Source organism: Frigoribacterium sp. AC394, assembly GCF_979258095.1.
Genome location: NZ_OZ409834.1, coordinates 576,319 through 633,989 on the forward strand (window position 1 = coordinate 576,319; position 57,671 = coordinate 633,989).

The 57,671-nt window shown below is 70.9% G+C and carries 52 protein-coding genes (2 of these 52 only partly in view); 3 read left to right on the forward strand and 49 right to left on the reverse strand.

Annotated features, from left to right (window positions below; genetic code table 11):
- The 6 genes in view from ACZZY9_RS02620 to ACZZY9_RS02645 are tightly spaced (at most 58 nt apart) and all read right to left on the reverse strand, a layout consistent with a single transcriptional unit that may run on beyond the window.
- Nucleotides 1-1,000: the 5' portion of an SDR family oxidoreductase gene (locus ACZZY9_RS02620; RefSeq protein ID WP_463462870.1), read on the reverse strand. It extends 668 nt beyond the left edge of the window; the window shows 1,000 of its 1,668 coding nt (coding positions 1-1,000); its start codon is at nt 998-1,000; its stop codon lies off the left edge, out of view.
- 35 nt (nt 1,001-1,035) lie between these two features.
- Nucleotides 1,036-1,980, reverse strand: a complete 945-nt coding sequence (locus tag ACZZY9_RS02625) for a bifunctional riboflavin kinase/FAD synthetase (protein ID WP_463462871.1) — start codon at nt 1,978-1,980, stop codon at nt 1,036-1,038.
- Complete coding sequence (locus tag ACZZY9_RS02630; protein ID WP_463462872.1) at nt 1,980-2,393, reverse strand: hypothetical protein; 414 nt, start codon at nt 2,391-2,393, stop codon at nt 1,980-1,982. Before ACZZY9_RS02630 ends, ACZZY9_RS02625 begins: the two co-directional genes overlap by 1 nt.
- A 58-nt stretch (nt 2,394-2,451) precedes the next feature.
- Entirely contained in the window at nt 2,452-2,820 is a 369-nt protein-coding gene (locus ACZZY9_RS02635) for a hypothetical protein (protein WP_192058041.1), read from the reverse strand.
- Entirely contained in the window at nt 2,817-3,719 is a 903-nt protein-coding gene (truB, locus tag ACZZY9_RS02640) for a tRNA pseudouridine(55) synthase TruB (protein ID WP_463464628.1), read from the reverse strand. The genes ACZZY9_RS02635 and truB overlap by 4 nt, the downstream gene beginning before the upstream one ends.
- Nucleotides 3,720-3,762: 43 nt before the next feature.
- Complete coding sequence (locus tag ACZZY9_RS02645; RefSeq protein ID WP_463462873.1) at nt 3,763-4,323, reverse strand: nucleoside/nucleotide kinase family protein; 561 nt, start codon at nt 4,321-4,323, stop codon at nt 3,763-3,765.
- 71 nt (nt 4,324-4,394) lie between these two features.
- Between ACZZY9_RS02645 and ACZZY9_RS02650 the strand changes: the two genes are divergently transcribed.
- Nucleotides 4,395-5,264, forward strand: a complete 870-nt coding sequence (locus tag ACZZY9_RS02650) for an HhH-GPD family protein (RefSeq protein ID WP_463462874.1) — start codon at nt 4,395-4,397, stop codon at nt 5,262-5,264.
- Here ACZZY9_RS02650 and rbfA read toward each other — a convergent pair.
- The 20 genes from rbfA to ACZZY9_RS02750 all read right to left on the reverse strand — a co-directional run bounded on the left by rbfA (nt 5,261) and on the right by ACZZY9_RS02750 (nt 26,394).
- Nucleotides 5,261-5,779 carry a 30S ribosome-binding factor RbfA gene (gene rbfA, locus ACZZY9_RS02655; protein WP_463462875.1) on the reverse strand — a complete coding sequence of 173 codons (519 nt, stop codon included), beginning with the start codon at nt 5,777-5,779 and terminating at the stop codon, nt 5,261-5,263. The two genes, ACZZY9_RS02650 and rbfA, sit on opposite strands and share 4 nt — an antisense overlap.
- Nucleotides 5,780-5,880: 101 nt before the next feature.
- Entirely contained in the window at nt 5,881-8,676 is a 2,796-nt protein-coding gene (gene infB, locus ACZZY9_RS02660; protein ID WP_463462876.1) for a translation initiation factor IF-2, read from the reverse strand.
- A 75-nt stretch (nt 8,677-8,751) separates the two neighbouring features.
- A complete protein-coding gene (locus ACZZY9_RS02665) occupies nt 8,752-9,054 on the reverse strand; it encodes a YlxR family protein (RefSeq protein ID WP_463462877.1) in 303 nt (100 codons plus the stop codon).
- A gap of 46 nt (nt 9,055-9,100) precedes the next feature.
- Nucleotides 9,101-10,090 (reverse strand): transcription termination factor NusA, encoded by a 990-nt coding sequence (nusA, locus tag ACZZY9_RS02670; protein ID WP_192058055.1) that lies wholly within the window; start codon nt 10,088-10,090, stop codon nt 9,101-9,103.
- 156 nt (nt 10,091-10,246) lie between these two features.
- Nucleotides 10,247-12,010: a proline--tRNA ligase gene (locus ACZZY9_RS02675; RefSeq protein WP_463462878.1), complete on the reverse strand. Its 1,764-nt coding sequence runs from the start codon at nt 12,008-12,010 to the stop codon at nt 10,247-10,249.
- 44 nt (nt 12,011-12,054) lie between these two features.
- Nucleotides 12,055-12,879 (reverse strand): hypothetical protein, encoded by an 825-nt coding sequence (locus tag ACZZY9_RS02680; RefSeq protein ID WP_463462879.1) that lies wholly within the window; start codon nt 12,877-12,879, stop codon nt 12,055-12,057.
- A complete protein-coding gene (locus tag ACZZY9_RS02685; RefSeq protein WP_463462880.1) occupies nt 12,876-13,940 on the reverse strand; it encodes a vWA domain-containing protein in 1,065 nt (354 codons plus the stop codon). The genes ACZZY9_RS02680 and ACZZY9_RS02685 overlap by 4 nt, the downstream gene beginning before the upstream one ends.
- Nucleotides 13,937-14,938, reverse strand: coding sequence for a vWA domain-containing protein (locus tag ACZZY9_RS02690; protein WP_463462881.1), 1,002 nt, complete (start codon nt 14,936-14,938; stop codon nt 13,937-13,939). Before ACZZY9_RS02690 ends, ACZZY9_RS02685 begins: the two co-directional genes overlap by 4 nt.
- Nucleotides 14,929-15,411: a hypothetical protein gene (locus ACZZY9_RS02695; protein ID WP_463462882.1), complete on the reverse strand. Its 483-nt coding sequence runs from the start codon at nt 15,409-15,411 to the stop codon at nt 14,929-14,931. Before ACZZY9_RS02695 ends, ACZZY9_RS02690 begins: the two co-directional genes overlap by 10 nt.
- Nucleotides 15,398-16,285 (reverse strand): DUF58 domain-containing protein, encoded by an 888-nt coding sequence (locus ACZZY9_RS02700; RefSeq protein WP_463462883.1) that lies wholly within the window; start codon nt 16,283-16,285, stop codon nt 15,398-15,400. Before ACZZY9_RS02700 ends, ACZZY9_RS02695 begins: the two co-directional genes overlap by 14 nt.
- Nucleotides 16,286-16,290: 5 nt before the next feature.
- Nucleotides 16,291-17,322, reverse strand: a complete 1,032-nt coding sequence (locus ACZZY9_RS02705; RefSeq protein WP_463462884.1) for an AAA family ATPase — start codon at nt 17,320-17,322, stop codon at nt 16,291-16,293.
- 91 nt (nt 17,323-17,413) lie between these two features.
- Nucleotides 17,414-18,073, reverse strand: coding sequence for a methionine ABC transporter permease (locus ACZZY9_RS02710; RefSeq protein WP_192058070.1), 660 nt, complete (start codon nt 18,071-18,073; stop codon nt 17,414-17,416).
- Nucleotide 18,074: 1 nt separating this feature from the next.
- Entirely contained in the window at nt 18,075-19,112 is a 1,038-nt protein-coding gene (locus ACZZY9_RS02715; protein ID WP_463462885.1) for a methionine ABC transporter ATP-binding protein, read from the reverse strand.
- A 79-nt stretch (nt 19,113-19,191) separates the two neighbouring features.
- Complete coding sequence (locus ACZZY9_RS02720; protein WP_463462886.1) at nt 19,192-20,115, reverse strand: MetQ/NlpA family ABC transporter substrate-binding protein; 924 nt, start codon at nt 20,113-20,115, stop codon at nt 19,192-19,194.
- A gap of 230 nt (nt 20,116-20,345) precedes the next feature.
- Nucleotides 20,346-21,494, reverse strand: a complete 1,149-nt coding sequence (gene ispG, locus ACZZY9_RS02725; RefSeq protein WP_182501110.1) for a flavodoxin-dependent (E)-4-hydroxy-3-methylbut-2-enyl-diphosphate synthase — start codon at nt 21,492-21,494, stop codon at nt 20,346-20,348.
- A gap of 41 nt (nt 21,495-21,535) precedes the next feature.
- Complete coding sequence (locus ACZZY9_RS02730) at nt 21,536-22,870, reverse strand: M50 family metallopeptidase (RefSeq protein ID WP_463462887.1); 1,335 nt, start codon at nt 22,868-22,870, stop codon at nt 21,536-21,538.
- A gap of 102 nt (nt 22,871-22,972) precedes the next feature.
- Nucleotides 22,973-24,049 carry a 1-deoxy-D-xylulose-5-phosphate reductoisomerase gene (locus tag ACZZY9_RS02735; protein ID WP_463462888.1) on the reverse strand — a complete coding sequence of 359 codons (1,077 nt, stop codon included), beginning with the start codon at nt 24,047-24,049 and terminating at the stop codon, nt 22,973-22,975.
- Between the two features lie 92 nt (nt 24,050-24,141).
- Entirely contained in the window at nt 24,142-25,155 is a 1,014-nt protein-coding gene (locus tag ACZZY9_RS02740) for an FKBP-type peptidyl-prolyl cis-trans isomerase (protein ID WP_463462889.1), read from the reverse strand.
- A 31-nt stretch (nt 25,156-25,186) separates the two neighbouring features.
- On the reverse strand, nt 25,187-25,753 hold the full coding sequence (locus ACZZY9_RS02745) for an FKBP-type peptidyl-prolyl cis-trans isomerase (RefSeq protein ID WP_463462890.1): 567 nt from the start codon (nt 25,751-25,753) through the stop codon (nt 25,187-25,189).
- A 161-nt stretch (nt 25,754-25,914) separates the two neighbouring features.
- Nucleotides 25,915-26,394, reverse strand: a complete 480-nt coding sequence (locus tag ACZZY9_RS02750; protein WP_463462891.1) for an OsmC family protein — start codon at nt 26,392-26,394, stop codon at nt 25,915-25,917.
- Between the two features lie 45 nt (nt 26,395-26,439).
- Here ACZZY9_RS02750 and ACZZY9_RS02755 point away from each other — a divergent pair, with 45 nt between their 5' ends.
- Nucleotides 26,440-27,492: an asparaginase gene (locus ACZZY9_RS02755; RefSeq protein ID WP_463462892.1), complete on the forward strand. Its 1,053-nt coding sequence runs from the start codon at nt 26,440-26,442 to the stop codon at nt 27,490-27,492.
- Between the two features lie 992 nt (nt 27,493-28,484).
- Here the strand turns inward: ACZZY9_RS02755 and ACZZY9_RS02760 are convergent.
- The 8 genes from ACZZY9_RS02760 to ACZZY9_RS02795 all read right to left on the reverse strand — a co-directional run bounded on the left by ACZZY9_RS02760 (nt 28,485) and on the right by ACZZY9_RS02795 (nt 43,832).
- Entirely contained in the window at nt 28,485-30,263 is a 1,779-nt protein-coding gene (locus ACZZY9_RS02760) for an FHA domain-containing protein (protein ID WP_463462893.1), read from the reverse strand.
- 59 nt (nt 30,264-30,322) lie between these two features.
- The gene (locus ACZZY9_RS02765; protein ID WP_463462894.1) at nt 30,323-32,662 is read right to left on the reverse strand and encodes a transglutaminase TgpA family protein; all 2,340 of its coding nucleotides are present in this window, start codon (nt 32,660-32,662) and stop codon (nt 30,323-30,325) included.
- Between the two features lie 11 nt (nt 32,663-32,673).
- Nucleotides 32,674-34,068: a DUF58 domain-containing protein gene (locus ACZZY9_RS02770; protein ID WP_463462895.1), complete on the reverse strand. Its 1,395-nt coding sequence runs from the start codon at nt 34,066-34,068 to the stop codon at nt 32,674-32,676.
- Nucleotides 34,065-35,036: an AAA family ATPase gene (locus ACZZY9_RS02775; RefSeq protein ID WP_463462896.1), complete on the reverse strand. Its 972-nt coding sequence runs from the start codon at nt 35,034-35,036 to the stop codon at nt 34,065-34,067. Before ACZZY9_RS02775 ends, ACZZY9_RS02770 begins: the two co-directional genes overlap by 4 nt.
- Before the next feature lie 19 nt (nt 35,037-35,055).
- The gene (locus tag ACZZY9_RS02780; protein WP_463462897.1) at nt 35,056-40,908 is read right to left on the reverse strand and encodes an Ig-like domain-containing protein; all 5,853 of its coding nucleotides are present in this window, start codon (nt 40,906-40,908) and stop codon (nt 35,056-35,058) included.
- On the reverse strand, nt 40,905-42,350 hold the full coding sequence (locus ACZZY9_RS02785; RefSeq protein ID WP_463462898.1) for a serine/threonine-protein kinase: 1,446 nt from the start codon (nt 42,348-42,350) through the stop codon (nt 40,905-40,907). Before ACZZY9_RS02785 ends, ACZZY9_RS02780 begins: the two co-directional genes overlap by 4 nt.
- 178 nt (nt 42,351-42,528) lie before the next feature.
- Entirely contained in the window at nt 42,529-43,329 is an 801-nt protein-coding gene (locus ACZZY9_RS02790) for a PP2C family protein-serine/threonine phosphatase (protein ID WP_463462899.1), read from the reverse strand.
- Nucleotides 43,326-43,832, reverse strand: a complete 507-nt coding sequence (locus tag ACZZY9_RS02795) for an FHA domain-containing protein (RefSeq protein WP_463462900.1) — start codon at nt 43,830-43,832, stop codon at nt 43,326-43,328. Before ACZZY9_RS02795 ends, ACZZY9_RS02790 begins: the two co-directional genes overlap by 4 nt.
- 169 nt (nt 43,833-44,001) lie before the next feature.
- On the opposite strand from ACZZY9_RS02795, the gene ACZZY9_RS02800 reads away from it, so the two are divergent.
- The gene (locus tag ACZZY9_RS02800; protein ID WP_463462901.1) at nt 44,002-44,562 is read left to right on the forward strand and encodes a methylated-DNA--[protein]-cysteine S-methyltransferase; all 561 of its coding nucleotides are present in this window, start codon (nt 44,002-44,004) and stop codon (nt 44,560-44,562) included.
- Here the strand turns inward: ACZZY9_RS02800 and ACZZY9_RS02805 are convergent.
- From ACZZY9_RS02805 to rho, 15 genes are all read right to left on the reverse strand, one after another.
- Nucleotides 44,532-45,317, reverse strand: coding sequence for a YaaA family protein (locus tag ACZZY9_RS02805; protein ID WP_463462902.1), 786 nt, complete (start codon nt 45,315-45,317; stop codon nt 44,532-44,534). The genes ACZZY9_RS02800 and ACZZY9_RS02805 overlap by 31 nt on opposite strands.
- A 22-nt stretch (nt 45,318-45,339) precedes the next feature.
- Entirely contained in the window at nt 45,340-45,600 is a 261-nt protein-coding gene (locus tag ACZZY9_RS02810) for a F0F1 ATP synthase subunit epsilon (RefSeq protein WP_463462903.1), read from the reverse strand.
- 2 nt (nt 45,601-45,602) lie between these two features.
- The gene (atpD, locus tag ACZZY9_RS02815; protein ID WP_192058108.1) at nt 45,603-47,063 is read right to left on the reverse strand and encodes a F0F1 ATP synthase subunit beta; all 1,461 of its coding nucleotides are present in this window, start codon (nt 47,061-47,063) and stop codon (nt 45,603-45,605) included.
- Nucleotides 47,064-47,102: 39 nt separating this feature from the next.
- Nucleotides 47,103-48,002, reverse strand: a complete 900-nt coding sequence (locus tag ACZZY9_RS02820; RefSeq protein ID WP_463462904.1) for a F0F1 ATP synthase subunit gamma — start codon at nt 48,000-48,002, stop codon at nt 47,103-47,105.
- 43 nt (nt 48,003-48,045) lie between these two features.
- The gene (atpA, locus tag ACZZY9_RS02825; protein WP_192058112.1) at nt 48,046-49,683 is read right to left on the reverse strand and encodes a F0F1 ATP synthase subunit alpha; all 1,638 of its coding nucleotides are present in this window, start codon (nt 49,681-49,683) and stop codon (nt 48,046-48,048) included.
- Nucleotides 49,684-49,744: 61 nt separating this feature from the next.
- The gene (locus tag ACZZY9_RS02830) at nt 49,745-50,539 is read right to left on the reverse strand and encodes a F0F1 ATP synthase subunit delta (RefSeq protein WP_192058113.1); all 795 of its coding nucleotides are present in this window, start codon (nt 50,537-50,539) and stop codon (nt 49,745-49,747) included.
- A gap of 2 nt (nt 50,540-50,541) precedes the next feature.
- Nucleotides 50,542-51,102: a F0F1 ATP synthase subunit B gene (locus ACZZY9_RS02835; protein ID WP_192058115.1), complete on the reverse strand. Its 561-nt coding sequence runs from the start codon at nt 51,100-51,102 to the stop codon at nt 50,542-50,544.
- A gap of 20 nt (nt 51,103-51,122) precedes the next feature.
- Nucleotides 51,123-51,356: an ATP synthase F0 subunit C gene (gene atpE, locus ACZZY9_RS02840; RefSeq protein ID WP_043594505.1), complete on the reverse strand. Its 234-nt coding sequence runs from the start codon at nt 51,354-51,356 to the stop codon at nt 51,123-51,125.
- A gap of 56 nt (nt 51,357-51,412) precedes the next feature.
- Nucleotides 51,413-52,219 carry a F0F1 ATP synthase subunit A gene (gene atpB, locus ACZZY9_RS02845; RefSeq protein WP_192058118.1) on the reverse strand — a complete coding sequence of 269 codons (807 nt, stop codon included), beginning with the start codon at nt 52,217-52,219 and terminating at the stop codon, nt 51,413-51,415.
- Between the two features lie 206 nt (nt 52,220-52,425).
- Entirely contained in the window at nt 52,426-52,854 is a 429-nt protein-coding gene (locus ACZZY9_RS02850) for a hypothetical protein (RefSeq protein ID WP_463462905.1), read from the reverse strand.
- On the reverse strand, nt 52,851-54,131 hold the full coding sequence (locus ACZZY9_RS02855; protein WP_320478307.1) for an MraY family glycosyltransferase: 1,281 nt from the start codon (nt 54,129-54,131) through the stop codon (nt 52,851-52,853). The genes ACZZY9_RS02850 and ACZZY9_RS02855 overlap by 4 nt, the downstream gene beginning before the upstream one ends.
- Complete coding sequence (locus tag ACZZY9_RS02860) at nt 54,128-54,805, reverse strand: L-threonylcarbamoyladenylate synthase (protein ID WP_243215124.1); 678 nt, start codon at nt 54,803-54,805, stop codon at nt 54,128-54,130. Before ACZZY9_RS02860 ends, ACZZY9_RS02855 begins: the two co-directional genes overlap by 4 nt.
- 38 nt (nt 54,806-54,843) lie before the next feature.
- Nucleotides 54,844-55,734, reverse strand: a complete 891-nt coding sequence (gene prmC, locus ACZZY9_RS02865; RefSeq protein ID WP_463462906.1) for a peptide chain release factor N(5)-glutamine methyltransferase — start codon at nt 55,732-55,734, stop codon at nt 54,844-54,846.
- Nucleotides 55,731-56,813 carry a peptide chain release factor 1 gene (gene prfA, locus ACZZY9_RS02870; protein ID WP_463462907.1) on the reverse strand — a complete coding sequence of 361 codons (1,083 nt, stop codon included), beginning with the start codon at nt 56,811-56,813 and terminating at the stop codon, nt 55,731-55,733. Before prfA ends, prmC begins: the two co-directional genes overlap by 4 nt.
- Nucleotides 56,814-56,815: 2 nt before the next feature.
- A protein-coding gene (gene rho / locus ACZZY9_RS02875; RefSeq protein ID WP_463462908.1) for a transcription termination factor Rho crosses the window boundary here: on the reverse strand, nt 56,816-57,671 show its final stretch. 1,493 nt of this gene lie beyond the right edge of the window; only the last 856 of its 2,349 coding nucleotides appear in the window; its start codon lies off the right edge, out of view — the gene reads right to left on this strand; it ends in the stop codon at nt 56,816-56,818.

Here is a 57,671-nt window from a genome sequence, read left to right on the forward strand (position 1 = left end):
GCAGGGCCAGACGGACGGCCACCCGGTAGCGCAGCAGACCGGCCGACGGCGGGGCGATGTAGCGGTCGATGTCGCGCTCGTGGACGACGCAGTCGTATTGCAGCGATGCGATGATCGGCACGGCCAGCGCACGCGGCACCGGGGTGACGAGGTTGACCCACTGCGAGGCGAGCCACGGCGTGAAGACAGGCAGCGACGCGATGGGGCGCTGCTTCAGCCCCGCTTCGAGCGCGTAGCCGTTCATCATCTGGCCGTAGCGCAGGACGTCGGGCCCGCCGATGTCGAAGGTCCGGTTGACGTCGGACGGCACGTCGGCCGCGCCGAGCAGGTAATGCAGCACGTCACGCACCGCGATCGGCTGGATGCGGTTGCGGACCCACTTGGGCGCGGGCATGTACGGGAGCACGTCGGTGAGGTGGCGGATCATCTCGAACGAGGCCGAACCCGAGCCGATCACGACGCCGGCCTGGAGGGCGACGGTCGGCACGCCGCTCGCGAGCAGGATGTCACCGACGTCTTTTCGTGACTGGAGGTGCTTCGACAGCTCGCCGTCGGGGTGCAGACCGCCGAGGTAGACGATGCGCCTCACCCCGGCCGCCGCCGCCGCGTCGGCGACCGTGTGAGCGGCCTGGGACTCGGCCTGCCCGAAGTCGCCCTTGCCGCCCATGGCGTGCGCGAGGTAGTAGACGACGTCGACGCCCGCCATCGCGGGCGCGACCGAGTCGGGGTCGGTGAGGTCGCCCTGAAGGATCTCGACATGTCGTGCCCAGGGGACGTCGACGAGCTTCTCGGGCGAGCGGACGAGGACGCGGACGTCCGCCCCGGCCTCGACGAGTCGCGGCGTGAGCCGACCGCCGATGTAGCCCGTCGCGCCCGTGACCAGCACACGGCGCCGCACCACGGCGCCGTTCACGTCGGTCGGGTCGTCGGACGGGTGGACGTCAGGCGCTGGATTCTCTGGCACGGCCCCACCGTACGCCGCACCCCCGACAGCGAGCATCGACCGGCGACGGGCGATCGAGCCGACGCGGCCGATCAGGCCGGGGCGGGGACCCCGAGGATCTCGCGCGTCCGTCTCACATCGGCGGCGATGTGCTCGATGAGCGCGTCGAGTCCGTCGAACCGGACGTTGCCGCGCACCCAGTCGACGAAGTGGACCGTCGCCTCGCGACCGTACAGGTCGAGGGTCACGTCGAGCAGGTGGGCCTCGACCTGCTTGGCGGGGACGCCGTCGAAGGTGGGGTTGTTGCCGACCGACACGGCCGCGGGGTACGTCACCCCGTCGATGACGACGCGTGCTGCGTAGACCCCGTCGGCGGGGACGAACCCCTCGCTGAACGGTGCGAGGTTCGCCGTGGGGAACCCCAGCTCGCGACCGCGCTGCTCGCCGTGCACGACGACGCCGCGGACGGCCGGATCGCGCCCCAGGAGATGACCGGCCTCGCGCACGCGCCCCGAGTCGAGCAGCTCGCGGATCCAGGTCGAGGAGGCGCGGCGCCCGCCCGCAGGACGCACGTCGTCGATCGACACGACCCTGAAGCCCCGCGACCCGGCCAGCTCTCGGAGCGTCGCGACGGAGCCGCTCCCCCGGACGCCGAACCGGAAGTCGTCGCCGACGAAGACCACCCGGGCGTGCAGGGCGCCCACGAGGATCCGGTCGACGAACTCGGTCGGCGTCAGCGCCCTGAGCTCGTCGTCGAACGGCAGCATCAGGGTCGCCGCCACCCCGGCCGCGTCGAGCAGCTCGCGTTTCTGGCGGTTGCTGACCAGAGCCGTCGGGACCCGGTCGGGCTGGAGGACGGCGAGGGGGTGACGGTCGAAGGTCACGACGGTGGCCGTCAGCCCCTCGGCGGCCGCGACCTCCTCGAGCAGGTCGATGACCGCTCGATGACCCACGTGCACGCCGTCGAACTTGCCGATGGTCACCGCGCTCGGTCCGAACCCCTCGGGGACGTCGGCCGCCGATCCGTAGAACTCCATCAGCGGGAGCCGCCGCGGGGTCTCGTGCGCGCCAGCCAGATCATGCCCAGCACGGGGAGGACGAGCGGGATGAAGCCGTACCCGCGACCGAAGAACGACCAGACGGTGTCGTCGGGGAACAGCTCGGGGTCGAGGGTGGTCAGCAGGCCGACGATCAGCACGCCGGCGAGCTCGAAGGCGATCGTGGCCCACGCGACCGCGTACGAGGTCCGCCCGCGGGTGATCAGCGACACGGTGGCCACGATGTAGACGACGGCCGCGAGGGCGCTCAGCGTGTAGGCGAGCGGGGCCTCGGAGAACTGCTCGAGGATCTGGAAGACCGAACGCCCGGTCGCCGCGAGGGCGAGCACGGCGTAGACGGCGATCAGGACGCGGCCGACACCGACCGCGCGCGTTGACTTCTGAGTGTCCATCACGACCAAGGATATGACTCGGGGTCGCCGTTCGACGACCGGGGAGGGAGGAGGGGGATCATGCCGTCTGCACCGTCCAGATCTGCAGCATCCGGTAGACCATGACCGCGACGGCGAAGACCGCGGCGGCCAGGACGACGTTGCTCCAGCGGGAACGGTCGACCAGCGCCCACACGACGGCCAGCGGCGGCAGCAGGATGGCGGAGATCAGATAGATGTAGAACTCGACCACGTTGCCGGTCGGGTCGTTGCCGGCGAAGGGCGCGACGATCGCCACCACCAGCTGCACGAGGAGCAGCACCAGGACGAGCGCGGTCGCGCCGACGGTGATGTCGTTCGGCAGGCGCCCCGAGAAGCCCGCGACGAGGCAGACGATGCCCGCCACGCAGGCGACGACGACCTGCACCCAGGTGAACCACTCGATCACAGGACGACCTCGTCGCTCGGGAAGTTGACGATGGGTCTCGCACGCCCGCCGCTCACCGAGACGAGCCCGGCGAGAGCGCCGTGAGGCGTGAGGGCCGCGATCGGCCCGTCAGCGTCGTCGAGCGCGAGGGCCACGCGCTTGCCGTGGCCGAGGTCGGTCGCCTCGTCGGCGGTCATGCGCCACACCGGGAACAGCGTCTCGGCGACGTCCGCCGGCGCGAGCAGGGCGGGTGCGACGTCGATGCCCTGGAGGACGGAGGCGCGGGTCACGTCGAACGGCCCCACGCGAGTCCGGCGCAACGCCGTCAGGTGCCCGCCGACGTGCAGTGCCGCGCCGAGGTCTCGGGCCAGGGCCCGGACGTACGTCCCCGACGAGCACGACACCCGCACGTCGAGGTCGCGGACGATCAGACCGTCGACCACGGTCTCTCGCCGATCGAGGACGGTGAACTCGGAGATCGTCACGTCGCGCGCCTTCAACTCGACCTCGACGCCCTCGCGGGCGAGGTCGTAGGCACGGCGACCGTCGACCTTGATGGCGCTGACCGTGGTCGGCACCTGGCTGATCGGACCGGTGAGGGCTGCGACGCCCTCGTCGATCGCGGCGTCGGTGACCGACGTGGCGGAGGCACGGCCGGTGACGTCGCCCTCGCTGTCGTCGGTGGTGGTCGACACGCCGAGGCGGATGGTCGCGTCGTAGCCCTTGTCGAGACCGACGAGGAACGTCAGCAGCCGTGTCGACGAATTGAGGCCGACGACCAGCAGACCCGTCGCCAGGGGGTCGAGTGTTCCGGCGTGGCCCACCTTGCGGGTTCCCGCCGCGCGTCGTACCCGGGCGACGACGTCGTGACTGGTGATGCCCTGCGGCTTGTCGACGAGGAGGATGCCGCTGTTCACCAGACGACGTTATCGCAGGTCGAGGCGACCCCGTGCCGCACCGTGCTCAGCATGCGTCGTCGAATCGGCGACGCGGATGCTCCGGATCGTCGTTGCCGACGACGGCGGAGGCCGTGGCACGACCCGCCGTGCGGGCGTCGCCCACCGACACCCACACCCGGTAGTGCCAGATGCCCGCCAGCCCGGGGCGGCTCATGTCGGTGCCGTCGACCACCAGGACGGCGTCGGCCGGACCCGTCACCCAGGCCGGCTCGAGCGCCCGGTCCGCCTCCGCGTCGAAGGCCGCCTCGACCCAGCCCATGCTGCCACCGAGGAGGAACGGCTCGACGAGCACTCGACGCAGGACGCTCTCGTCGAGCTCGGGTTCGGCGTCGCGGGGCGCCGACGCCGGTCGTCGGGAGAAGGCCCGGAGGGACGCGCGGAAGGCCGTGTGACCGGACTCGCGGATCGCCTCGGCGAGGTCGTCGGCGAAGGGGCCCACCCCCGGCTCACCGGCGGTGTCGCCGTCGACGGCGACGACGACCCGGCCTCGGCCGTAGTTGTGCACGATCTCGGCCGCGAGCTCGCGGAGGGTGTCTTTCTTGGCCGGGGCCCATCTGGTCGTCATGCGTCCACGCTACGCCGCACCTCCGACAACGAGCGGGGACGGCCGTCCGCCGACGCACGTAGGCTCGTCCGGTGAGCATCTCCCCCGCCGTCGCCGCGTGGTTCCGAGTCGAAGGCCGCGACCTGCCGTGGCGCCGCCCCGGGTTCACCGCCTGGGGCACTCTCGTCAGCGAGATCATGCTGCAGCAGACGCCCGTGGCCCGGGTCGTACCGCGTCTGGAGCTGTGGCTCGAGCGCTGGCCGACGCCTCGCGACCTCGCCGCGTCGCCCCCGTCGGAGGCGGTCCGCGCCTGGGATCGGCTCGGCTACCCCCGCCGGGCGCTGGCTCTCCACGCCGCAGCCGTCGCCATCGTGGAGCGCCACGACGGCGTCGTCCCCGAGGACGTCCCCTCCCTGCTCGCGCTGCCGGGCGTCGGCGACTACACGGCCCGGGCCGTCGCCGTGTTCGCCTTCGGACACCGCCACCCGGTGGTCGACACCAATGTCAGGAGGGTCCTCGCCCGTGCCGTCGAGGGTCTCGCCGAGCCGTGGGCCCCGAAGGCCGGCCGCGACCTCCCCCTCATGGAGGCGCAGCTGCCCGAGGACGCCGAGGAGGCGCGGGTCGTCAGCGCAGGAGTCATGGAGCTGGGTGCGCTGGTCTGCACGGCACGCTCCCCCCGATGCGACGCGTGTCCCCTGGTCGACCGGTGCGCATGGGTGCTGGCCGGACGTCCGGAGCATGTCGGCCCGCGCCTCCGGGGCCAGGCGAGGTTCGAGGGCTCGGACCGTCAGGTGCGGGGCCTCATCATGGCCGAGCTGCGCGCCAGCGACGTACCCGTGTCGCAGACGGAGCTCGACGCCGTCTGGGCGGACGCTGTGCAACGCGAACGCGCCCTCGCCGGCTTGATCCGTGACGGACTCGCCACGGGGTCGACCGACGAGGGCTACGTCCTCGCCGACTAGCGGTTCGGGGCGTCGGATCCGTCGGGGTCGCCCGAGGTCGGCGTGACGGACGCCGCGTCGTCGTCCGCGTCGGGGTCGTCCTCGTCGTCGTCGAGATCGCGGGGCTTCACGTACGGGTCGGCGTCACCGGCGAACTCTGCGGACGAGGCCATCGTCTGGCTCTCGTGATCACGCTGTCGCGCCTCCTGCAGGAGACGATCGATCGATGCCGCGTTCTCGGGCAGGGCGTCGAGGATGAACTCGAGGCTCGGCGTCAGCCGCGCCGTGATGTTCTTGCCGACCTCGCTGCGGAGCATGCCGGTGGCCGACTTGAGTGCGGCGCCGGTGTCGCGACGTTCTTCGTCGGTGCCGTAGACCGTGTAGAAGATCGAGGCGTGCTGCAGGTCGCCGGTCACCTTGACGTCGGTGATCGTGACGAAACCGAGGCGGGGGTCTCTGATGCCGCGTTCGAGACGTCGGGCGACGATCTCCTGGATGCGGTCGGCCATCTTGCGGGCGCGTTGCGCGTCGACCATTGTGAGCTCCTTCGTGCTGTTCGCCGTCGTGGCGAGAGGGGTGAGGCCCCGCCCCGACCGTAGTCGGAGCGGGGCCTCGTGTGCTGCGATGACGCCGGGGGTCAGACCCGCGGCTTCTCGACCATCTCGATGGTCTCGATCTCGTCGCCGATCTGGATGTCGTTGAACTTGCCGAGACCGATACCGGCCTCGAAGTCCGTACGGACCTCGGTGACGTCGTCCTTGAAGCGACGGAGCGAGTCGATCGCCAGGTTGTCGCCGACGACGACGCCCTCGCGGATGACCCGGGCCCGGGCGTTCCTGGTGATCGTTCCGGAGCGGACGATGACACCGGCGATGTTGCCGACCTTCGACGAACGGAAGATCTCGCGGATCTCGGCGACACCGGACTGCTTCTCTTCGAACTCGGGCTTGAGCATGCCCTTGAGCGAGTTCTCGATGTCTTCGAGCGCCGCGTAGATGACCGAGTAGAAGCGGACGTCGACACCCTCGCGAGCAGCGCGCTCACGAGCCTTCGTGTCGGGTCGCACGTTGAACCCGATGATGACCGCGTTGTCGACGGTCGCCAGGTTGACGTCGCTCTCGGTGACCGCACCCACACCGCGGTGGATGATGCGCAGCTGCACGCTGTCGTCCACCTCGATCTTGAGCAACGACTCCTCGAGCGCCTCGACGGCACCCGACACGTCGCCCTTGATGATGATGTTGAGCGCTTCGACCTTGCCCTCTTCGAGTGCGCGGGTGAAGTCCTCCAGCGAGATGCGCTTGCGGGCCTTGGCCAGCGAGGCGTTGCGCTCGACGGCTTCGCGCTTCTCGGCGATCTGGCGGGCCGTGCGGTCCTCCTCGGTGACGAGGAAGGTGTCGCCGGCTCGCGGGACGCTCGACAGACCCTGCACCAGCACGGGGCGGCTGGGGTAGGCCTCGAGGACGGCCTCGCCGTTCTCGTCCATCATCGCTCGGACGCGGCCGTAGGCCGTGCCGGCGACGATGGCGTCTCCGACGCGCAGCGTGCCCGACTGGATGAGCACCGTCGCGACGGCACCGCGTCCCTTGTCGAGACGGGCCTCGATCGCGACACCACGGGCGTCCTTGTCGGGGTTCGCCCGCAGGTCGAGACCGGCGTCCGCCGTGAGGAGGACGGCCTCGAGCAGCGCGTCGATGTTCTTGTTGTCGCGCGCGGACACGTCGACGAACATGACGTCTCCGCCGTACTCCTCGGCGACGAGGCCGTATTCGGTGAGCTGCTGACGGACCTTGGCCGGGTTCGCACCCTCTTTGTCGATCTTGTTGACCGCGACCACGATCGGCACGTTGGCCGCCTGGGCGTGGTTCAGCGCCTCGACCGTCTGCGGCATGATGCCGTCGTCGGCCGCGACCACGAGGATCGCGATGTCGGTGACCTGCGCACCGCGGGCACGCATGGCGGTGAACGCCTCGTGACCGGGTGTGTCGATGAAGGTGATGGCGCGCTCGACGCCCTCGTGCGGTGCCCAGACCTGGTAGGCGCCGATGTGCTGGGTGATGCCACCGGCTTCGCCGGCGACCACGTTCGCATTGCGGATCGCGTCGAGGAGTCGCGTCTTACCGTGGTCGACGTGACCCATGACCGTGACGACGGGAGGACGGATCTGCAGGACGGACTCGTCCTCGTCCTCGAGCTCCTGCTCGAGGTCGATGTCGAAGCCCTCGAGGAGCTCCTTGTCTTCGTCTTCCGGCGAGACGACCTGGATGTTGTAGCCGAGCTCTTCGCCGAGGACCTGGAAGGTCGCCTCGTCGAGCGACTCGGTCGCCGTCGCCATCTCACCGAGGTGGAAGAGGACGGTCACCAGGTTGCCGGGGCTCGCGTCGATCTTGTCGGCGAAGTCGCTGATCGAGGCACCGCGACGGAGACGGACGATCGTGCTGCCGTCGCCACGGGGGACGCTGACGCCACCCAGCGACGGAGCCGAGCGCATCTCGAACTCGGCCCTCTTCGTCCGCTTCGACTTGCGGGCCTTGCTCTTGCCGCCACCGCGACCGAAGGCACCGGCCGTGCCGCCACCGGGGCCACGACCGCGACCGCCGCCGCCACCGGCGGGACGGGGCGGGCCGAAGCCGGGACGGAATCCGCCTGCAGCGCCGGGAGCGCCGCCACCCGGACGCTGGAACCCGCCACCGGCGCCGCCGGGACGGGCACCCGCACCGGCGGGACGCTGGCCGAAGCCGTTGGGACGGGGGCTGGCGCCGACACCGGGGCGAGGTGCACCGGGACGAGGGGCGCCGGGACGCGGAGCCATCGGGCGGGGGCCTGCTGCGCCACCGGGACGCGGCATGCTGCTCGCCGCACCGGAGCCGGCGGGTCGGGGGGCGCTCGGCCGACCCATGCCCTGGTTGCTCGCGAACGGGTTGTTGCCGGGGCGGGGTGCGCCCGGGCGGGGTCCGCCGGGCTTGGGGCCGGCGGCACCGGGTGTCGCGGCGTCGGCCGCGGGCGCGGCCGTGTCGTCTTTCGCCGCAGCGGCGGCGGCGCGCTGCGCCTCGGCCTGGGCCTGGCGCTCGGCGACGGTCAGCGGGGCGACGGGTGCCGGAGCAGCCTCGACGTCGGGTTCGGCGACCGGGGCGGCAGCCGGTTCGGGCTCGGCCACCGGGGGCTTGGGAGCCGCGGGACGGGGACCGCCGGGCTTGGGCGCCGACGAGGCCGGAGCCTTGGGGGCCGCCGCAGCGGCGGGTGCGGATGCGGCCGGGGTGGCGGCGGGCTTGGCGGCGCCGGCGAATGCCTGACGCAGCTTGCGAGCCACGGGGGGCTCGACGCTGGAGGACGGGCCCTTGACGAACTCGCCCATCTCCTTCAGCTTCTCTAGTGCGGTCTTGCTGTCGATCCCCAGCTCACTGGCGATCTCGTGTACGCGTGGTTTAGCCACAGTTCTCCTGTCTCGGGCTCCTCCCGAGACGGGAAGAGCCTTCAGTTCTGGACGGGTCTCATTTCGAGCCGCTCATTAGTTGTCCATGTGCCGTTCAGCCTGTTCTGTCGTGGCTACTGGTCGTGCAGCGGTGATCCGCGTGAAAAAGGCGCGGAGCTCGTCGATGTCGGGTTCGGAGTCGAGGCGGAGTGCACGGCGGAAGGCCCTGCGCTTCGCTGCCGACTCGAACGCGTCGATCGACGGCGTCAACCACGCACCCCGCCCGGGGAGCGACGCGGTCGGGTCGACCACGAGGCGTCCGTTTCGGGCGACGACCCTCACGAGTGAGGATCGCGGAGCGCGCGCTCGAGTACCGATGCACGTTCTGACGGGTTCCACCTTACCCCCTCGGGTCGTCGGATACGAGACGCCCGGTCTCGGCGATTCAGTCGTCTTCGAGGATGCTGTCGGGCTGGATGTCGATCCGCGCGCCCGTGAGCTTCGCGGCCAGGCGGGCGTTCTGGCCCTCCTTGCCGATGGCGAGCGAGAGCTGGTAGTCGGGCACGAGCGCGCGGACGGCCTTCGTCGCCTTGTCGATGACGAACGCCGACGACACCTTGGCCGGCGACAGGGCGCTGGCCACGAAGACGGGCAGGTCGCTCGAGTAGTCGACGATGTCGATCTTCTCGTCGTTCAGCTCGGTCTGCACGGCACGGACGCGCGCGCCCATCTCGCCGATGCAGGCGCCCTTGGCGTTGACGCCGGCCTCGGTGGCGCGCACGGCGATCTTGGTGCGGTGACCGGCCTCGCGGGCCAGCGACACGATCTCGACGACGCCGCTCGCGATCTCCGGCACCTCGAGCGAGAACAGCTTGCGGACGAGCGAGGGGTGCGTGCGCGAGACCGTGATCTGCGGCCCCTTCGTGCCCTTGCTGACACCCGTCACGTAGACGCGGATGCGCGACCCGTGCACGTACTTCTCGCCCGGCACCTGCTCTTCGGGAGGCAGGATCGCCTCGATGGTGCCGAGGTCGACGTGCACCATGCGGGGGTTGGGCCCCTGCTGGATGACGCCGGCGACGATGTCGCCCTCCCGGCCCTTGAACTGCCCGAGCACCTTGTCGTCGCCGATGTCGCGGAGACGCTGGTTGATCACCTGCTTGGCGGCGAACGCGGCGATGCGACCGAAGTCGCTCGGGCTGTCGACGGACTCGCCGACGACCTCGCCCTCCTCGTCGCGCTCGATGGCGAAGACGGACACGTGGCCGGTCTTCCGGTCTAGTTCGACGCGAGCAGCCGGAACGCGGCTCTCGGGCTGGTCCGTGTGCTTCAGGTAGGCCGTGAGGATGGCCTGCTCGATGATGCCCACGAGCTCGTCGAAGGGAATTTCACGCTCGCGCTCCATGAGGCGCAGCACACTCAGGTCGATGTCCACTGAGGGCCTCCACTATTCAGATCTGCAGGCTGCACGCGCGGTGGCGCACACAGCATCCCCCTACGGTACCCGAGTGAGGGGCGACCGCGGGACGGCCGGCTCGGCCGACCCTCGCCTCCCGGGCTCGGAGCCGAGGAGGCGCGGGTCGACCGCCGCTCAGACGGCGCGGGGAGCCGAGAGGGTCGCGACCGCCTCGGCCACGGGCACCGGGGTCCGCTCGCCGGTGCGGCGGTCCCAGAGCTCGACGATCCCCTCGCCGGCGGAGCGGCCGACGACGACGATCTGCGGGACGCCCAGCAGCTCGGCGTCGCCGAACTTGACCCCGGGCGAGACCTTGGGACGGTCGTCGTAGAGGACGTCGAGACGATGCGCCTCGAGATCGGCGGTGAGCTTCTCGGCGACCTCGAACACGACCGGGTCTTTGCCGGTAGCGACGACGTGGACGTCGAAGGGCGCCACGTTCGCGGGCCAGACGAGCCCCTTCTCGTCGTTGTTCGACTCGGCGATGACGGCCAGGATTCGGGTCACGCCGATGCCGTACGAGCCCATCGTCACCGTGGCCTGCTTGCCGTTCTCGTCGAGCACCTTGAGCCCCAGCGCCTCGGCGTACTTGCGACCCAGCTGGAAGACGTGGCCGATCTCCATGCCGCGCGCCGTCTCGATGGGACCGGAGCCGTCGGGAGCGGGGTCGCCCTCGCGCACCTGCGCGGCCTCGATGACGGCGTCGGGGGTGAAGTCGCGACCGGCGACCAGACCGGAGACGTGCACGCCCTGGCGGTTCGCCCCGGTGACCCACGCGGAGCCCTCGACGACACGGGGGTCGACGACGTAGCGGATGCCCGAGTCGGACTCGAGTCCGAGCACCTGCGGGCCGAGGTAGCCCTTGACGAGAACGGGGTTCTTCGCGAAGTCGGCGTCGCCCGCCGCGTCGACCTCGGCCGGTGCGAACGCCACCTCGAGTCGCTTCATGTCGACGTCGCGGTCGCCGGGCAGCCCCACGACGACGAGCTCGCGCGAGCCGTCGAGGTGGCTCAGCGCCACGACGACGTTCTTGAGCGTGTCGCCCGCCGTCCAGTCGCGGCCATCGGCCCGGGGGTGGCCCTCGTTGAGCTGGTCGACGAGCGACGCGATCGTCGGCGTGTCGGCGGGCTCGAGCTCGCGCGCCTCGGGCAGCCCCTCGAGGGCGATCGACTCGGGCACGACGGTCGTGAAGGCCTCGACGTTGGCCGCGTACCCGCCTGCCGAGCGCACGAAGGTGTCTTCGCCGACGGCGGTCGGGTGCAGGAACTCCTCGCTGCGCGAGCCCCCCATCGCGCCGGCGTCGGCCTTGACGATCACGTACTCGAGACCGAGTCGCGTGAAGATGCGCTCGTAGGCGTCGCGCTGGGCCTGGTAGCTCGCGTCGAGACCGGCGTCGGAAACGTCGAACGAGTAGGCGTCCTTCATGGTGAACTCGCGGCCGCGCAGCAGACCGGCACGCGGACGCGCCTCGTCGCGGTACTTGTCCTGGATCTGGAAGAGCGTCAGGGGCAGGTCCTTGTACGACGAGTACAGGTCTTTGACCAGCAGCGTGAAGGCCTCTTCATGCGTCGGGGCGAGCAGGTAGTCGCCGCCCTTGCGGTCTTGCAGGCGGAACAGCGCATCGCCGTACTCGACCCAGCGGCCGGTGACCTCGTAGGGCTCGCGGGGCAGCAGAGCGGGGAAGTGCACCTCCTGTGCGCCGGCGGCGGTCATCTCGTCGCGGATGACGGCCTCGATCTTGGCCTTGACCCGGAGACCGAGCGGCAGCCAGGCGAACACGCCCGGGGCCTGGCGTCGGATGTAGCCGGCGCGGACGAGGAGCCGGTGGCTCGTCACCTCCGCATCGGAGGGATCTTCACGGAGGGTGCGGACGAAGAGCTGGGAGAGGCGTGTGGACACCGGTCCAGTTTAGGGGCGCACCCGGAGGCCGCGACGGTCGGGGCTCACCAGGGTCGCCCGTCGTACTCCCCCGGGTTCTGCTCGTAGTACCGCTGACGGTCGTTCTCCTGCTGCTGGTCGCGCTGGCTCTGCTCGCCCTGCTCGCGCAGACGGTCGAGGGGATCGGCGGACCCGTTGCCGCCTCCGTCCCCCTCGTCGGCGTCGCCGCCCTCGGGCTCCCCCTCGTCGCCCTGCTGCGGGTCGCCGCCCTGCTGCTCGCGCTGCGCCTCCTGCTCCTTCTCGCCGAGACGGCCGTCGGCCTCCTCGAGCGGTTCGGACGTGTCGGGCGCGCCCTGCTGCTCGGGGGGCTGGAAGCAGCCCTCGGGAGCCTCGTCGATGGCCCTGGCCCCCTCCAGGAACAGCGCCTCGGCGTCGTCGTACCGGAGTTCGAGCAGCGCCGTGTCGCCCTGCGCCTCGATGGTGAGCACGAGGTCGGTGCGGATGACGCACGAGATGGTCGGGTCGTCGGGTGCCAGCTCGAGTGCGGTGCCGAACTCGCGCCGGGCGACGTCGAGCACCCCGATCTGCGCGTAGCCGGTGCCCCGGTCGAAGTGGTGCACCCAGGGCTCGACGAGGTTCGCGACGCCGAGCGGCTCGCTCAGCGTCGTGCTGCGCTCGTAGGCGCGGTCGTCGTAGGCCCACTGCGTCAGCCCCGCGAAGACGGGCATGCTGAGCAGCTTCACCGCGACGAGCAGCACCACGAGCACCACCGGCAGGGACCAGCCGAGCAGTCGCCGTCGGAGTCTCCGTCGGTAGGCGGTGATCCCGGCGTCGTCGAGAGTCGACAGGCCGCGGTCGTCGACGGGCGGCGGCCCGAGCAGGGCCGTCACGATCCCGACCTCGTCGACGGGACCGGAGCCGAGGAGGCGCGGGTCGGCTCGTCCCGCCGCCCGCCGCGGATCTCGCCGAGCGCGCGCAGCACGAGCGCGATGTCGACGAGCACCAGCAGGAAGAGGGGCACCGCGGCGATCCAGTACAGCTCGGTGACGTTCTCGGCGCGGGCGTCGGTCGAGGTGACCCGCCCGTCGCGCGCGTCGGCGACGGCGGAATCGACCGGGGTGGCGGCGTCACGGTGCACGTACGGGACGCCGAGCTGCGTCGCGATGGCGCCCAGCGCCTCCTCGTCGATGCGGGACACCGCGTCGGGAGACCCGGCCTGCGTGCCGTCGACGATGTACTCGTCGGCCGAGTAGTCGTCGCCGTAGCCGTCGAAGACCTTCATCCGCCCGCCCTCGTCGGTGCCGTAGCCGAAGACCGCTCCGCCGTCGACGTCGCCAGCGGCCTCGTCGAACGACTCGGGTTCGGCGTCGGCGGTCTGCTCGCCGTCGCCCAGGTAGTAGACCACGTTGGCGCGCCCAGGGTCGGTCTCACGTGCCTCGGCCAGACGCTCGGCCAGGAGGTCGTTCGCCTCGCTGATCGAGCTGCCGGTCGAGTAGTAGGTGATCTCGCGGTTCATGACCTCGACGGCCGTCACGACGGCTGCGGCGTCGTCCGTGAGCGGGGTCCGCAGCACGGCGGTGCTGTCGAACGAGATGAGCGAGAACCGGGCGCCGGCCAGCTGCTCGGCGATGTCCGTCACGTCGGCGCGCACGCCGTCGAGTCTCGGCTCGCCCTCGCCCCAGTCTTCGGCGGCGATGCTCGACGTGGTGTCGACGACGAAGAAGACGTTGAGGTCGGCGGACGACGCCTGCGCCGACCCGCCGGGCAGCCCCGGCCGCGCCGCGATCACCACGAGCAGACCGACGACGGCCAGGCGGCGCGCCCAGGCGGCTGCGAGCCGACGACCGCGCCGCTCGGCCACGAGACGCCAGACCGCGAACCCGCCGAGGAGGACCCCGGCGACGGCCAGCAGCCACGTGGGGAGCACGGGGCCGAAGACGATCGAGGTCACAGCCGCACCCGCCAGAGGAGCACCAGGGCGGCCAGCGCCGCCACGAGACCGGCGATCGCGAAGCCGACGGGGTCGTCGGTGACCACGAGGCGCCGGGCGCCGGTGAACAGGCCGGCCTCGCGCGCGTCGATCTGCTCGACGATGCTCGCGACGCTCGTGTCGTCGTCGAGGGCGTAGTAGGCGCCGTCGGTCGCCTCGACGGTCGTCTTCAGCTCGGTCGCGACCTGATCGGCGACGGCGTCGGTCGAGTAGTCGGCCGGGTTGAGGGCGTAGACGCGGACGTCGCGGTCGGCCGCGAGCTCGCCGGCCTCGGGCAGGGTGACGAGCGCCTCGCCGTTGACGTAGTTGTCGGTCGCGAGGATGACCGAACGGGGTCTGGTGCTCTCGCCGTCGTCGTCGAAGCCGAGCACGCACGAGGCCAGACCGTCGCCGATCAGACTGGCCCCCTCGCCGAGGTCGGTGCCCGACCAGTACCGCGTGCCCTCTTCTCCGACGGTGTCGAACGACTGGCGGTAGAGCTCGAGCTGCGTGCGGACGAAGTCGTAGTCGTCGGTCAGCGGGAAGGCCGTCACCGACGAGCTGTCGAACAGCGAGAGTCCGATCCGCTCGCCGTCTAGCCCCTCCGCCAGCCGACCGAAGGTCTCGACGATCTGCGAGTCGACCTCGGTCATCGACCCCGAGACGTCGAGACAGAGCACGATGTCGCGCTTGAACGACGGGGGCTCGACGACGTCGACGCTCGAGACGCGCGACGCGAGCAGCGCCGCGACGCCGCCGAGCCCGACGAGGGCCACCAGGGTCGCGATCAGCACCAGCCGATAGCGGGCGACGAGACGGCGGTAGACGGGGAGGCGCGTGAGGCGTTCGCCGTGCGCCACGGGTGTGCCGAGGCGCCGCAGCCGATCGCGGTCGCCCCGCCGACGGCGGACCACCAGGACGGCCGCGACCGCCACGACGACCAGCAGCACCGGAGGCATCCACCAGAAGATCAGCCCCATGTCCGCACGACCTCTCGGGCGGTCTCGAGGGCCCGGGCGGGGTCTCCCGGGTGCAAGCGCTGGAAGGCCGGTGGGTAGAACTGCTCGACGGCGCCGGTCAGCCGTGGCAGCTCCGTCTCGCGGAGGTCGGCGAGGGTCATGACGTGCGTGTCGACGCCGTCGGTCTCGTGCACGAAGAACCGGAGCAGCAGACTCAACCGCGAATGGACGGCCCGTTCGTCGAGCTGACCGCGGTCGGAGGCCACCGCCACGTCGTCGATCAGCCCGAGGTAGCGGGCTCGCAGCGATGGGAGATCGACCGCGGGTCGACCCCGGAGGGCGAGCCGTGCCTCCGGAGGGAGCCGCCGGGCCGTGAAGCGCACGACGAACACGTACCAGCCGGCGATCAGTGCCAGCAGCAGCACGCCCACGATGGCGTAGAGCAGCCAGCCCTGGTACTGGTACGGGCCGAAGAAGCCGTTATCGTCGAGCACGGCGGTGCTTCTCGATCAGGGTGAACAGGGCCGCGACGACCTCGGCACGGCTGCCGACGCGTTCGCTGCTGATGCCGAGCGCGCGGAGCCCGCGCTCGGTCTCGTCGTGCAGGGTCTCGTCGGCGCGGTCGAACTCGACCCGCAGCTCGCGGTTCTCGCGGAGGTAGGCCGGGAGGCCGGCCATCTCGTGGACGTCGAACACCTCGGACGCACGACCGCCCCGGGTCATCAGGTCGGCGTCGCCGACCGTCAACCAGACGATCTCGTGCTGCGCCCGGAGACGTCGGAGCAGCCGGGAGAGCCGGTCGTCGAGGGCGACGTCGTCGGTGACGACCAGCAGCATCGACCTGCGGCGGATGCCGCGCGCGACCCAGTCGAGCACCCCGACGAGATCACTGCGCGCCGAGTCGAGCGACACGCGCCGGTCGATCTGCCTCAGCAGCATCTCGAGGTGGGCCTCGGTGCCGCCCGACGGGAAGGCGCGGGTGCCCGCCTCGTCGCCAGCGACGAGCGAGACCGTGTCGCCGTGCGAGGCGGCGATGTAGCCGAGGGCACCGGCCGCCATGACGGCGATGTCGCGTTTCGTCTCACCGCCGGCCGCGGTCGCCGCCATGTTGCGCCCGGTGTCGACCACCAGCACGAGATGCTGCCGGCGACTCGCGATGTACCGCTTGACGAGCGGCTCGCCGTGCCGCGCCGTGGCCTTCCAGTCGATGTCCTTCACGTCGTCGCCGGCCACGTAGGCGCGGAGATCGTCGAAGTCGTGGCTGCGACCGTGATGGATCGACGCGTACCCGCCCTCGAGCAGATCGAGCGATCGACGGTGCGCACGGAGGGACATCGTGGTCCGCACCCGGAGCAGCAGGCTGGGCACGGCCGTCAGGGGGTCTGGACGGCGGCGAAGACCGCGTCGATGATCGTCTCGGGCGCGATCTCATCGGCGGCGGCCTCGTAGCCGAGGATGACGCGGTGCCGCAGCACCCCGTGGCGGAGGTGCTTGACGTCTTCGGGGATGACGTAGTCGCGGCCGTGCAGCAGGGCCAGGGCCCTCGCGGCCTGCGTGAACGCGATGCTGCCGCGGGGGCTCGCCCCGAACTCGATGTAGTCGGCGAGGCTGCCCGGCAGGTACTGCTGCGGGTGCCGGGTCACGTAGACGAGCTGGACGATGTAGTTGACGATCGAGGGGTCGACGTAGACCCGCTTCGCCAGCCCCTGCAGGAACACGACGTCGTCGAGGGACACCCCGGATCGCGGCTCGGGTGTCGCCTCGTCGTAGACGCCGGCCTCGATGCGACGGATGATCTCGGCCTCTTCGGCCGGTGACGGGTAGTCGAGCACCTCTTTGAGGAGGAACCGGTCGAGCTGGGCCTCGGGCAGCTGGTACGTGCCCTCCTGCTCGATGGGGTTCTGCGTGGCCAGCACCAGGAACGGATGCGGCAGCCTGTGCACGACGCCGCCGATGCTCGTCTGCCGCTCTTGCATGGCCTCGAGCATGGCGCTCTGGGTCTTGGCGCTCGAGCGGTTGATCTCGTCGAGGAGGACGAAGTTCGCGTGGACGGGCCCCAGGCGCGTGACGAAGGTGGACTGCTGGGCGTCGTAGATCTGCGTGCCCGTGATGTCGCTGGGCAGCAGATCGGGTGTGCACTGGATGCGCGTGAAGCTCGCGGCCACGGACTGCGCCAGGGTCTGCGCGGCGGTCGTCTTGGCGAGACCCGGGACGCTCTCGAGCAGCACGTGCCCGCCCGTGAGCAGGGCGATGAGCAGAGTGTCGCGGAGCGACGTCTGCCCGACGACCTTGCGGGAGAACGCCTTCGAGACGGCCCCCACGACGTCCCGGGCCCGCTCGAGCTCGGCCGGAGCGATCGGACCCCGGGCGGGAGCAGGAGGCGGGGGCGTCGTCGTGTCCGTCACCCGCCCACTGTAAACCAGGCCGCCGACATGCCCGCCGGGTGGATCACCGGTCGCGGATGACCGCGACGGGACGCCTCCGACATCCGCCGGGTCAGCGGCGCAGCGCCTTCCGGGCGAGGGTGTTCCCGAGGAACTGCACCAGCTGCACGAGCACGATGATCAGGAGGACGGCCGCCCAGGTGACCACCGGATCGAACTGGCGGTAGCCGTAGAGCAGGGCGAAGGCTCCGAGCCCGCCGCCGCCGACGTAGCCCGCGACCGCGGACATGTCGACCAGCGCGACGAAGATGAACGTGTAGCCGAGCACCAGCGGCCCGAGCGCCTCGGGCAGGATGATGCTCCGGATGATACGGAACGGTCCGGCTCCGGCGGCCCGGGCGGCCTCGATCACACCGGGCTGCACCGTCAGCAGGTTCTGCTCGACGATGCGGGAGATCGCGAACGACGCCGCGAGCGACAGGGTGAAGATGATCGCCGCGTTGCCGACCCCGCTGCCGACGGCCACCCGGGCCAGCGGCTGCGCGGCGGCCAGGAAGATGATGAACGGGATGGGACGGAAGACGTTGACCACCACGTTGAGCACGCCGAAGACGACCCGGTTCGCGAACAGCGCTCCCCCGCGCGTCAGATAGAGGGCGAGACCCAGCACGAGTCCGCCGATGCCGCCGAAGAGCAGGGTCAGGGCGACGATGTAGACGGTCTCGTAGGCGGCCTGCCAGAGCAGGGGCTGGAGTTCGATCAGGGAGTCCATGTCAGCGTCCTTCCGGGGTCGCGAGCTCGGTCGCGGCCGGTCCGAGGTCGGCGAGGGCGTCGTCGACCGACGAGGGCGACCCCGACAGGGCGAGCGTCAGCGTGCCGAAGGTGCGACCGGCGATCTCGTCGATGCCGCCGTAGACGATCTCGAACGCGACCGAGTGCCGCGCGAGCACGCCGAAGACGTGCCCCTGGTCGACCCCGCCCTCGGAGACCCGCACGGTCACGAGGCGACCGGGGTGCCGGGCGCGCAGCGCCGAGAGCTCGTCTCCGGCGGGGGCGCCCGCCACCACCGTCGACACGAAGCGCCTCGTCGACGTCTCGCGTGGCGACGAGAACACGTCGAAGGTCTCGCCGATCTCGACGACGCGACCCCTGTCCATGACCGCGACCCGATCGGCGATCGACTTGATGACGTCCATCTCATGGGTGATCACGACGATGGTGATGCCGAGCTCGGCGTTGACGCGACGCAGCAGCCCCAGCACCTCCTGGGTGGTCTCGGGGTCGAGGGCGCTGGTCGCCTCGTCGGCGAGCAGGATGCCCGGCGACGTCGCCAGCGCCCGGGCGATGCCGACGCGCTGCTTCTGCCCGCCCGAGAGCTGATCGGGCCGGGCGTGGGCCTTGTCGGCCAGCCCGACGAAGTGGAGTAGATCGCTGATCCGCCGCTGATGCTCGGCCTTCGGAACGCCCGCCGCCTTCAACGGGAACTCGACGTTGCCCCAGACCGTCTTCGACGAGAAGAGGTTGAACTGCTGGAAGATCATGCCGATGCCGGCCCGCTTCACCCGGAGCTGCCGCTCGGACAGACCGGTGATCGGCGACCCGTCGATCTCGATCCGCCCGCTCGTGGTGGGCTCGAGGGCGTTGATCAGCCGCACGAGAGTGCTCTTGCCCGCCCCCGAGTACCCGATGATGCCGAAGATCTCGCCGTCGGCGATCTCGAGGCTGACGCCGTCGACCGCCGTCAGCGGAGCCGCGCCCTTCTCTCGGGGCGGATACGTCTTGACGACGTCGGTCAGGGTGATGGCGGGCATGGGTCTCCTCGTCACGGGGGGAACGGAGCCGACCCGCGGACCGGAACGGCACACGGGTCGGACGGGGTCGAGGGCGGCGTCAGCCGTTCTGCTCGACGAGCTCTCGCGTGTCGTCGAGCGACGACTGGAGGTCGGCGACCGGCACCTTGACGGTCACGGCGGTGCCGCCCGAGTTCTCGACGACGCCGTCGGTGACCGACTGGGTGTCCTGGTAGATCTCGACGAGCTTCTTGTACGTCTCGTCGTCCTTGTCGGCCTCACGGGCGGCGAAGACGTTGACGTAGGGCAGCGCGGCCGGGTCGTTGGGGTCGTCCTGTGCGATGACGTCCTCCGCCGAGAGACCGGCCTTCGTGGCGTACTCGTTGTTGATGATGGCCCCGTCGAAGTCCGGGAGCGACGTCGCGGCCAGGTCGGCGGCGACCGGCGTGACCTGGACGGTCGAGGCCTCGGTGTCGACGTCGTTGATGCCCGAGAAGGCGTCGCCGCCGCCCTTCAGCTCGATCAGACCGTTCGACTGGAGCACGAGCAGCGATCGCGCCAGGTTGCTGGCGTCGTCCGGGACGGCGATGGTGTCGCCCTTCTGGAAGTCGCTGACGTCGGTGTACTGCTCGGAGTACAGCGGCAGCGGGTAGATGGCCGTGGAGCCGATCGGCACGAGGTCCGCGTCGGCCGCGACGTCGTACTGCGCCAGGTACACGATGTGCTGGAACTGGTTGAGGTCGACCTCGCCCTCGGTCAGCGCGGGGTTCGGCTGCTCGTAGCTGCCGAAGTCGACGAGCTCGACGTCGATGCCCTCGTCGGCGGCCGCGTCGACGAACGTCTGCCAGTACGGGTCGCTCTTGCCGACGACGCCGATGCGCACGGTCTCGTCGCCCGATCCGCCCCGCGAGACGGCGAAGCCGATGCCGACGGCGGCCAGCACGAGCACGACGACGACGATGATCGCGATGAGGCGGCCCGGGCCCTTCTTCGGGGCGTCGATCAGGGGGGTGGCGTCGGTCATGGGGATCCTCTCGATGGCACAGGGAAGCCCCGAGGCCGGCTGCTGTGCGGACCATCGAGGCACATCCATGATGACGCACCACGACGGCGCCCGCCCACGCGGGGGTCATACGGCGACACATGCGACGGCGAGCGGTGGCGTCGACGGGCCGGTACGCCGAGGAGGCGCGGTGCAGGTCGACGTGCACCGCGCCTCCTCGGCAGGGGCGCCTGGCACCCCGTGGCTCGCGTCTAGACGGTCAGCACCTGCGGCGACCCGGTCTCGCCCGGGGGCATCTCGGCTGCGAGACGGTTCGCCTCGTCGATCAGGGTCTGGACGATCTCGGACTCAGGGACGGTCTTGATGACCTCGCCCTTGACGAAGATCTGGCCCTTGCCGTTGCCCGAGGCGACGCCGAGGTCGGCCTCGCGGGCCTCGCCCGGGCCGTTCACGACGCAGCCCATGACGGCGACGCGCAGGGGCACGGTCATGCCCTCGAGGCCGTCGGTGACGTCGTTGGCCAGCTTGTAGACGTCGACCTGGGCGCGACCGCAGCTGGGGCAGCTGACGATCTCGAGCTTGCGCTCGCGCAGGTTGAGCGACTGGAGGATCTGCAGACCGACCTTGACCTCTTGCGCGGGCGGGGCGCTGAGGCTGACGCGGATGGTGTCGCCGATGCCCTCGCCCAGCAGGATGCCGAACGCCGTGGCGGACTTGATCGTGCCCTGGAACTCGGGGCCGGCCTCGGTCACGCCGAGGTGCAGCGGCCAGTCGCCGCGCTCGGCGAGCTGACGGTAGGCCTTCACCATGACGATCGGGTCGTTGTGCTTGACCGAGATCTTGAAGTCGTGGAAGTCGTGCTCTTCGAAGAGCGAGGCCTCCCAGACGGCGGACTCGACGAGCGCCTCGGGGGTGGCCTTGCCGTACTTCTGCAGGATGCTCGGCTCGAGCGACCCCGCGTTGACGCCGATCCGAATCGAGACGCCGGCCGCTTTCGCCGCCGCCGCGATCTTGCCGACCTGGTCGTCGAACTTGCGGATGTTGCCGGGGTTCACCCGGACGGCCGCGCACCCGGCGTCGATCGCCTGGTACACGTAGTTCGGCTGGAAGTGGATGTCGGCGATGACCGGGATCTGGCTCTTCTTCGCGATGATCGGAAGGGCCTCGGCGTCGTCGCGACTGGGCACGGCGACACGCACGATGTCGCAGCCGCTCGCCGTGAGCTCGGCGATCTGCTGCAACGTGGCGTTGATGTTGGGCGTCGGCGTGGTGGTCATCGACTGCACGCTGACCGGGGCGTCACCGCCCACGAGGACCTTGCCCACCTTGATCTGCCGCGTCTTGCGGCGCGGGGCGAGGACTTCGGGGACCTTCGGCATTCCGAGATTGACTGCTGGCACGAGCCCAATCGTAAACCTCGGCGCTGGGCGCCGAGTGACCGTCAGCCGAACAGATCGATCGGGTTCACGATGTCCGCGTAGATGAGCAGCACGCTCATGCCCCCGAGGAGGATGACGACGGCGAAGGTCAACGGGATCACCTTGGCCGTGTCGACGGGCCCGGGGTCGGGTCGGCGGAAGAGCTTCGCGAAGCCCCGGCGGACGGCCTCGACGAGAGCGCCGGCGATGTGACCGCCGTCGAGGGGCATCAGCGGGATGAGGTTGAAGACGAAGAGCGCCACGTTCAGACTCGCGAGCAGGTTGACCACGTAGGCGGCCCGGTCGACGATCGGCACCGAGTCGAGGCTGACGATCTCGCCGGCCATCCGCCCCACGCCGACGACGCTGACCGGCCCGTTGGCGTCGCGCTCCCCGCCGCCGAAGGCCGCCTCGGCGACGCCGACGAGTCGCTGCGGCAGGTGGATGATCAGATCGACGACGTGCGTGACGTTGTTCCACACGGCGGGCAGCACGGCGGTCACCGGCTGCCGGGCGGTCTCGGTCGCGAACCCGATGCCGACGAAGCCGACCTCGCGCGTCACCGGGGTGCCGTCGGCGGCCTCCTCGTACTGGCCGGTGCTCTCGTCGACGACGTACCGCTCGGAGAGGGTCGGTGTCACCTGGAGCGTCTGCTCGGATCCGTCGCGGTCGACGACGACGTCGAGGGTCGTGTCGGCCGAGTCGCGGAGCACCGCCGCGACCTGGTCGCCGTCGCTCATGGTCTCGCCGTCGATCGACACGATGCGGTCGCCGTTGCGCAGGCCGGCCGCGAACGCGGGCGCCGGTGTGGCGTCGGCGGGGCACGAGGTCGCCGTCGAGCCCGCGGGGAGGACGCACTCGTTGACGAGACCGACGGTCGTGCTCTCGCGCGCCACCCCGAACCCGCAGAGGACGACGCCGAACAGCACGACCGCGATGAGCAGGTTCATGGTCGGACCGCCGAGCATGATGATGACCCGCTTGTAGACGGGCAGACGGTAGAACGTGCGCTCCTCGTCGCCCTCGTCGATGGTCTCGGCGCTGGCCGTCCGGGCGTCCTGGACGAGCGTCTGGAAGAACCCGGTGCTCGACGCCCGACCGGCCTCGCCGTTCTTCGCCGGCGGGAACATCCCCGACATCGAGATGTAGCCGCCGAGCGGCAGGGCCTTGACGCCGTACTGCGTCTCGCCCCTCGTCCGCGAGAAGAGGGTCGGACCGAAGCCGATCATGTACTGCCCGACCTTGACGCCGAACCGCTTCGCCGGGACGAGGTGACCGACCTCGTGCAGGGCGATCGACACGGCGAGGCCGACGACCATGATCAGGACGCCGACGATGAAGAGCAGAACGGTGAGCACCGGGCAAGGGTAGCCGTGCCGAGCCGGGAAGCGACCACGGGACCGCCCTGGCGATGCTGGGAACCCGCGCCGCGCCTCCTCGGCTCCGCCCCGCCTCCTGGACTAGCCGGCGAGCAGCGCGTCTGCCTCGGCCCGCGCCCAGCGCTCGGCCTCGAGCACGCCCTCGAGGGTGCTGGGGCCCGCGTCGTGCCGGTCGACCACCTCGCGGACGGTGTCGAGGATGCCGAGGTACCCCACCCGCCCCTCGTGGAACGCCAGCACGGCCTGCTCGTTCGCGGCGTTGAAGACCGCCGGGAACGTCGCGCCCGCCCGACCCACCTGCTTCGCGAGATCGACGGCGGGGAACGCCTCGGCGTCGAGGGGTTCGAAGGTCCACGAGGAGGCGGTGGTCCAGTCGAGGGGTCGACCCACCCCGGCGACGCGGTCGGGCCACGCCAGACCGAGCGAGATCGGGAGTCGCATGTCGGGCGGCGACGCCTGCGCGATCGTCGAGCCGTCGACGAACTCGACCATGGAATGCACGATCGACTGCGGGTGCACGGTGACGTCGATGTCGTCGTAGTCGACGTCGAAGAGGAGGTGCGCCTCGATCACCTCGAGACCCTTGTTCACCATCGTCGACGAGTTGGTCGTGACGACCAGACCCATGTCCCAGGTGGGGTGGGCCAGAGCCTCGGCCGGCGTGACGTCCGCGAGCGACGCCCGCGAACGACCCCGGAAGGGCCCGCCCGACGCCGTCAGCACCAGCCGACTGATCTCGGACGACGCACCCGACCGCAGGGCCTGCGCGATCGCCGAGTGCTCGGAGTCGACCGGCACGATCTGGCCCGGTCGAGCGCGCTCGCGGACGAGGTCTCCCCCGACGATCAGGCTCTCCTTGTTCGCGAGGGCGAGCGTCGCCCCCGAGTCGAGCACCGCGAGGGTCGGCGCCAGACCGACGGACCCCGTGATGCCGTTCAGCACGACGTCGGCCTCGACATCGCGGACCAGCGCGACCGACTCGTCGGTGCCGAGGGCGACGTGCTCTACGCCGAAGCGGGCGGCCTGCTCGGCGACGAGGGCCCGGTTGGTGCCCGCCGAGAGACCGACCACGTCGAACAGATGCGGGTTCTTCCCGATCACGTCGAGCGCCTGGACGCCGATCGAACCGGTGGAGCCGAGGATGGTGATGCGTCGCATGAGGCCACCCTAGGCCCGAGGCCCGGGCCCGGCGGATCGGGGCGTCGGGGTGCCGCGGGTCGGGGGCGCCGGCCGGTCGGGGGGGCTGATGCTCAGGCGACGGCGAGGATGTCGATGACGAACACGAGCGTGTCGGTCGGTTCGATGCCGGAGCCCGGTTCGCCCTCCTCGCCGTAGCCGTCGGAGGGCGGCACGATGACGACGACCTGCGACCCCACGGTCTGGCCGATCATCGCCTCGGCGAAGCCCGACACCACCTGGTCGGTGGAGAACGTCGCGACGGTGCCGCGGCCCCAGCTCTCGTCGAAGACCTCGCCCGTCCGCCAGTTGACGCCCTGGTACTGCACGGTGACGTTCGCCGGATCGGGGACGACCTCTCCGTCGCCCTTCTTCAGCACCTCGATGCGGAGGTCGGTCGGCGGGTCGGCGTCTGGGAGAGTCACCGTGGGGCGGCCGTCGTCGGCCAGGGCGACGTCGGGGAAGCCCGGCTCGGCAGGCTGCGCCTCACCCGTCGCACGGGTCGGGACGATCGAGAACGTGTCGACGACGATGATCGCCGCGGGGTTCGGCGCGTCCGTGCCCGGCGAGCCGGGCTGCATGTCGGCCGCCGACGCGACGGTGACCGTGCGGGAGCCGGCCTGGGCGCACGAGAGGGCGCCCTCGATGCCGGGCACGTAGAAGTCGCCGCTGATGGTGAGCTGCTCGCCCGACCCGCCCGTGTAACCCGCCGTGCTCAGCTCGGCGCCCGACTGCGCATCGAAGACGGTGATGGCCACCCGCACCACGTCGCCGACCTCGGTGGTCGGCCCGTCGCCCGGCACCACGACGGTCTGCTGACTCCGTTCGGCCGTCACCGGAGCCGGCAGCTCGATGGTGGGCTTCTCACCGAAAGCACCGCCGACCTCGATCGAGTCGGACTCGGGGCCGGACTCGAGGCAGGTGGTCGGGGCCGCCGACGCCGAGGGCTGGTCGGTCGGCGCGGGCTCTGCGTCCGTCGTGCAACCCGCCAGCAGCAGGGCGACGACGGGCAGCGCCCACGCCGCCGCGCGTCTCGACGTCCGCCGAGGGGACGGGTGGGCCGAGGAGGCGCGGGCGGGGTCGGTCACGACGGGCAGCCGGTCACGGGGTCGCGCGGGGTCAGGAGACGGCGAGGATGTCGATCACGAACACCAGGGTGTCGGTGGCCGTGAAGGCGGCACCCTGGGGGACGTTGTCGCCGTAGCCGTCGGCCGGCGGGATCGACACGATGGTCTGCGAGCCGACGGTCTGACCGACCATGCCCTCCGCGAAGCCGGTGATGACCTGGCCCGTGCCGAACGTCGCGGGCTCGCCGCGCTGCCAGCTCGAGTCGAAGGTCTCGCCGGTCTGCCACACGACGCCCTCGTACTGGACGGTGACAGTGGCGCCGTCCTCGACGACGGGGCCGTCGCCCTTCTTCAGCACCTCGACCTGGAGGTCGGTGGGCGGGTCGGTCTCGGGGACGGTCACGGTGGGCGCGCCGTCGTCGGCGAGCTCGACGGTCGGGAACCCGGGCGTCGGGTCCTGCGGCTCGCCGGTGGCGCGCAGCGGGGCCTCGGAGGTGGCCGACGCGCTGGGCGTCGCCGCGCCGCCGGCGCTGGACTCCTCACCGGCGTCGGTGCCGCCGCAGGCGGCGAGCGCGAACACGAGGACGGGAACGGCGAGGAGGGCGAGGGGACGGCGCATGGGGATCTCTCGGTCTGTGGGCGGGGATCGGGCGGCGCCGGTGACGGCGCCGCGACGACGACCATTGTGCCGCACGCTCCCGACGGGGCGCCTGGGAGCCGTTCGCGGCTGTGGACGGCTGCGGGTGAGCGGCTGGAGCGTGCGCGGCAGGAGCCGCTCGCCTAGGGCTGGGCGGCGACGACGATGCGCGGCTCGTGGTCGACGGGGAACGCGACGGACGAGGCGATGAAGCACTTCCGGGCGGCGTCGGCGTGCAGGGCGAGGGCGCGGTCGGCCATGCCGGCCTCGGCGACCGTGACCACGGGGCGGAGCGTGACCGAGGTGAACCGGCCCCCGCCGTCGGCGGTCTGGGTCATGCGCCCGACGGCGGCGTCCTCGTAGGCCACGACCACGATCCCGTCGGTGGCGGCGACGTGGAGGTAGCTGAGCAGGTGGCACTGCGCGAGCGCGCCGAGCAGCATCTCCTCCGGGTTCCAGCGGTCCGCGTCGCCGTGGAACGTCCGGTCGGCGGACGCGGCGATGTCGTGCAGCTTGCCGTCGGCGCTCAGGGTGTTGTCGCGCCCGTACGACCGGTACGAGACCGTCCCGACGTCCCGGGCTCCCGTCCAGCGCAGGTCGACGGCGTAGTCGTGGTCGAGCATGGGTCCTCCTCGGTCGGTGCCGACGGTCTCGGTACACTCCCCATCATGACCGACCCGCGCCTCCTCGCCCCATCGTCGTCCCCCCGCAGACCCCTCACGGTCGACGGCAGCGTCGAACTGGCCGTCCTGACGCGATCGGGTCTCGACGAGAGTCGTCACCTCGGGGCGGGCATCGTGGTCGACGCCGCGGGATCGGTGCTGAGGGAGGTCGGCGACGTCGGCGCCTCGATCTACCCGCGCTCGTGCCTCAAGCCGCTGCAGGCCGTGACCGTCATGCGGTCCGGCGTGGCCCTCGCCGGCCCCCAGGCCGTCCTCTCCACCGCGAGCCACGCGGGCACGGCCGAGCACCTCGCCGTGGTGGCCGAGCTGCTCGCACGCTCGGGCAGCTCGGAGGACGACCTGCTCTGCCCGCCCGACTGGCCGGGCGACCGCGCGAGCGCACGCCGTGCCGACGGGGCACGACGGATGGCCATGAACTGCTCGGGCAAGCACGCGGCGTTCCTGCTGGCCTGCGCCGAGAACGGCTGGGACCCGACCACGTACACCGATCTGGACCACCCGCTGCAGCGCGCGACACGCGAGACCGTCTCGGAGTTCACCGGCGAGGTCGTCGCCCACGCCGGTGTCGACGGCTGCGGGGCACCCGTGTTCGCGACGACGATCGCCGGGCTCGCCCGTGCCGTGGCGGTCGTGGCCGGCTCGGCGGGTGTCACGACCGGCACCGGGTCGACGCCGTCCGTCGGCGACCCCGACGCGCGCCTCCTGGTCGAGGCCGTGCTCGCCGACGCCTGGGCCCTCGACGGACCGGGCCGGGCGAACACCGTGGCCATCGACGAGCTCGGGCTCTTCGCGAAGCTCGGAGCGGAGGGCGTCCTGGTGATGGGCACCCTCGACGGCATCGGCACGGCCGTGAAGATCCTCGACGGCAACCTGCGGGCCGCGACGATGGTGGCGCTGCATCTGCTCGTCGGCCAGGGCGCCGTCGATGCGGCCGCCGCCGAGTCCGTCGTGGAGGCGACGAGGGAGCGCGTGCTCGGCGCCGGCCGCGACGTCGGTAGCATCCGGCTCGCCGACGCGCTCGTCGGCGGACGGGCCTGAGGGTCAGCACGACCCCCTCCCGACCACCCGTCGATCGGGTCGCGGATCGACACGAGGTCGAGATCGACGGCCACCCGGCAGGGCCGGCCGTCGCGCCTGACGACCTCCGCCCTGGCGTCGGCCCCGATCACGACGAGGACCTCGACCCGTCCGACGTCGGCGCTCGTCCGACCATGGCGCACCACGAGCGAGGCCGCGCCCAGCCGGTGGGCCTGCAGCAGATACCCCTGGGCCGCCGCCCGCGCCAGGACGACGGGCCCGACGACCCCGACGGAGCCGCGCGCCTCGACGCAGAGCGGACCGTCGGCCAGGGTGGACGCCTCGTCGACGAGTCGTCGGATGTCGGCCAGGGCCGCCGGGTCGTCGGTGGACCCGACGCGTCGACCCGGGACTCGCGGTTCGGGTGTCGTCGTCGTCCGCAGGGAGCTCTCGACGGCGCCCCGACCCAGGACGACGAACGGCGTCGCCCCGGAGGCGCGGGTCGGCCCGGCACCGGAGGTCGCGTCGATCACGTCACGACCGGCCCGAGCCACGGCGGCGCTGCCGGGGAACCTCTGATGCAGTTCGGCCAGCTCGAGCTTGTGCAGCTCGCGGATCGTCCGCTCGGCGGATGCGATCTCCTCGTCGAAGCGTCGCCGCCCGTGTCGGAGCCGAGCCGGGGCGCCGATGAGTTCGACGGCCGACCAGACGCCGACGACCGCGGCGACGACGGCGACGGCCGATGCGGCGACCGCGGTCATGGGCACCGAGCCGCTCACGCCGACGATGATCGAGGCGACGATCGCGACGACCGCCGCGAGCACCGGCGGGCGCCTGGCCCGGGGCCGCGGTGGCACGGCGGGGAGCACGATCGTCCGTCGAGGAGGCGGGGGTTCGGCGAGGCTCACACCTCACGAGACCATGCGGCCCCGCTCCCGCGAGCGCTGCCGGAGAGCGCTTGTGGAGAACCGCGGGGTCGGCGCCGCCGGGGAGGGGTCGGCGCCGGATAGGGGTCAGCCGACGACGAAGAACTGCTCGCCGATGTCGACGCGACTCCCCCGGCTCACCCGCACCCGGGTGCCGGGCTCCAGCCTGCGGGCGGGTTCTCCGCGCGGCCGGACGATGGTGCCGTTGCCCGACCAGCGGTCGCTGAGCCAGAGGTGCCCGTCGTCCTGACCGAATTCGAGGTGCGTCTTCGAGACCGACCGGCCCGGATCGACGATGCGCACGAGCTGATCGAAGGACTCACCGGGCTGCGGGGTGGGAGCCCGCCCGACGAGCCCCGAACCGTCGACGGTGAAGCTCTCGCCCGTGCTGAACTGCAGCACGAAGGGTGATCCGGTCGGTCCGCGACGGACGAGACGGGTCTCGTCGACGTCCTCGTCGTCGGCCGCTGTCGGCGCGGCGGGCCGCCGAGGGCCCCAGGCGGGTTCGGGCACCGGCGGCAGATGCTGCGTCGACGGACGCTCGTGGTCCGTCTCCGACTCCGACTGCTGCGGCTCCGGCTCGAACCGCTGCTCCGGCTCCGACCGCTGCTCCGCCTGGTCGACCCGGGACGGGCCGTCGACCAGGGCGGACCGCATCTCAGGGGAGACGACGATCTCGGCGGGTCGTTCGCCGCCGTCGAGCGGGCTCCGTCGCGAGAGCGGGACGATCGGCCCCGTGAACGACAACGCGACGGAGGCCACCACGGCGCCGCAGATGCCGCAGAAGATGTCGTCCTCGTGGATCTCGGCACCGCATTCCGTGCAGCGCTCCGCGGCGGGAGCGGCGCCCGGCTCCACGAGAGGGACGGGGGCGGCGCCGGAGTCCCCCGCGCTGAGGGTGGAATCGGCGATCGGCTCGACACGGACGGTGTCCCCCGGCCCGGGGACGACGTCGTCCGGCGACGGGCGGTCGTCGGCGGGATGCGCACCGGCGGAACCGAGGCCGGGGGCGCTGGTGTCGGGCGAGCCGGCGTCGACGGACTGGTCGTCAGCCGGATCGGCGGTGGCCGCGGCCGGGGCGGCATCGGCCGCATCGGCGGCATCGGCGGGGGTCGTGTCGGTCGGATCGGCCTCGGGCGAGGCGTCGTCGGACGCGACGTCCGCGACGTCGCCCGTCGTTCCGCCCCTGCCCGCATCGGCGGATCCGGGGTCGGACGCCGGCGCGGCTCCCCCGCTCTCCGTCGCCTCGATCTCCGGCGCGTCGGAAGGGTCGCTCGTGCCGGAGTCCGCGCCGGCCGACTCCTCGGGCGACGAGGCCACGGCGCCACCGGTGCCTCCTCCGTCGACGACCGGGGCGTCCGTCTGAGGCGGCACCGGGGTCAACGACGCCGTCCAGAGCGGCGCCGTCTGCGGACGCGAGGCGTCGTCGCCACGAGGCGACGGCTCGCGAAGAGGCGCCGGCCGGGGCGTCACGGGAGCGACACCGCCGCCGATGGCGCTCGGACCGCCTGCGGGTCGCGACTCCTTCGACGGTCTCGAGGCGGCGTCCTCCTCCGCGGCCGCTGCAGCAGTCGCCGCCGCATGCTCCGCTTCACGGTCGGCGGAAGCCGCTGGAGAGCCGTCGCGCCAGACCGGCACCGGCTCGGACGGCGACGGAGCGAGATCGTCGGAGACCGATGGGGTCTCGTCGAGAGCATCCGCCGTCGTGTCGTGGAGCCACCACGGACGATCCGTGGCGGCCCGCCGCGCGGGCGACTGCAGCCGCCAGGCCGGAGGGCGGGAGTCCGCCGGGTCGGCGACAGGAGGCCCGGCGGGACCCGAGGTGTCGACACCGGAGAGCGTACGGCCGCACTCGCCGCAGATCATCGCGCCGACGGGCAACGGACTGGCACAGGTGGGGCACTGCATGCGGAAGAGACCTCTAGCTAGCGTTCGGGACGTTTCCGGCCATGGTATCCGCGGAGTGAACGAGACGAGACCGCGGCCACCACCCGCCGCCATCTCGTCGCCCGGGCGTCGAAGGCCCTCCTCATCTCGGTGACGGCGGCCCAGACGCGATCGGCGTCCTCCGTCACCGGTTCGGCCGGAGCGAAGGTCGCACGGTCGGCGACCCGTGCGAGCACGGTCGGACGCGTGCCCCCGACGATCTCGGCCGCCTCGCTCCGGGTGGCCGAGGCGGGGATCTCGACTCCGTGATCGAGAGCCGCGTCGTGGAACTCACGCCACCCGCCGGCGATCCGGACCGCGGGGTCCGGATGACGACGACGACGACGACGCCGACGCGCCTTGGCCGCGACGATCGCGAGGAACGGCGAGGCGAGCAGCCCCAGGACGAGAGCGACGACCCCGACGATCCGGACCACCAGCCGGACGATCGCCAGCCATGCCGGTGGCGCCTCCGGCGTCTCCTGGTCGGATTGCGGCGGTGCCTGCTCGTCGCGGAGCTGCGGTTCGCGGAGGGGCGGCTGCACCACCGACTCCGGGCGCTGCAGTCGGTTCGGATCGAGGACCCGCTCGTCGGGGATCGGGCGATCGAGGGGGACGGGATCGAGCGCGACCCAGCCGTATTCCCGCGTGTCGACCTCGATCCACGCGGTGACATCGGCTCCTGTCACGGACACCGGGCCATCGGTCGCCTCGCCGACGTCGGGCGCGAATCCCATCACGACGCGCGCGGGGAACCCCAGCTCCCCGGCCATCAGAGCGGCCGCGGCCGAGTACTGCTCGGCGTCGCCGATCATGACGGGGTCGGTGAAGAGCTCCGCCAGCCGCTCCGAGCCGTGGCCCGAACGGCTCGGCGGCTCGTCGTCGGAGACGCCGTGCGAGATGTACCCGCCGTCACGGAGTGCCGACAGGGCGGCCTGAAGCCGAGCACCCGGACCATCGACGCCTCGGACGTCGGTGGCGAGCGCATCGGTCAGCTCGTCCGGCACGGCGACGGGCTCCGGAACGCTCGCCGAGCCGGGCGTCAGGTCGGCCAGCCGGTCGACGTCCGGCCCCGTCGGCAGCACCGCGTCGAGGCGGTAGGTGTCTCCGGCGTCGAGTCCGCCGTCGACGACGGCCGCCCCGCTGACGTCGTTGTAGAAGAGTCCGGTCGGCCGCGTCACGGCGTCGTCGCCGCCGAACTCGATCGATTCGAGACGACCGACGGTCGGCAGCCAGACCCCCCGGTACGAGCCGACCTCGACGGAGAGCTCGACTCGCCGGCCTTCGACACCAGACTGGTCCACCGTCGACGGGATCCGATCGAACGACCCGGACTCGCTCGACACCTCGGAGCTGCCGACCGTGTACGCGACGCCGTCGTAGGTGTCGAGCGTGGCGAGACGGAGCAGCTGCCCGGCACCGAGGCCGCGGACGGTCAGGAGGGTCTGGTCGACGGCCGGCTGCTGCTCGTAGACCCGCAGCCGGGTCAGGGGGCTGACGAGACTCCGCGGATCGAAGGGCGGGTCGACGACCGTCCGGGCGACCGTCCGGGGCGACGAGGGCGGCGCGGCGACGACGACCGCCGAGGCGACCACGCCGGCGACGAGCAGCGTGACGACCGAGCCGGCGACGGCGCGCGCCGCGACGGTCCGGTGACCCGACGCGTGGACCGCCTCCGCGCCTCCTGCGAGCGCTGCCAGAGCGACCCGGCGTCTGTGGAGGCGCCACCACAGGGACCACGCCACGCACGAGGCCAGGAGGGCGAGCCCGGTGCCGAGGGGAAGCCAGGCGTCTCGCGGTCCGAGCACGATGCCGACCAGATAGACGACGACGGGGGCGACGACGGCGAGCTCGCCCCGCCGCGACCGGAGGGCGACGCTCAGCCCGATGACGGTCGCGAGCAGGACGAGCACGAAGGCGGGGACGAGGAGGGCCTCGTAGCTCCCGACCGGCAGGCCGATCGTCACGAGCCGCTTCCACCCCAGGGCCGTGCCGCCGACGAGGTCGACGAGACCGGTCGCCGTGGGGACGACGCCCCAGACCGTCCGGGACGGCACGGCCAGCGGCACCCCGAGCAGCAGGTAGACGACGACCGTCGCGATCAGGACGAGGAGGCTCGACGCGCGCAGCACGGCCCCGCCGACCGCGACGGCTGTTCCGACCGCGATGGTGACCATGACCAGCACGACGAATGCGGAGCTCTGGTACACCGGCCACAGGGTGGACGTCGCGACGAGCATCGACAGGGTGTGGAGCCCGGCGACGGCGGCGGCGAAGGAGGCGCGGGGCCGTCGTCGCGCCGCACCCGCCCGTCGTCCGGACGCCGGTCCGCGGCTCACCGGGTCGACGCTCACGAGGCCGCCGCCCTGGCCAGGGACTGCCGCAGGTCGTCGAGGTAGCCGATCGTCAGCACCGTGAGATCCGTCAGCCGCCGCACCCCCGGGACCGCCTCCGCATCGCAGACGATCGCCACGACCTCGACTCCCAGCGGGAACCGCACGGCGGCGGACCGCAGCGCGGCGAGCGTCGTCGTCGACCCCACGACCAGGAAGGCGACCGAGACGCCCGTCGCCTGACCGCCCGCCGCCCGGGCGACGTCGGCGATCGTCGGCGCCGACTCCGACGCCTCGACGACGGCGAGACCGTCGAGCAGCCGGCCCCGACTGACCGTGTCGAGCGTCCGCACGGCGAGGGCGCGGCGTCGGGCGGAGTCGGGGGTGCGCTCGCCGACGACGACGCTGAGGTCGCGCGCGTCGCGGATGGCCCGGACGCCGAGGGAGCCCGCGGCGCTGACCGCGAGCTCGAACTCGTCGGCGTCGGCGAAGTCGTCGAGGGCGAGGCTCAGGGCGATGACGAGGTGCGACCGGCGGCTCTGCTCGAACTGGCGGACCATGAACGTGCCGGTCTTCGCCGTCGACCGCCAGTGGATGTGACGACGCTCGTCGCCGGGCTGGTACTCGCGGATCGCGTGGAACGAGAGGTCGTCGGGCGCGAGATCGCGGGTCGGACTGCCCTCGAGGTCGCGGACGAACCCCGTGCTGGTGCTCGGGATGCCGACGGTGGTCGGGTGCACGAAGACCTCGGCGGCTGCGGTCCACTCGATCTCGCGACGCACGAGCCCGACGGCGTCGCCCCGCACCGTGCGCGCCGGACCGACCCGGACGAGACCGCGGCGCGACGTCGGGACGGTGAACGGCTCGTGGACGGACCCGCCGGCGCGGAGGCCGGGGAGGTGCAGCTCGACGAGCCCGTCGGCCACCGGGATCTCGACGATCGCTCCGACGACGCGACGCCGCGTGGGGTTCGCCACCCGCAGCTCGCCCGTCAGCGGCTGACCCACGGACACCCGGTCGTCGGGGAGCACGACGGCGACCTCGAAGGCGGTGCGGCCGAGGAGCGAGAGGGCCGCGAGGACGAGCATGACGAGGGCGGCCACGGCGATGGCGATCAGCTCGACCCACCCGAGGGCGTAGCCGGCGACGAGACCCAGCGGGACGACGAGGAGCACGGACCAGCCGAGCGGGGTCACGAGGGTCGACACGGCGCGTCCGACCGCCGACAGAGCACGGCGGACGACCCGGCCCGCCTCGGCCACCGCGTGGACGGCCTCGGCGCCGGGACCGACGCGTCCGCCCACGATGCGCGTGCGTGCATCGGTGACGCCGACGGTCGCCCCGGGGAGCCGGTGGTCGACGCCCGCGTCGCCTCGCCCGCGACGGCTCGTCCGGGTTCGGGTGGCGCTCACACGGTGTTCCGCTCGGCTGGCGGGGGCGTCTCGAGGAGCAGCTGGCCGATCACGCTCGACGGGGTGACGCCGTCGAACTCGGCCTCGGGGTCGAGGACGATGCGGTGCGCGAGGACGGGTTCGGCGAGGGCCTTGACGTCGTCCGGCACGACGTAGTGGCGCCCCAGGGACGCCGCGTAGGTCTTGGCGCAGCGCACCAGGGCGAGTGCGCCTCGGACGCTGACCCCGAGTCGGACCTCGTCGGCGGCCCGGGTCGCCTCGACCAGCCGGGCGATGTAGTCGTTGATGCTCGGCTCGACGTGCACGGTGCGGGCCAGGAGTGCCATCTCGGTGACGACGTCGGCCCGGACGACGGGTGGGATCGACCCCTCGTGGACCCGGGTCGCCGATCCCGCGAGGATGCGCACCGTCGCCGCGTGATCCGGGTACCCGATGGAGGTCTTCATCACGAAGCGGTCCAGCTGCGCTTCGGGGAGCCGGTACGTGCCCGCCTGCTCGATGGGGTTCTGCGTCGCGATGACCATGAAGGGGCGCCCGACGTCGTGACTGACGCCGTCGACGGTGACCCGCCCCTCCTCCATGACCTCGAGCAGGGCCGCCTGCGTCTTGGGGCTCGCCCGGTTGATCTCGTCGGCCAGCACCACGTTCGCGAAGATCGGACCCCGATGGAACTCGAACTCCCTGCGCCCCTGGTCGTAGACGCTGACCCCGGTGATGTCGCCCGGCAGCAGATCGGGCGTGAACTGGACGCGGCTGCTCGTGCCCTGGACGCTCTGCGCGATCGCCCGGGCGAGGGACGTCTTGCCCGTTCCGGGGAAGTCCTCGAGGAGGAGGTGCCCCTCGCTCAGCATCGCCGTGAACGACAGCCTGACCACGAACGACTTGCCGAGCAGCACCTGGTCGACGCCGGCCACCAGGCGGCCGAAGACGTCGGAGAACCAGGCGGCCTGCTCGGGGGTCATGCTCATGCGATCGTTCGCTCTCTCGTCAGGGGGTGGGGTCGGTCGGGTCGGTCGACGCCGGCTCGGGCGCGGGATCGCAGAGCGCGGTCGCCGCGTCGGGATCGGTGTGACCGTCGACGGTCGCCTTGACCGACACGGAGGTCGCCCCGTCCGGGACCACGCTGCTGTAACCGTAGGCGATCCCCTCGGGGTCGCTCGAGACGCCCCCGGGGAAGCCCGGCCCGGCGAACGTCACGATGACGGACGTCACGGGCGTGCCGGCGTTGCGGGGCTCCGACGCTCCGAGGGGCGCGCCGACCGTGCAGGAGGACACGACGGCCCTCGTGTCGACCGGGGTCGCGCTCGTCGCGGCCGAGGAGGGACCGCACTCGTCGCGGGTCTGACCCGTGCGGCAGGCCTGAAGGGTGACGCTGAGTGGCACGCCGTTCCCGTTGTCGTCGGTGATGAAGCCGTCGGCGGGTACGGGACGCCACTCGCCGGCACCGAGCCGGTACCGGTAGGAGTCGACGGTTCCCGGTGCGGACAGGCCCTGGACGCGCGCTTTGAAGAGACCCCCCGGGCCGCGGTGCTCGACGGCCACGGATCCCTCGGCGCGACCCGGCGGCGTCACGCTCTCCGCCGTCGCGCCGGCGCTCGAGCAGAAGATCCCGTTCGACGCGACGACCGTGTAGACGTAGGTCGCGTCCCGGTCGGGCGACTCGCTGTAGGTGGTCGACGAGAGGCCCTGCGCCACTCTCGTGCCCGTCGCCGAGCACCCGGTGACCGTCGTCCCGGACGTCGATCGGTAGACGTCGAAGCGGGGAGCCGACCCTCCGGCCGCGCCCGGCACGGTCCAGGAGATCGACACCTGGTTCGTCGTGGCTCCGGCCCGGACGGCGAAGGCGCCGGGGACGCCGACGGCGGCGGCCCGAACCGCGCTGCTCCGAGACCAGTCGGACGCGTCGGCGACCTGCGCCCTGTTGGTCGCGAAGACCCGCACGTCGTAGCGGGCTCCCGGCACGAGACCGGGGATGGACGCCGACGTCGAGGTCGTCGACCGCGCGCCCGGCGCCCCGTCGCCCGTGATCTCGACCGTGTAGCCCGTCACGGCCGTCCCTCCGGCCGGTCGCGGCACGGCGGCCCATCGGACGTCGAGGACCCCGGGCGTCGTCGTCGACGGCGACACCCGCACGTCACCGGGAGCCGCGGGAACGAAGTCGGCACGGTACGGGTCGCTCGAGGCGCTGGGCTCCGAGGCGCCCACGGCGTTGGAGGCGACGACGGAGAACCGGAAGGTCTGCTCGGGATCGAGGTCGGTGAGGGTGCAGACCGTCGACACGCCGCAGTCCCTCGTGTAGACCGTGCCGGCCGACCCGACGCCCGTGAGACGGAAGCCGGTCAGAGGGGAGTTGTTCGACGCCGGCGCCGCGTACGAGAGCGTCAGACGGCCGCCCGAGGAGTCCCCGACACGGACGGGTGCCACCGGGGTGCCGGGGACGTCCTGGACGGAGACCGTGACATTGCCCCAGACGGCGCGCGAGGGATCACCGGTCGCATCCACCACCTGGTACTGGATGTTGGCGTCGATCGGCGAGGCCGTCGCCGCGACGCTCACCGCCAGCGTCCGCCCGTCGTCGCTCGGCGTCACGGTGACGCCGGCCGGCAGCGAGGCCCCGCCCAGACCGCGGATCCCGCCGACACGCAGCGGCTGCCCCGGGAAGGGGTTCCGGCTCTCGTCGTTCGCGAGCACGTCGACCGTGGCGGCCCCGCCACGAGCCACCACGACCGAGTCGGCGGCCGGGGCGACCAGCGGCCGGGTCGAGCCGACGACGGCCAGCCGCACCGCGCCTCCTCGTCCGGCGGCCGCGGAGTCCGATACGGCGACCGGCAGGGTGCGCGTGGTGCCCTCGACCGTCGACGCGGCGGCGGTGACCGTCAGCTCGCGTCCTGTGAGCTCGAAGGAGAACCCCGGGCCGGACGCCCGTCCCAATTCGTAACGGAGCTCGCCGACATCGTCGGGGTACGGGTAGGTCGTCACCCTCGAGAGGTCGATCGAGCGCGACTCCCCCGGTTCGAGGTCGAGGGACGTCCCGGTGAACACCGGCGGCTGATTGTCGCGTGGGGTGACCGTGATGGGCAGCACGAGGGTCGCCGTCCGACCCTCGGGGTCGTCGGCCGAGCGGCCGTCCGTGACCTCGAAGGAGACGGAGGCGACCCCGAAGAACAGATCGGCCGAGGTGAAGCTCAGGGTCGTGTCGTCGACCACGAGGTCGTCGCCGTTCGCGTGGGTCGCCCGGACGGACCCCGCGTCGGTCAGCCGGACGCCGCGGTCTCCGGCCGCGATGACGTAGTCGTCGAGATCGATCCGGAGGGTGCTCTCGCTCACGACGGAGAGCGACGGAGCGGAGCGGTCGAGCTGAGGCAGCGCGTCGTCGAAGCCGGGGACCCGTACGAAGGCGAGCGACCTGACGTCGGGGTCGTCCGGGTGCGACACCCAGAACGGGACGATCTGACTCGCATCGGTCACCGTGATCCGGAGGCGCCTGGCATCCGTCACCTCGGCCGTGCCGTCGTAACCGGACTCGACGCCGAGGCCCAGCCGCGAGGTCGGGACGTCCGCGGAGAAGACGTTCGCGAGGACGTCGACGTCGACCGACACCCGACCGCGGATGTCGCGCAGATCGAGCACGGTGTCGTCGGCGAGCGGGGGGTTCGGCGGAGCGTCGGGATCGACGGTCACGGTGACGAAGCTCGAACTCGACCCCCCGCGCGCGTTCTCGACCTCGTACACCACGCCGTAGCTGCCGGGCGTCGACGGCGGCGTGACCGTGACGAGCTCGTCGTCGACCACCACGGCATCGACCGTCTCATCGCGGGACTCGACGCCCGTGACCGAGAGGTCTCCGCCGTCGGGGTCGGAGTCGTTGTCGAGCACACGGACGGTGATCGAACCGCCCGGTCGCATCGTGACGTCGTCCTCCACCGCGACGGGGGCCCGGGAGCCGTCCGCCCTCGCCGACACTCCGACGCGCACCACGCCGGTGGCTCGCGCCCCGAGACCGTCCACCACCGAGTACTCGAAGGTGTCGGTGCCCGCCGCGTACGGGCCGGCCTCGTAGTCGAGACGGTCGGGACCGGACATCGACACGGCCCCCTTGTCGGGGTTGCTGCCGATCCCGACGAGCTGCACGCTGTCTCCGTCGGCGTCGATGCCGTCGAGCGGGACGGTGATGCGGACGGTCTCGCCGGCGACGACGCGTGCGGTGACGGTCTCCGGCACGGGCGGCGCGTTGGTCGCCGCATCGGACTCCCGGACCGTGATGGTGACCTGGGCGTCGGCGGTCTGGCCGTCCTCGCCGACCGCCGTGTAGACGGCCGTCACGATGCCCGGCGTCTCGGGGGCCAGGTAGCGCAGTCGGTCACCCGAGGCGAACAGCAGACCGCCCCCCGACGGCACCGGGCGACGGAGGTCGTGCCCGAGCGAGACCTCGTCGCCGTTCGGCTGCTCGTCGTTCGCGAGGACGTCGATGTCGATGACGTCGCCCGCACGGACCGTCGCCTGATCGTCGGTGGCGACCGGCGGCTGGGTCTGCGAGCGGCGCGGGATCTCCACGACGGTGATGCTCCCCACCGCCGAGGCGAGGCCGTTCGTCACGGTGTACGACAGTTCGACGGGACCGTCGTCGAGGGGTCTGGTCAGCGTCACCCGGACGTAGCGCTGGTCGATCGTCTCGACCCGGAGCCCGGTCGTCTCGGCCGCCGGCGAGACCGAGGTCACGAGGAGGACGTTCCCGGCGGGATCACGATCGGTCCCGGCCGCATCGACGGTCTCGCTGCTGAGCGTCTCGACGAACACCGTCTTGGGCGTCGTCACGGGCGCGCTGTTGACGTCGGGCGGCGAGAGCACCTCCACGCGGATGGTCCCGCTCGCGGTCTGGTCGCCGTCGGTGACCGTGTACTCCAGGTTGTGGGTCCGGACCTCGTCACTCGAGAAGAGCAGCGTCCCCGCGTCGTAGCTCGGCGCTATCTCCGCGCCGTCCTGTGCCGGGACGCTGTTCAGCGAGACCGGCCCCGTGCCTCCCTCGGCGTAGGCCAGGGGCCTGATCGTCGTCTGCCGACCCGCGTAGGCCTGGACCGAGAAGGATTCGGTCGTCAGCGGGGTGTCCCCCGCCGCCGCGACGGTGATGCGCAGCACGCCGTTGGCCTCGGCACGCCCGTCGGACACCGTGAGCGCGACGTCCGTGGTCGTCGCCCCGGCACCGCTGTCCTGGTAGACGACGTCGCCGTCCGGTGCGGACGAGACACCGCCCTCGCCCGAGGCGGACGTCAGATAGAAAGCATCGCCGTCGGGGTCCACCCAGTCGCCCAGCACCGGCGTGGTGACCCGGCCCGACGACGCGACCACCGCCTCCGACGATCGACGCTGTTCGGGCGGGCCGTTCTCGTCGGGCGACCGGACCGTCACGGTGACCGTCGCCGTGTCCCGTCCGCCCCTCCCGTCCGAGATCGTGTAATCGAAGACGAGCACGCCGCTCGCGGCGTCGTCGAGGGTGAGGAGCAGATGCTGCCGGTCGTCGACGATGTCGACCCGTCCGGCCGCGTCGTCGACGCCCTCGACCGTATCGATCGACAGCGGATCGCCGTTCGGGTCGTAGTCGTCGAGCAGGACGGGGAGGCTCGTGGCGCGACCGGCACGCGCTCCGAAGTCGTCGTCGGCGGCGACCGGCGCCTTCTGGTCAGGGTCGAGCTCGAGCGTGTCGTCGCCGACGTCGTCCTCGTCGTCCTGTCGCATCTCGTCGCGATCGAGCAGGTCGTCCCAGTTGTCGATGAGTCGGCCTCCCGACTGCACCGCCCAGCTGCGACCGGTGACCGGATCGTTCAAGACGACCCGGCGTCCGTTCACGTCGTAGACGAGACCCGCGTCGGCGGGCACCCCCTCGAGTGCGGTGAGACCGCCGCGTGACGACGAGCAGTCGCTCCACTCCGTCCCGTCCGACCAGGCTGCCCGGAGACATCCGTCGACGACCACCGGTCGTGCCGGCGTCCCGTCTCGACCCGAGACGAGCTCGTCGACGCGGTCGGCGGCGAACGGCACGGACGAGAGACCGCTCGACGTGGCGACGACGAACGCGTCGTCGGCGGCGCCGCCGGTCTGCAGGGCGGAGACTCCATCTCCGCCGCCCGGCACCTCCACCGTGCGTCCGTCGACGGTCAGCTCGCCCGACACCGTGTCGAGCAGCGCCCAGTGGGAGCCGGCGGCCGCCACCTGATAAGGCCCCTCGCCGGTCGTCTCGACGGCCTGCGTCGACGTCACGTCGAGCCCCTGGCCGGAGTCGACCAGAGAGACCATCCCGCTCTCGGCCGAGAACACGACGATCCCTCCCTCGGGCGAGTTGCCGGCCACGAGGTCGCCCCCGAGGCTCAACTCGGCAGCGGCGTCGCTCGTGAACGAGTCGAGCTCGGCCGCCGGCGTCGACCAGACCTCGCCCGTGCCCCCCGACAGGATGACGGCGCGATCACCGACGAGCAGCACCTCGGGGCTCTCGGGCGGCAACGGCACGCTGACATCCGCCGTGGCGGTCGCAGGGTCCACGATCCCCGCCGTCGCGCTCGTGCGGTCGAGGAGCACGACGGCGCTCGGACTCTGGACGACAGAGAGGTCCGAACCCTGACTCCGGACGGCCGAGTTCAGCTCCCCCACGTCGGGGTTGGCCCGGCCGATCGCCGTCCGCGAGCCGTTCGCCACCCAGACGGTGCCGTCGTCCAGGTCGAGACGCTGCTGCTCGTACCCCGACCCGACGAGCGCCACGCCCGCCACGAGCCCCACGATGACGAGCCCGCTGACACCCGTGGCCACCGCCGATCGATGCGATCGCACCCAGGCGCCGAGACGGCTCATCCGCCCTCCCCCGACGCGCACGTCTCCGCGCTCGGCTGACCCGTGCGGCCGGCGCGGTTGACGCTCACCGTCACGCAGACCTCGGAACGGTCGGCCGCGTCGCCGACGACGAAGCTCGCGCCCGTCTGCTGGCTGGTGTCGGTCCTCCCGGCGGTGTCGGTCTCGATGACGTACATGTCGCCTGCTCGCAGGCCCGGATCGTCCCAGCGGAAGGTCACGGTCTCGCCGTCCCGTGCCGCCTCGACGTCGACCACCCGCGGGATGCGGTCCGGGTCGGAACGCACGAGCACCAGCGTGGCGGCCGCCCCCAGAGCGATGACGCCGACCGCGACCGCCACCAGCAGCCCCACCATCGCGCCCCTCGTCCTGCTGCGCCCCTCGCGGCCAGTCCTCGTCGCGACCCCTCGGGAGACGGCGCGGCCCCCGACCGTGTCGCCGCCGTGGACCGCCCGGGCCTGAGCCTCGGTCACGCGCCGTCGTCGTCGGCGGCGACTCGCCGACACCGACGGGGTGGCCCCCCGGAGGCGCGTCCGGTCTTCGAGGTCCGCCACGGTCGCGAGCGCCCAGTCGTCGACGGCGACCTCGATCGGGGTCTGCGCGACGCCGATCTCGCTCTCGATCCGCTGCAGCTCCCGGATCAGCTCGAGCACGCTCGACGGCCTCTGCTGCGGGCGTCTCGACATCGACGTCGCGAGGACGCGCTCGAGGCTCGCCGGCACGTCCGTCCGACCGGTGGGCGCGAGCCGGGCCTTGTCGATCCGCCCGATCAGATCGGACGCGGTGTTCTTCTCCCCGCCGAGGATCTCGAACGGGCTGCGTCCGGCCAGGAGCGAGTAGACGGTGGCCCCGAGCGACCAGACCTCGGACTCGATGGTGCCGCCCGTCTCGTCCAGGAGGACCTCGGGTGCCGACCAGGGGATGGACATGCCGACGACGTCGTTCGGCTCGCTCTCGCCGAGGGACGCGGCGATGCCGAAGTCGGAGAGGACGGGATGCCCGTAGGCGGTGGTCAGGATGTTCGACGGTTTGAGGTCGCGATGCAGCACACCCTGTCGATGCGCGGTCTCGACCGCGCTCCCGATCTTGACGCCGATGCGGAGGACGTCCGCCACCGGGATGCGGTCCTGTCGGTAGCGATCGCTGAGCGAGGAGGAGCAGAGCTCCATCACGAGATAGGGCCGACCGTCGGCGGACACGCTCGCCTGATGGACGGTGAGGATCGACGGATGCGCGCTGAGCTGCGCCATGAGGTTGGCCTCGGCCTGGAACATCTGACGCACGCGGTCGTCGACGACCTCGCTGAGCATGACCTTCACCGCGACCTGACGACGCGGCATGTTCTGCTCGTACAGGAACACGTCGGCGAAGCCGCCCGACCCGAGCACCCGCACCGGCGTGAAACCGGGCAGCACAGGGGGCTGGGACGGCAGTCGTCGCGCCACGTCGGCCTCCTCGAAGGTCGGTCGTTCGGTCAGGTGGGCCGACGTCGGGTCGGCGCGATCGATTGTAGGTGTCGCCGCCGGGCCTCTCGCCACGAGCGGCGACTCCGCGGGGTGGCGCACCCTCCCCCACTTCTGGGGAGGGATCGACGCACCTCGACGCGGTGGACCGCGACCCGGGTCACTCGTCGGCGGTGCCGGACACCTCGCCAGCGGCTCGGACGTCGATGACCACCGCTGTGACGTTGTCGCGCCCACCGGCCTCGACGGCGGCATCGACGAGTGCGCCGGCGGCCGCGAGCGAATCGCTCACATCGACCAGGATCTCCTCGATGCGCTGACCGGACAGCTCCTTCGTCAACCCGTCCGAGCAGGCGAGGAGGCGCAGGCCGGGTCGGGCGGGCACCCGCCAGTAGTCCGGCTCCTGGTCGGTGTCGAACCCGACGGCGCGGGTGATGACGTTGCTGTCGGGGTGGCCCTCGGCGTCCTCCGCCTTGAGCAGACCGGCGTTCACCATCTCCTGGACCACGGAGTGGTCGACGGTGACCTGGTGGAGACGCCCCTCGTGCAGGAGGTACACGCGCGAGTCGCCGACGTTGAAGACGGTGAACTCGAAGCCCTCGTCGCCGTGCGTCAGCACGGCCCCCGTCGCGGTCGTCCCGACGCCGAGCTCGGTCTCCTCCGCCGCGACCGCGATGTCCGCCGTCGCACGGCGCAGCGCCTCCTCGACGTCGTCGGTCGAGGCCGTCGCACCCTCGGACACCTCGAGCATGCGGCGCACGACCGCGTCGCTCGCCACGTCGCCGGCGCTGTGCCCGCCCATGCCGTCCGCGACGACGAAGAAGGGCGACTCCGCGAGGAGACTGTCTTCGTTGTGGGCCCGCCTGCGCCCCACGTCGGTCGCACCGGCCCAGTCGAGGACGACCGAGTCGTCGCCGACGGTCACGGTGTGGGCGGTCGTCGGGCGGCCGAGCTCTGTCACGTGTGGGGTTCTTCCTGAGCGGTGGATCTGATGGGGGCGACGATCTCGAGGGAGATCCCGTCGCCTAGGTCAACTATCGTGCCTGGAACCGCCACGGTCGACTCGCCTTGCCGAAGTCTCACCGGAAGCCGCGCCGGCGACCTCACGGTCGTGCCGTTGGTCGACCGCAGATCGGTGACCACCACCACGTCGCCGTCCTGCCGGAACTCCACGTGACTGCCCGACACCTCGTGCGTGGGAGACGGGACGGACACCAGCCGGGGTTCGGTTCCGCGCACCACCCGGGGTGCCGTCGGGCGGCGGCCGACGACCACGGGTCCGTCCAGCCGGAAGACGCTGTCGCCGATCACGACGCCCGACAGGCGGCGTGGCGCCGGAGCCGGCGTCTCGGTACCGACCGTTGCGGACCCTCGACGGTCGGTGCGTCGGAGCACCGTGTCGTCGAGCCGGGACAGCACGGTGTCGTCGGGGCGCTCGCCCCGATCGGAGTCGTCGGATCTCACGCGGTCGTCCTTCCGTCGGGCAGCCGAGGAGGCGCGGACCGCCTCGTCAGACACGCTAGCGCCGGTCGCGCCCCCCGTCGTCTCCTCCACCGACGCCGATCGACGCGATCCGTCCACACCCCCGCCCGAGCCCCGCCCCGCCGCCGTGTGCGCCTCCTACGGTGACGCCATGCCTGACCTCGTCCTCGTGCCTCCGCTCCCACCGGACGACGACCGCGTGGAGGACGACGTCGGCTTCGTCCGACTGGACAGCCCCATCGGCCGCATCGAGATCGTCACCCGGCACTTCGCCGTCGAACGCGTCGTCGTCGCCGGAACGGGGCCGCTCCCCCACGATCATCTCGACGAACGACCGGACGCTCTGCTGCATGCTGCGCGACGTCAGCTCGGCGACTACTTCACCGGTCACCGTCGGCGGTTCGATCTGCCGCTGCGGATGACCGGCACCATGTTCCAGCGCTCGATATGGTCGGCGCTGACGGACGTCATGTGGGGCGAGACGACGACCTACGGCCGTCTGGGAGGTGTCATCGGCAGCCCGCAGGCCGGCCGAGCCGTCGGCGGGGCCGTCGCGGCGAACCCCCTGCCCTTGCTGATCCCGTGCCATCGCGTCCTCGGGCGCACTGGCGGTGTGACGGGCTACACGGTGGGGAGCGGAGTCGAGACGAAGCAGTGGCTGCTCCGTCACGAGGGGATCGTCTATCGGGAGGGCCCGGTGCCGGTCACCTGAACGGACTCCCTCTCGAGCAGCGACTCGGCGACGAGCAGGGTCTCGTCTCCGGGTTCGACGACGATCTCGTTCTCATGGCACCAGTCGAAGAAGTCGACGCCGGTCTCGAGCGTCGGTCGATCTGCGAGGAGCGCCGCCATGAGCAGCCCCTTCGACTTCTTGTTGAAGTGGTTCAGCGCCCGCCGACGACCGCCCTCATCGGAGACGACCCGGATGTAGGTCGATCGGTCGCCCACGGGCCCGAGCCCGACGTATCCCTCGGAGCGCAGGTCGACGACGAATTCGCCGTCGGCGTCGAGCACCTCCGACACGGGTCGGCGCCAGGTCGATCGGAGCGACGCACCGGGCAGTCGTGAGTCGTGCGACAGCCGGTACGCGGGGATGCGATCGGTGGCACGCACCGGTCCGAAGAGCGCCGAGTGCACGAGGATGTGGCGGTGGGCCCACTGCCAGGCCGCCGGAGACAGGCCCGCGGCATCCAGAGGGTCGAACAGCACGCCGGTGTAGCGGCTCAGTGCCCGCATGGTCGGAGAGGTCTCGATCTCACGGTCGCGCACGACTTCGTGATGCTGGCGGGGGCCGAGCTTGAGCGCGGCGAGGGCTGCCACGTCGTCGGATACCAGCCGCGACAGGCGCCCGATCACGTCACGACGCACGCCGGTGAGGCCGGGGTACGCGAGGCCGTCGAGTTCGAGCCTGGACGCACCGCTGCCCCCGTCGAGTTTCGTCTCGGACGGGGGCAGCAGGAACAGCACGGTGGAGCGGAGGACGAACGGGTCAGACGAGCTGCGCGTTGCGCGCGACGACGGTGACCGTGTCGTTCTCGACGGACAGGAACCCGTCGTCGGCGGTGGCCTCGACGGACGTGCCGTCGGACAACCGGACGCGCACCTGACCGGTGGCCAGGATGGCGAGGATGGGCTCGTGACCCGGGAGGATCCCGATCTCACCCTCGGCGGTGCGAGCGACGATCGACGACGCCTCGCCCGACCACACTTCGTGGTCGGCCGAGACGACGCTCACTGAGAGAGCAGCCACGATCAGCCGTTCTCCTTCTGGATCTGAGCCCACTTCTCTTCGACGTCGGAGATCGAGCCGACGTTGAAGAACGCCTGGGTCGCCACGTGGTCGAACTCGCCGTCGGCGATGGCCGTGAACGACTCGATGGTCTCCTTCAGAGGCACGGTCGAGCCTTCGACACCCGTGAACTTCTTCGCCATGTACGTGTTCTGCGAGAGGAACTGCTGGATGCGACGGGCACGCGAGACGGTGATCTTGTCCTCTTCGGAGAGCTCGTCGACACCGAGGATCGCGATGATCTCCTGGAGCTCCTTGTTCTTCTGGAGGATCGCCTTGACGCGGATGGCCGTGTTGTAGTGCGCATCACCCAGGTAGCGGGGGTCGAGGATGCGGCTGGTCGAGGTCAGCGGGTCGATCGCGGGGTACAGACCCTGCGATGCGATCTCACGGGAGAGCTCGGTCGTGGCGTCGAGGTGCGCGAAGGTCGTCGCCGGGGCCGGGTCGGTGTAGTCGTCGGCAGGCACGTAGATGGCCTGCAGGGACGTGATCGAGTGGCCACGGGTCGAGGTGATGCGCTCCTGGAGGACGCCCATCTCGTCGGCGAGGTTCGGCTGGTAGCCCACGGCGGAGGGCATGCGACCGAGGAGGGTCGACACCTCGGAGCCGGCCTGCGTGAAGCGGAAGATGTTGTCGATGAAGAGCAGGACGTCCTGCTTCTGCACGTCGCGGAAGTACTCCGCCATCGTCAGCGCCGACAGGGCGACACGGAGTCGCGTTCCCGGCGGCTCGTCCATCTGGCCGAAGACGAGGGCCGTCTTGTCGAAGACACCCGCTTCTTCCATCTCGGCGATGAGGTCGTTGCCCTCTCGAGTCCGCTCACCGACACCGGCGAAGACGGAGACTCCACCGTGGTCCTGCGCGACGCGCTGGATCATCTCCTGGATGAGGACGGTCTTGCCGACGCCGGCACCACCGAAGAGGCCGATCTTCCCACCCTGGACGTACGGGGTCAGGAGGTCGATCGACTTGATGCCGGTCTCGAACAGCTGGGTCTTCGACTCGAGCTGGTCGAAGGCCGGGGGCTTGCGGTGGATCGGCCAGCGCTCCGTGATCTCGATCTGCTCGTCGCCCTCGAGGTTCAGGATGTCGCCCGTGACGCTGAAGACCTTGCCCTTGGTGACGTCACCGACGGGAACGGAGATGGGACCGCCCGTGTCGGTGACGTCCTGGCCGCGGACGAGTCCGTCGGTGGGCTTCAGCGCGATGGCGCGGACGAGGTCGTCACCGAGGTGCTGCGCGACCTCGAGCGTCAGCTCGCTGGTCGTGTCGCCGATGGTGATCGTGGTCTTGAGCGCGTTGTAGACGCCCGGGATGGCGTCGTGCGGGAACTCGATGTCGACGACGGGGCCCGTGACCCGGGCGATTCGCCCGACGCCGGGAGCCGACTCGGTCGCGACCGGCGCGGTTGCGGTGTCAGTCATGGCTTCTCTCTCTTCGGATGATGAAACTGGGGTGCAGATCTACTTGGACGAGCTGAGGGCGTCGGCGCCGCCCACGATCTCGGAGATCTGCTGCGTGATCTCGGCCTGTCGGGCGTTGTTCGCCAGACGGGTGAAGTCGCGGATGAGGGTGTCGGCGTTGTCACTCGCCGCCTTCATGGCCTTCTGACGCGCCGCGTGCTCGGAAGCCGCGGACTGCAGCATGGCGTTGAAGATGCGGCTCTCGATGTAGACGGGCAGAAGCGCGTCCAGCACCTCCGTCGGATCCGGCTCGAAGTCGTACAGCGGGAGCACCTCGTCGTCGGCAGGCTCCTCGATGCCCTCCACGACCTCCAGGGGAAGGAGCCGGACGACCTCGGGGACCTGGCTGACCATGTTCACGAAGCGGTTGTAGACGATGTGGATCTCGTCGACTCCGCCTTCGGCCGCCTCGGTAAGGAACTTGCCGACGACCGCATCGCCGATCTCCTTCGCCGTCGCGAACTCGGGCTGGTCGGTGTTGCCCGTCCAGATCTGCTCCGCATCGCGCTTGCGGAAGGCGAAGTAGTTCTGAGCCTTCCGACCGACGATGTAGAAGACGACGTCCTTGCCCTGGCTGCGCAGCAGCTCGGCGAGCTGCTCGCTCTCCTTCAGCGTGTTCGAGCTGAACGCGCCGTTGAGACCACGGTCGGACGTGAAGACGACGATCGCAGCGCGCTCGATCGTCGCGGGCTCGGTGGTGAGGATGTGATCGACGTCCGAGAACGTCGCCACGGCCGACACCGCCCGCGTGATGGCCCGCGAATACGGACCCGAGGACTTCATCCGCGCCTGCGCCTTCTGGATGCGCGACGCGGAGATGAGCTCCATGGCGCGCGTGACCTTCTTGGTCGTCTGCGCCGAGCGGATCCTCTGTCGGTAGACCCTGAGTTGGGCTCCCATTGTTCTCCTGTTGTCTCGTCAGTCGTGATCGTCGAAGAGCGCGTCAGCGCTTCGTCTTGACGATCTTCTCCTGGTTGACGTCGTCGGCGTCGGTGGCCGTGAACTCTTCGCGCCCGACAGAGGCGAGGGGCTTGCCCTCACCCGTCTGGAACTCCTGCTTGAACGAGTCGATGCCGGAGTCGAGGGCCGAGACGATGTCGTCGCTCAGCACGTTCGTGTCGCGCAGCTTGCTCAGCACGTCGGTGTTGCGACCCATGTAGTCGAGCAGCTCACGCTCGAACCGGAGGATGTCGGGAACGGGGACCTCGTCGAGCTTGCCGTTGGTACCGGCCCAGATCGAGACGACCTGCTCTTCGACGGGGTAGGGCGAGTACTGCGGCTGCTTGAGCAGCTCGGTCAGACGCGCACCACGGGCGAGCTGACGACGGCTGGCGGCGTCGAGGTCGGAGGCGAACATCGCGAACGCCTCGAGCGACCGGTACTGCGCCAGTTCGAGCTTCAGCGTGCCCGAGACCTTCTTGATCGACTTGACCTGAGCGTCTCCACCGACGCGCGACACCGAGATGCCGACGTCGACGGCGGGACGCTGGTTCGCGTTGAACAGGTCGGACTGCAGGAAGATCTGACCGTCGGTGATCGAGATGACGTTGGTCGGGATGTACGCCGACACGTCGTTCGCCTTGGTCTCGATGATGGGCAGACCCGTCATCGAACCGGCACCCAGCTCGTCGGAGAGCTTCGCGCAACGCTCGAGGAGACGCGAGTGCAGGTAGAAGACGTCGCCGGGGTACGCCTCGCGGCCCGGCGGGCGACGCAGCAGGAGCGACACGGCGCGGTACGCCTCGGCCTGCTTCGACAGGTCGTCGAAGATGATGAGGACGTGCTTGCCGCTGTACATCCAGTGCTGACCGATGGCCGAGCCCGTGTACGGCGCCAGGTACTTGAAGCCGGCGGGGTCGGACGCGGGAGCGGCGACGATGGTCGTGTACTCCATGGCGCCGGCCTCTTCGAGCGCGCCCTTGACGGAGGCGATCGTCGAGCCCTTCTGACCGATGGCCACGTAGATGCAGCGCACCTGCTTGGTCTCGTCGCCGGACTCCCAGTTCGCCTTCTGGTTGATGATGGTGTCGATGGCGATGGCGGTCTTGCCGGTCTGGCGGTCGCCGATGATCAGCTGACGCTGGCCACGGCCGACGGGGATCATGGCGTCGATGGCCTTGATGCCTGTCTGCATGGGCTCGTGGACCGACTTGCGCTGCATGACGCCGGGAGCCTGGAGCTCGAGAGCACGACGACCCTCGGTCGCGATGTCGCCGAGTCCGTCGATCGGGGCGCCGAGCGGGTCGACGACGCGGCCGAGGTAGCCGTCACCGACGGGGACCGAGAGGACCTCTCCCGTACGGGTGACCTCCATGCCCTCTTCGATGCCGGAGAACTCGCCGAGGACGATCGCGCCGATCTCGTCTTCGTCGAGGTTCTGGGCGAGGCCCTGGGTGCCGTCCGCGAAGCGGATGAGCTCGTTCGCCATGACGCCCGGGAGACCCTCGACGTGCGCTATGCCGTCGGCGGCGTCCGTGACGTGGCCGACCTCCGTGGTGGAGGCCTTCGACGGGTCGTACGACGAGACGAAGTCCTTCAGCGCGTCGCGAATCTCATCGGGGCTGATCTTGATGTCTGCCATTGTGATTCCTATTCGTAGCGAGGCTTCAGGAGGCCTCGAGTCTGTGTGGGGGAGGTCGCGTCTAACCGGCGAGCTGGAGTCGGAGGAGACTCAGCTTCGTAGCGACGGTCCCGTCGATGACCTCGTCGCCGACCTGCACTCGCAGACCGCCGATGATGGCCGGGTCGATGACCTGGTTGATGCGGAGATTACGCCCGAACTGTCGCGCGAGCCCCGCCTCGAGACGAGCGACGTGCGACGAGTCGAGCCGGGTCGCACTCGTCACGGTGGCGACGAGCTGGTCGGACTGATCGGCGACGATGTCGGCAGCCGTGCGGAGCAGTTCGCCGATGCGCCGACCGCGAGGCTGACGCACGAGGTGCGACACGATGGCGAGCGTCTGAGGACTCGCCTTGTCGCCCAGCAGACGCTGGACCAGACCCGCCTTCGACGACGCGTCGCTGAGCTTGGTTCCGATGGCCAGCTCGAGCTGGGCGTCGGATCGGACGACGGCGTCGAACGCGAAGAGCTCGTTCTCGATGCCGCTGTCACCGGGGGCGCTGAGAGCGATCACCCGGAACCCGAGTTCTTCGATGCCGGCGAGCAGATCGCGGGACGACGACCATCGGCTGCCGACGACCGACACGAGCAGGGCCCGTGCCGCCTCGGAGAACGAACCGAAGAGCCGGTCCACGAGCTGCTTCTTGACGACGACGTCTGTCGACGGATCGGCGAAGTAGGCCTGCAGCTGCACCGAGCCGCCGATGACCCGGCCAGCGTCGAGCAGCTGCTCGCCGGTGGCCAGGTCGGCCGCCCCACCCAGATCGGAGAGGACGGACCGTGCCGACCCGAGGGCCTCTCGGGACATGGAACCCATCGTCAGCTGCCCGCCTTAGCGTTCTGGTCGGCTTCGAGATCGGCCAGGAAGCGGTCGACGACGGCCGACGCCTTGGCGTCGTCGTTGAGCGACTCGCCGATGACACCCGACGCGAGGTCGATCGCGAGCGATCCGACCTCGGCGCGGAGGGACGCCACGGCTGCCTGGCGCTCGGCCTCGATCTGGGCGTGTGCCGATGCGGTGATGCGATCGGCGTCGGCCTGAGCCTGCTGCTTGATCTCGGCGAGGATCTCGTTGCCCTCGGCTCGCGCTGCCTCACGGATGCGCGCAGCCTCGGCCCGAGCGTCTGCGAGCTGCTTCTTGTACTCGTCGAGGGCCACGGCGGCCTCGGCCTGAGCGGCCTCGGCGTGCTTGATGCCACCCTCGATCTTCTCGGCGCGCTCGTCGAGGATCTTGCGGAACCTGGGGATCGCGAAGATCCCGAAGAACGCAGCGATGACCACGAAGACGACGAGGGACCAGAGGATGTCGTAATCGGCGGGGAAGAAGATGGCAGCCCCTTCGGGCGCGCCGCCTTCGGCCGCGAGGATCGTCTCGATCATCGGTGTGTCGTCCTAACTGATCAGGAGAAGATGAAGCCGGCGGCGAGGCCGATGAAGCCCAGCAGCTCGGTGAATGCGATACCCAGGAACATGGTGACCTGGAGGCGGCCGGCGAGCTCGGGCTGACGAGCCATGGCTTCGACGGTCTTGCCCGCGACGATGCCGATACCGATACCGGGGCCGATCGCAGCGAGGCCGTAGCCGACGGTCGCGATGTTGCCGTTGATCTCAGCGAGGATCGTGGTGGTGTCCACTTGTGTTTCCTTCCGGTTGGGCGGTGTCCGTCGGTCGACGGACGCCGTCGTCGTTCTTAGTGTTCTTTCGCCGCAGCCTGTTGGATGTAGACCGAGGCGAGGAGTGTGAAGACGTAGGCCTGCAGGATCGCGACGGCCATCTCGACGATGGTCATGACGAAGCCGCCAATGAGGGTCAGGGCGCCGAAGGCCATGAACCCGCCACTCATGCTGAAGAAGAAGAAGTGCGTCGCCGCGAAGCAGAGCACCAGCAGGAGGTGCCCGACCATCATGTTCAGCAGGAGTCGGAGAGCGAGCGAGATCGGACGCACGATGAAGATGTTGATGAACTCGATCGGCGTCAGCAGGATGTACATCGGCCACGGGACACCGGGCGGGAAGAGCGCGTTGCGGAAGAACGTGCCCGTACCCGCCTCGCGGATGCCCGCGTAGATGAACATGATGTACGCGACGACGGCCAGCAGCAGCGGCATGGCGACGACGGACGTGCCGGCGATGTTGAGCCCCGGGATGATGCCGGTGATGTTCATCGCGAAGATGCCGAAGAACATCGCGGCCAGGATCGGCAGGTACTTGCGACCGAGTCGTTCGCCGAGGATCTCCTCGACGATCTGGATGCGGACGAAGTCGAGGCCCAGTTCGGCGATGCTCTGCCCACGGGACGGGATGAGCCGGCCCTTGCGGAGAGCCAGCCAGAACAGCAGCAGCATGACGGCGATCGCGAAGAGGCGGACCAGCATGATGCGGTTCAGTTCGAAGGGCGTGCCCTCGAAGAAGATGGCGGGCGGGAAGAACTCGTCAAGAGTCGGGGCGTGGAATCCCCCGTCTCCGTGGCCGGCATCGGCGGCGGAGAGCAGGTTCACAGCGTTCGCTATCAGCGCTATCTCCTGTGTCGGGGCGAGCACCCTGAAGTGTCGCGACGATTGGTGGGTTTGTCATCCGATAACCCGCAGAGAATCGCGGCCGGGGAACGGAGATAACCCTACCAAGGTATGGACCGCAGAGACGAATCGGCTGAGCTTATTTCACCCGCTGCAGTGTTCGCTGGCAGTGCCGCGAGGGTCTGCTGTCAGTCGCGTGGCGCCGGGGGCAGCGTCGCATCGCTCACGTGCGACAGCCGCCCCCTCACGACCACCAGGGCGTCGATCGCGAGCGTCCCGATGATCGAGACCACGAGCGACAGGAACAGCACCACGTCGTCCACGAACGGCTGATCGCGCACCAGCACGAGGAGGACGATGAAGATGACGAGCTTGAGGAGCCACGCGCCCATCACGATGCCGAAGAAGGCGGCGAGCTGGAAGCGGATCGCCACGAGCATGCTGGCGGCCGTGATGCCCGCGAACAGCACGGCGAGGGCTGTTCCGAGGAGGGCGCTGTACAGGCCGTCGGTGCCGGCGGCGAGGTAACCCGCGCCTCCTCCGACGACGGCGATGACGAGGGCCAGCACGGCCGTGTAGCGCAGCACCTGCACGAAGATCGATCGGGCGTCGTTCATGGTCGTTCCTTCGGGGGTGAGAGTTCCGGGACGGCGGCCTGTGCGGCCGTGTCGGTGTCGGCGGGGTCGAGCGCGGAGGCCGCTTCGTCGAGCGGATCGAAGCGACCGGACGCGCTGACCTCGAGATCATCGCGCGGGGTCGTCTGGACGGCCATCTCGACGCGCTTGCGTCGGCTGAGCGGCGCGAGCGTGGCGGCGGTGCAGGCCACGAGCCCGACGCAGAGGAACACGATGACGAAGTACGTGGGCTTGACGAAGAGGAACATCAGGCAGCCGACGGCGACGACGACCGTCCATGCGTAGAAGATCAGCACGGCCTGGAAGTGCGAGTGACCCATGTCGAGGAGGCGGTGGTGCAGATGCTTCCGATCGGCGCTGAACGGCGACTTGCCGGCGCTCACCCGGCGGAGGACCGCGAGCCCGAAGTCGAGCAGCGGCACGATGAGGATGGCGAACGGGAGCAGGATCGGGATGAAGGCCGGCAGGAGCGCCGTCCGTGAGATCTGCGCCGGGTCGATCTGGCCCGTCACCGAGATGGCGCTCGTCGCCATGAGGAGCCCCGTCAGCAGGGCGCCCGCGTCGCCCATGAAGAGTCGGGCGGGGTGCCAGTTCAGCGGCAGGAAGCCGAGGCATGCGCCGATCAGCACGGCGGAGATCAGCGCCGCCAGGTTGAAGTACTCGGTCTGACCGATCGTGATCGAGATGACGAAGCTGTAGACGAAGAACACGCCGTTGGCGACGATGGCCACCCCGGCGACCAGACCGTCGAGTCCGTCGATGAAGTTGACGGCGTTCATCACGAGCACCACCGCGAGGATGGTGAGGATGAGCGACATGTAGGGCGAGCCGATGGCCAGGCTGCCGCCGAGGGGAAGCGAGACCAGCTGGACGCCCTGCCAGGCCAGGACCCCCGCCGCGATGATCTGCCCGGCGAGCTTCGTCATCCAGTCGAGGTCGTAGAGGTCGTCGACCACGCCGATGACGACGATGATCGTCGCCGCCGCGATGATCGCCAGCGGCGGACCGGCGTCGGCGAACACGAGGCGGAAGTAGTCGACGCCGGAGATGAGCGGGAAGATCAGCCAGGCGGAGAGCAGCGCGACGACCACGCCGGCGTACATCGCCACACCGCCGAGTCGCGGGGTCGGCGTCTTGTGGACGTCGCGTTCGCGGATGGTGGGATAGATCTTGTACTTGAGGCCGACCCGCCAGGCCACCACCGACATGACGAAGCTGACCGCCGCCGCGATGGCCATCGCGAGCAGGTAGTACCTCACGCGATCGCGTCGACTCCGACGACGCGCGTGATCTCGGTGTCGGCGAGCACGCCGTGCCGGACGATCCGGAGGACGCCGTCTTCGGCGGCGGTCGCATCGACGATCGTCGAGCCGGTGTTCGCCCCCGGGCGCCGCTCGTAGTCCGATCCGACGGCGGCGGCGTCGAGGTAGACGGAGACCGAGTCGCCGAGCATGTCGCGGGCGTCGGCCGCCGTCGTCGCCGCGGGCCGACCCGTGAGGTTCGCGCTCGAGACGGCGAGCGGACCGGTCTCTTCGAGCAGCTCGAGCGCCAGAGGGTGGCTCGGCATGCGCAGGGCGACGGTGCCGCGGGTCTCGCCGAGATCCCAGGTGAGGGACGGCTGCGCTCGGAAGATGACCGTCAGCGGCCCGGGCCAGAACTCGTCGAGCAGCGGCCGCACGACGTCGGGGACGGACTCGGTGAGGGCCGCGAGCGTGTCGAGCCCCTTGATCAGCACGGGCGGCGGCGACTGTCGCCCGCGACCCTTCGCGTCGAGCAGGCGCTGGACCGCGGCGGGGTCGAACGCGTCGGCGCCGACGCCGTAGACCGTGTCGGTGGGCAGGACGACGAGCTCACCGCGCCCGATGGCGGCACGCGCGAAGCGCATGCCGGCGAGCAGCTCGGAGTCGACGGAGCAGTCGTAGAGAGAGGCCATGACCTGTCGATAGTAGTGCGACGGACCGCAGAGCCCGCTCAGCGCACCGCCGTGGTCGCACGGTCGCGCCCCGTGAGGTCGGTCGTGGTGGTGGCCCCGCGCCATCCGTCGGCCTGCAGGAGCTCCCGGATCGCGCCTCCTTGGAGTTCGCCGTGCTCGATCACGAGGACTCCCCCGGGCCTCAGCAGACGACGTGCGGTCAGCGACAGCGAGCGGACCACGACGAGCCCGTCGTCGCCGCCGTAGAGCGCGAGCGCCGGGTCGTGCAGGCGCACCTCGGGGTCGCGCGGGATCATCCCGAGAGGCACGTAGGGCGGGTTGGAGACCACGACGTCGACCGAGCCGTCGAGCTCGGGCAGGGCGTCGGCGAGATCCCCCTCGACGAGTCGGATGTTCTCGGCGCCGACGGAGGTGATGTTGCGGCGCGTCCAGACGGCGGCCTCGGGCGACAGCTCGACCGCCGAGACGAGGGAGTGCGGCACCTCCGTGGCCAGCGCGAGCGCGAGCGCCCCGCTGCCGGTGCCGAGATCGACGGCGATCGGCTGGGCGGACGCCACCGCGCGGAGCGCGTCGATGGCGATCTGCGCGACGCCCTCCGTCTCGGGGCGCGGAACGAACACCCCGGGCCCGACCGCGAGGGTCAGCCCCCGGAACGCGGCGGTGCCCGTGATGTGCTGGAGGGGCTCGCGGGAGGCGCGGCGCACGACGAGCGCGGCGAGTGCGTCGACGACGCCCTCCGCCAGGGGCGCGCGTGTCACCGCCTTGGCCCGGACCACCCCGCGACCCAGATCCGTGACATGCGCGACGAGCAGCTCGGCGTCGACGGCGGGGCTCGGGACACCTGCCGCCGTGAGGACCGTCTCGGCGGCCGCCAGGGCCGCGTCGACGGTCCTCACGGTCGCGAAGGCGCCCGAGACGGTCTCGCTCACGACGCGGTGTCGCCGATCTCGGCCAGTCGGGCCTCCTCGTCGGCCTGGATGCACGAGTCGACGACCGCCCCGAGAGCGCCGTCCATGACGGCGTCGAGGTTGTAGGCCTTGTACCCGGTGCGGTGATCGGCGATGCGGTTCTCGGGGAAGTTGTAGGTGCGGATCCGCTCGGAGCGGTCCATCCCCCGGATCTGGCTCTTGCGGGCGTCGGAGGCGATCGCCGCCTGCTCCTCCTGCTGGCGCGCCAGGATGCGGGCCCGGAGGACGCGCATGCCGGCCTCGCGGTTCTGCAGCTGGCTCTTCTCGTTCTGCATCGCCACGACGATGCCCGTCGGCAGGTGGGTGATGCGGACGGCGGAGTCGGTCGTGTTGACCGACTGGCCGCCGGGGCCGCTCGAGCGGTACACGTCGATCTTCAGGTCGTTCTGGTTGATGTCGACCTCTTCGGGCGCATCGACCTCGGGGAACACGAGGACACCCGTGGTCGACGTGTGGATGCGGCCCTGCGACTCGGTGGCCGGCACGCGCTGGACACGGTGCACGCCGCCTTCGTACTTCAGGTGCGCCCACACGCCCTGCGAGGGGTCGCTCGCGTTCGACTTGATCGCGATCTGCACGTTCTTGTAGCCGCCCAGGTCGGAGTCGTCGCTCTGGATCATCTCGGTCTTCCAACCGCGCGATTCGGCGAAGTGCAGGTACATGCGCAGGAGGTCGGCGGCGAACAGAGCGCTCTCCGCACCTCCTTCGCCGCCCTTGATCTCCATGATCACGTCGCGGCCGTCGTCGGGGTCGCGAGGGATCAGGAGGCGCCTCAAGCGCTCCTGGGTCTCGTCGAGCCCCTGCTCGAGGGCGGGCACCTCGTCGGCGAAGGCGGCGTCTTCTTTGGCGAGCTCACGCGCCGCCTCGAGGTCGTCGCCGGCCTGCTGCCAGGCCGTGTGCGCCGCCACGATCCGACTGAGCTCGGCGTAGCGCCGGTTGATCTTCTTGGCCCGCGCCGCATCGGCGTGGACGGCGGGATCACTGAGCTGGGTCTGGAGAGCGTCGTGCTCGGCCAGCAGCACCGCCACCGACTCGAACACTGTTAGTGCTCCTTGTGGCCGTTGTCGTGGCCGTTCGCCGGGACGGACTTCTGCACCTGCACGAGGAACTCGACGTTGCTCTGCGTCTCGCGGAGGTTGCCGAGCACGATCTCGAGGGCCTTCTGCTGGTCGAGACCGGCGAGGGCGCGGCGCAGACGCCAGGTGATCTTGACCTCGTCGGGGCTGAGGAGCATCTCTTCACGGCGGGTGCCGGACGCGTTGACGTCGACGGCCGGGAAGATGCGCTTGTCGGCCAGGTGACGCGACAGGCGGAGCTCCATGTTGCCGGTGCCCTTGAACTCCTCGAAGATCACCTCGTCCATCTTGGAACCGGTCTCGACGAGCGCGGTCGCGAGGATGGTGAGCGAGCCGCCGTTCTCGATGTTGCGAGCGGCACCGAAGAAGCGCTTAGGCGGGTAGAGGGCCGACGAGTCGACGCCGCCCGAGAGCACGCGGCCCGAGGCCGGGGCCGACAGGTTGTAGGCCCGACCCAGACGCGTGATCGAGTCGAGGAGCACGACCACGTCGTGACCCAGCTCGACGAGGCGCTTGGCACGCTCGATGGCCAGCTCGGCGACCGTCGTGTGGTCTTCGGCGGGTCGGTCGAACGTCGACGCGATGACCTCGCCCTTGACCGTCCGCTGCATGTCGGTGACCTCTTCGGGGCGCTCGTCGACGAGCACGACCATGAGGTGGACCTCGGGGTTGTTCTTCGCGATCGAGTTGGCGATCGCCTGCAGCACGAGCGTCTTGCCCGCCTTGGGCGGCGAGACGATCAGACCGCGCTGACCCTTGCCGATGGGCGCGACGAGGTCGATGATGCGCGTCGACAGCTTCTGCGGCTCGGTCTCGAGACGG

Bases quoted from the DNA above. Each gene is read 5' to 3' on its own strand.
- ACZZY9_RS02630 (WP_463462872.1), bottom strand. From the start codon at position 2,393: ATGGACACTCAGAAGTCAACGCGCGCGGTCGGTGTCGGCCGCGTCCTG.
- ACZZY9_RS02820 (WP_463462904.1), bottom strand. From the start codon at position 48,002: ATGGGAGCCCAACTCAGGGTCTACCGACAGAGGATCCGCTCGGCGCAG.
- ACZZY9_RS02720 (WP_463462886.1), bottom strand. From the start codon at position 20,115: ATGACCGACGCCACCCCCCTGATCGACGCCCCGAAGAAGGGCCCGGGC.
- ACZZY9_RS02835 (WP_192058115.1), bottom strand. From the start codon at position 51,102: ATGATCGAGACGATCCTCGCGGCCGAAGGCGGCGCGCCCGAAGGGGCT.
- ACZZY9_RS02690 (WP_463462881.1), bottom strand. From the start codon at position 14,938: ATGGGGCTGATCTTCTGGTGGATGCCTCCGGTGCTGCTGGTCGTCGTG.
- ACZZY9_RS02745 (WP_463462890.1), bottom strand. From the start codon at position 25,753: ATGCGCCGTCCCCTCGCCCTCCTCGCCGTTCCCGTCCTCGTGTTCGCG.
- ACZZY9_RS02860 (WP_243215124.1), bottom strand. From the start codon at position 54,805: ATGGCCTCTCTCTACGACTGCTCCGTCGACTCCGAGCTGCTCGCCGGC.
- ACZZY9_RS02735 (WP_463462888.1), bottom strand. From the start codon at position 24,049: ATGCGACGCATCACCATCCTCGGCTCCACCGGTTCGATCGGCGTCCAG.
- ACZZY9_RS02710 (WP_192058070.1), bottom strand. From the start codon at position 18,073: ATGGACTCCCTGATCGAACTCCAGCCCCTGCTCTGGCAGGCCGCCTAC.
- ACZZY9_RS02760 (WP_463462893.1), bottom strand. From the start codon at position 30,263: ATGATCTGCGGCGAGTGCGGCCGTACGCTCTCCGGTGTCGACACCTCG.
- ACZZY9_RS02775 (WP_463462896.1), bottom strand. From the start codon at position 35,036: ATGAGCATGACCCCCGAGCAGGCCGCCTGGTTCTCCGACGTCTTCGGC.
- ACZZY9_RS02850 (WP_463462905.1), bottom strand. From the start codon at position 52,854: ATGAACGACGCCCGATCGATCTTCGTGCAGGTGCTGCGCTACACGGCC.
- atpA (WP_192058112.1), bottom strand. From the start codon at position 49,683: ATGGCAGACATCAAGATCAGCCCCGATGAGATTCGCGACGCGCTGAAG.
- ACZZY9_RS02715 (WP_463462885.1), bottom strand. From the start codon at position 19,112: ATGCCCGCCATCACCCTGACCGACGTCGTCAAGACGTATCCGCCCCGA.
- ACZZY9_RS02800 (WP_463462901.1), top strand. From the start codon at position 44,002: ATGCCTGACCTCGTCCTCGTGCCTCCGCTCCCACCGGACGACGACCGC.
- ACZZY9_RS02645 (WP_463462873.1), bottom strand. From the start codon at position 4,323: ATGACGACCAGATGGGCCCCGGCCAAGAAAGACACCCTCCGCGAGCTC.
- ACZZY9_RS02780 (WP_463462897.1), bottom strand. From the start codon at position 40,908: ATGAGCCGTCTCGGCGCCTGGGTGCGATCGCATCGATCGGCGGTGGCC.
- ACZZY9_RS02830 (WP_192058113.1), bottom strand. From the start codon at position 50,539: ATGGGTTCCATGTCCCGAGAGGCCCTCGGGTCGGCACGGTCCGTCCTC.
- atpD (WP_192058108.1), bottom strand. From the start codon at position 47,063: ATGACTGACACCGCAACCGCGCCGGTCGCGACCGAGTCGGCTCCCGGC.
- ACZZY9_RS02750 (WP_463462891.1), bottom strand. From the start codon at position 26,394: ATGCTCGACCACGACTACGCCGTCGACCTGCGCTGGACGGGAGCCCGG.
- rbfA (WP_463462875.1), bottom strand. From the start codon at position 5,779: ATGGTCGACGCGCAACGCGCCCGCAAGATGGCCGACCGCATCCAGGAG.
- ACZZY9_RS02755 (WP_463462892.1), top strand. From the start codon at position 26,440: ATGACCGACCCGCGCCTCCTCGCCCCATCGTCGTCCCCCCGCAGACCC.
- ACZZY9_RS02625 (WP_463462871.1), bottom strand. From the start codon at position 1,980: ATGGAGTTCTACGGATCGGCGGCCGACGTCCCCGAGGGGTTCGGACCG.